Below are 57,671 nucleotides of genomic sequence, written 5' to 3'. Positions count from 1 at the left end.
TATTTTTACTAGAATAACTATTTTTTTCAAGCTATATATTAAATAAAAAATTTAGGTTAGAAAAAATTATCAAATTTTTTACTATAAAATCATGATAATTATAGGAAGTGTAATCAAAGAGATTACAGTGTTGATTAATATGCAATCCGATGTCAGTTCATAATCCAAATTGTATGTAATTGAAAGCAATAAAGACAACATTCCAGAAGGCATTGCCGCCTCAACGATTGCAACATTATACTGCAGGCCGGATAAACCTAAAAATGACACTACAACAAATGCAATTAACGGAAAGAACAATAATTTCATTATTGAAGTGAAGGTTACCATAGATTTGCTTCTAGACAACCCTGCAAGGTTAATTGACAATCCTAAAGAGATCATTATCAAAGGAATAGCACCATCGCCCAAATAATTTATAGTATTATTTAGAACAGGACCGATTGGAATGTTTAAAATATTAAGGCCTAGTCCTAATAATATGGCCCATAGCGGAGGAAACAATGCAATTTTGCGGGTGGCTTTTTTAACAGTGCCGCCAAATTTTAAAACCAAAACAAAAGACAATATCAAGAAGATGCACATTGTTGCAATATCACAAAAAATAGCCCTTAAAAATCCTTCATGACCATAAATGCCCAAGTTAACAGGATACCCCATGAATGCAGTATTAGCAATCATTACCGTTACAAGTACACTCCATAGTTTCTTATCATTATATCCCAATCTTTTCAATATGAAAAATGAAACAATACCTGTAACAAATGAAGATGCTAAAATCACAAAAGGCAAAATTCCCAATTTTGAGATTAATGATAAATCTGACGAATAAAGAGCAGAAAAAATCATGCATGGCAATAAAATATTCATTACTATCTTGTTTAAAGGATTGATGTCTTTTTCAGATAAAAAATCGATGCGCTTTAAAACATATCCCACACCAATCATTAAAATTATAGATAAAATAGTAACTTCAATTTCATTCATAAATAATAATTAAATAGTATAATATAAAAAATTAATTGAGATTTAAAAAAAAGAAAAAATAAAATTAGCTAACGATACCTTCGCTAGTAATTTTAAATACACATTCACCTTCAGGCAAATGAGGACTGTCAACTAAACGAGCAATTCTTTTACCTGCCAATCCTTTTTTAAGCCAAATCCTGTAAGTGGAAGCGTGTCCTAATACGTGTCCACCGATAGCTTTAGTAGGACTTCCGAAGAATGAATCAGGTTTAGCTTGTACTTGGTTAGTTAAGAAAACAGCTACATTGTAAGTGTTTGCGATTTGTTGAAGGGAATGTAAATGTTGATTTAATTTTTGTTGCCTTACAGCTAAAGATTCTCTTCCCACATACTCTGCCCTAAAGTGAGCCATTAATGAATCGACAATAACTAATCTAACATTGTTTCCACTTTGGATAAGTTCGTTGATTTTATCGACCATTAAAATTTGGTGAGCGGAATTGAATGCACGAGCAACATGAATTCTTCCCAAAACTTCCTCAGTATCCAATTCGAAACCTTCAGCGATTTGTCTAATCCTTTCAGGACGGAAAGTGTTTTCAGTATCAACAAATACGCATTCACCATCAAGGCCTCCAAGCTCTTCTGGCAATTGGACAGTTACCGCCAATTCATGAGAAATTTGACTTTTACCAGATCCGAATTCACCAAACACTTCAGTGATTGATTGGGTTTCAATTCCACCGCCAATCAAGTCATTAAATTCTTGGCTACCTACAGTAATATGACCAACATCTTTTCTTCTTTCATCAACTTCTAAAGCTGTTTCAAAAGTAATGTTTTCAGCTCTACGAGCAGCTTCAATAACTTTTTCTGCAACACCTTCTCCAATTTCTGCTTTTACAGATAATTCTTTTGGAGTAGCTGTAGCTAATCTCATCATATCAGCAAAACCTGCATCTCTTAATTTTTCTGCTGTTTTTTCACCAACACCTGGTAAATCTGCTAATTCTACCATAATAATCATTCCTTTTCATTTAATAATATTTTGATATAATCTTTTTAGGGTTTAATCTGCTTTCTTCATTGTACAAATCAAAGCTCACATTTGCAATGATTTCTACTGTCATACCATTTAAATCTTGAAGTTTATCTTCTATTCCTAATCCATCCTCAACATAATTGATAACATCTTCCTTTTTCATTTGAATTAGCTCTTCTGCCAATTTATCGAAAAATGTAGCTTGAATCTCACCAGTTTCATCTTCGATTCTGGTTGGTACCATTAATGTATAATCCGGTTCATCAAATGCATGTCCACAATTATCACAAACATTTTCCTCTATTGTAGTTTCAACATTGGATCTGCAATTTGGACATTTTACAAGAATATTCTTATCAGTACCGACTTCTTTTATAACACCAGTGACACAAACATTTGTGTCATCCTCCAATAAGGATTCAATAGGTTTTGGAACATAAATAGCTTCTTTTAACTCTTCATAAGTAGGTAATTTATTTAATTCATTTTCACTAGGTTCTAAAATAGTGGTTCCTCTTCCAATAACTGCTTGAAGACGATTGTCCCTATCTAAGTCAATACGTGGATTCTGCAATTTTATTGGCATTCCAATTTCAAGGTCAATATTTGCATCGTCATTCCATAAAACAACTTTAATGGACCCTGTATCATCAGCAATTTCAATGTTTCTGACACTACCAGTGTCACCATTATCTCTATCAAAGTGAGTTATGTCATTTAATTCAATTACTCTACCAATAATAATTATATCAGTATCGTCTTCATCGACATCGGAAATTTTCTTATAATCATAAAGTGCTTTTTCTAATGTAGACAATTCAGGAATAAACATTGCAGAAGCTTGTTCTTCGGATAATTTTATTAGTCTAGAACCCCCACCAATATTTAAATCAACATCATACATTCCTAGTCTGGTTCTAGCATTTTCAATTTGGTATGCATCCCCTACTTCGAATTCTTCTTCAGCACGTTCATTCCATAAGGATAATTGTACTTTACCTGATTCATCAGCAAAAATTGCTGAACGAACAATACCTACAGAACCATCATCCCTTTGGAATTCATTAATATCATTAATTGATAGGAATCTACCAATGATATCAATTTCAATACCATCTTCATCCATTTCTGCAACTCTTCCAATAGGAGTAGGTCTTAATTGTTCCCTTAATTGTTCAAATTCTTCAAATTCTTCCACAGTTAAGTTTTCAGGATTAATGGTAATTTGAGTATTGAAGTTAGTATTCATTGAATATCCTGTTTGAGTATATTCATCAAATCTAACATTTCCCCCGATAATTTTAAGGATATCTCCTTTATTGATTGGTAATTCTGTATCATCTCCCCAAACAGTTACTCTAATAGATCCAGAAGAGTCACCTACATCAAAGTTTCTAAGTTTACCTTCAGTATTGTCTGATTTTCTGATAAATGTTTTGATGTCTTGAAGCCTTACAACAACACCTTTAATTGATACGTCACTTTCTTCCTTTAAATCACCAATTGGTGTGAATTCCTGTTCGATTTCAGGTACATCAAAGTCTCCTTTGACAATTCTTCCATCCCAATGACTTAAAGATATTTCGGATATTCCATCCATATTTGTTCTTTCACGAGCTTGAGCGGCTAAAATCTTTACAGTATCCCCATCTTCCAGCTTTAAATCTTCAATTAACTCAACATTCTTATTCCATAATGTATAGGTAATTTTACCGGAAGCATCTTGCAAATCAATTGATGCAACTTTTCCTTCTTTTCCATTTTTTTCATAGCTTCTCACTGTTGGAATCCTAACAATTCTTGCTATAATATTAACTTTAGTGTCAGGTTGAATGTCTGCAATGTCTGTGATTTCTTCCTGATAAACAGGGAATTTAGAAGGATTTTCATCTAATTTAACGATAGTTGTTCTTGGCCTTAAATTAGCTTCAAGTCCTGAGTAACCATCCTTAATGTCAACCCCTTTAATCTGAATAATGTCTCCTTCATTAAATTTCTTTAAAAGAGGCATGTTTTGGGTCCAGAAAACCGTTCTCATAGTTCCGGTGTTATCCTGCAGTTCCACATTACAAACTTCACCTTTTCCGCCTTTACGAGTTTTAAAAGATCTTTTATTTGAAATTGAAATTACTCTTCCTTCAATAGTAGTGTCTTTACTGCCTTTTTCAAGTTCACTGATATTCTTTACAGCAAATTCAGGTTTTTCAGAAACAACTTCAACTTCTTCATCGATTAATTCACCGACAACCATGTCGGCAAAACCAGAATCGTTCATGAATGGATTTGAAGATTCCTGTTTTTTGAATTCTGCCATCCTTGCAAGGAATTCTTCCTGAGTAATCTTATCTTTTACCTTATTATATTTCTCTAAAAGATCTTCAGTCATTTCAAAAGGTGCTTCATCTTCAGATGAAACATCGAAAGATACATTATTAACCTCACTTGAATCTGTTTCTGCAGGAATAGTTTCAATGTCATTTATGCCGTGATTTTTTAAAACTTCACGTGCTAAATTAACTTCATCAACAAACGGAACGCCTTTAAAATTAGTTTTACTAATCTGGTCCATTTCTGCTAAAAACTCTTCTTGTGAAAGTTGATCTTGAATTTTTTCGTATAATTTTAAAATTTCTTCTTGCATACCAAACCCCTCATAGAAAAGTTAATTATAATTTTAAATTAGAATGTATATAAAGTATTAGAGACAGAGCATTTGAAAAGTAATCCATATCAATATTACTGAAAAATTTAATATAAATATTATTAATATACACAAAGATGAAAATATGAAAAAAAATTAATATGCATTCGGATTTCTTTTTAATATAGTCTTAATCATGATTCCTAAATCCAAACCCAAGTGCCAATTTTCTACATACTCGATGTCATATTCAATACGCTTTGTAATTGAAGTATCTCCACGACATCCGTGAATTTGAGCCCAACCGGTTAAACCAGGTTTTACCTGATGCTTGACCATATATTTTGGAATTGATTCCTTGAATTGATCTACAAAATATGGTCTTTCAGGTCTTGGACCTACAACACTCATATCTCCTTTCAGGACATTGAAAAATTGAGGCAATTCATCTATACTTGTTCTTCTAATGAAATCTCCCACCAAAGTTTTTCTTGGATCATCCTTAGTTGTCCATTCAGATTTTTCCAAATTAGGGTCCTGAACCTTCATACTACGGAACTTATACATCATGAATGGCTTACTGTTATGACCTATCCTTTCCTGTTTAAATATAATAGGACCGGGAGATGTTAATTTAACCGCTATTGCAGTGACTAACATGATTGGTGATGTAATCACAATAGCTATAATGGCAATAACATAATCAGTTAATGCTTTTAAGAACTTATTGAAATCATCATCCAAAGGAACATAGCGTATATTGATGATAGGAATATCCTCAATCATGTCTACAGACGGTTGTGCCGGGAAATATCTGATATAATCCGGAATGATTTCCGCTTTAATCCCAACCTTTTCACAGCTTTGAACTAATTCGTTTATACGGTAATAATATTTTAAAGGAATTGCCAAAACAACCCTATCAAACCTATGCTTTTCAAGTATAGGATCCAAATCTTTAAAAGTACCAATAAATCTAACACCGTTAACTACCTTGCCCACATGCTCAGGCCTTCCTAAAATTCCTCCTATTGAAAAGCCAAGGTAAGGATTTTCCTTGATTTTTCTGGCAAAAGTAAATGCCAAATCATTATCTCCAACAATTAGAATATGCTTTAAATTCTTATTGTTTATCCTCATGTTGATAAGGAAACTTCTAATTACAAATCTTTCTATAATTCCTAAAAAAGTGGCGATAATTGCCAGCAAGAACAGCATTATTCTTGAAAAGTCAGGTTCATTGATGATAAACAGTATGGACACCAAAGCAAAAAATGCAACAATGTTCACTTTAATTATCTGGGTTGCTTCTGAAAAAATATTTTTGTAGGTTCTGCGAGGCTTATATAATCCAAAAGCAAAATATAAAATCAAATAAATTGGAATTACTGCAACAAACATGAAAATACCGTAGACTTCATAACCCAAATGCCCTCCTATAGGACCAAACAGGGTTGTATGAAATCTTAACCATATTGAAGACCATAATGATACAACGATGACCAGCACATCAATCAGCACCAGCATGATGTTCAATAATCTTTGATTTTCCTTTATCATAATAACTACCAAAAACTGTGTTATTATATTATTAGGTAGCTATAATATTTAATCTTTCTTTTTAAACAAATTTAAAAATAGCTTTAAAACACACAAAACAAAAATTCCAAAATACACTACAATATTTGTAATAAAAAAAGACTCATGAGCATGATGTTTTTTATAATAAATATACATTGCTCTGTAAAATTCATATATCAATTTGGATTTTTGTTTTTTACTGCTGGCTCCTTTAAGATGAGTTATTTTTGATTTTCCATAATAAATTATTTTCCAACCGGCCTTTTTTATTCTGAAACATAAGTCTATATCTTCCCCATACATGAAAAAGGTCTCATCCAAAAGACCCACCTGGTTTAAGGCATCTTTGCGTATGAACATGAATGCTCCGGTCAAACAATCGATTTCATAGATTTCATCATCAGGCAAATCATCCAGGTTGTAGTTGTCGTCCTTGCTTTTTGTTGGAACATGGAATAATCTGAAAAAAGAATTTTTGACATTTGGAAAACTTCTTTTGCAGGCCTTGTCCAACTCACAATTTTCCAAAAGAACTCTGCATCCCGCCGCACCGACATCTCTATGCTTTTCCATATATTCATAGATATCATTTAAAGTATTTTCCCATACTACAGTGTCTGAATTTAAAAGAAGGACATATCTGCCTTTGGCAATAGCTATTGCCTGATTATTTCCAGCAGCAAAACCGTTATTCTCTATGGATGCAATAAATTTAACCTGTTTATCCTTAAAGTAATCCTGTAATCTGGATAAACTGTCGTCGGATGATGCATTATCAACTACGAGAATCTCATAGTTAAACGAATAATCATATTTAAGAATGGAATTTATAGTATCCCTTGTTAATTCAAATGTCTGATAATTTACTATTACAATCGAAAGATCCATAAAATCAACTGTTTATTTTTTTAAGAACTTGAGTGTATTGACTATTAACCTGTACTCGATTTTAAAATAATTTTTTGTATTTTTTGAATTGAATTTTACTTTATTTATTTTATTTCTTGTATTTAAACCCTCTTTTATTCCTTCCAAATAAGTCGGCCCAAAACCTTTCTTTAAAAAGAAAATGTACTTTATTAAAAAGCCGAAGAATAGGAAAATAAAATTAATTATCTTCAAGGGAATTGGAAGATTTTTATACACTACCCACACATTATTACGGGCGGCCAGTTTTACCTTAAATTCATTGTATCTGCTTCCGCTTGTTGCACTTCCGATATGATACACAATTGCATTTGGGCATAACAGATTTTTATAGCCGTGAATCCTTGACCTAATTGCCAAATCAACATCCTCCATGTATGCAAAGAAATTATCATCAAACATTCCTATTTCTTCCATGACGGATTTTCTATACATGGCAGCGCCCGCACAGCTTGAAAAAATATCGCAAATTTCGCCAAATTCGTCTGATTTATGATTTTCACCTGTTTTTTTAGTCCATGCAAGCAGATTATATTCATCCCCAACATCGTCTATTAACTCCTTATTGTTGTATTGGAGCATTTTTGCCTGAACTGAAAAAATATCTTTCGAAGATGAAATCAAATCAGCCAAATTCCTTATAGAGCATTTTTCAATTTCTGTGTCATTATTAACTGAAAAAATATATTCATACTTGGCTTTTCTGATACCCTGATTAACTGCCGGTGCAAATCCTAAATTTTCACTGTTTTCAATCAGATGAACCGGAAAATTAAATGAATAATCCTTAATGAAATCCTTGCTTTTATCAGTTGAGCCATTGTCAACCAATATCAATTCCCCAATGCATTCATAGTCATGATTAAGGGAATCAAAGAATGTTTTCAAGAATTTTTCACCATTATAATTTGGAGTAACGACAGAAACTTTCATATTAATCAATTGAATTTTTTAATCTTTTCCACACAATATAATATATTTTAGGATTTAATAAAAATAATCTAATTTTAAGCTTGAATTTGCCATCCCCTTCAAATTTGGACAGTTTTGAAAATAGGTCCAAATCTTTCATCTTACCTATCACTTCATTAAAGTCATATGAATTGTAAAAAAAGTAATTCATATTTCCAAATATTGCTTTAGGAATTCTGGAAGTTATTATTAAATTTGACAAGTCATTTAATCCTTGCTTTTTATAAAAATCAGCGAGTTCTTCAAATACCTTTACAATATCAAAACGTCTGAATTCAGAGGTCCTTATTGCTGATGAGGGATGCTGAATATAATAATATGTAACCTCATTCGAGATTGCAATTTCATCTCCCAAACTCAATGCCATCAATGCAAAATGAGTATCCTCACCGTAAATATAATCTTTAGAAAATTCAAGGGAATTATTTTTGATAATATCTGATTTATACATTAATTGTACAAAATTGAAAGGAATCTGCATTTTGAGTTCCATTTCAATGAATTCCTTAGTAGAAATAGAATTCTGAGAATAGATATGGGGATTGGAAGTAATTTCACCTTCCTTTTTCACCAGCTGAATTAAACTGAAATCGGTTTCACCATTATATAAACTGGACAGGTGATTTGGAGCAATATAATCATCAGCATCAACAAAAACCAAATAATCGCCGCATGAAAGTTCAATTCCTTTATTTCTTGCAGCACTTACACCCTGATTTTCCTGATGAAAGACCTTATTGGGAACAGGTATATCTTTTAACTTATTACTTATAACTTCTAAACTGTTATCATTTGATCCGTCATCGATGACAATAATTTCAAAATCATCAAAATCCTGTGAAATTATTGAATCAAGAGTTGCACCTATATATTCAGAATTGTTAAAGACAGGTACAATAACACTAACTTTAATATTATCCATTTTTGCCACCATATTTTAAAATATAATCAACTACCCTTTTAGATGATTCACCATCGATTGCATCAAATTGTGTCATGACAAAGTTTGACATCCTGTCCCTGTCAAAATCATCATTATCAATTGCATCTATCAATTCATCCGAACTGTAGGTTAGCTTTCCGGGAACTGTCTTTTCAAAATCGTAATAAAATCCTCTTTCATTACTCAAGTAATAGTCCAAATCATAAACAAAGAACAGAATAGGCTTATCCAAAATAGCAAATTCAATCATTATGGAAGAATAATCAGTAACCAATATATCGCTTATCATCATCAGTTCCTGCTCTGAAGGATAATCACTGCAGTCAATATACTTCTCGCCGGATGCAATATCATCCTCATAAAAATTTTTAATTTTAGGGTGAAGTCTCAATGCAAGTATATATTCCTCTCCCAAAACCTCATTGAATCTTTTCAAGTCCAAGAAGTCAAAGACATTATTATACTTTGCCTCATCCCTGAAGGTTGGAGCATAAAGTATTATTTTTTTATTGTCATCTGCACCATATTTTTTGCAGAAATCCTTCTTTATTTTATCCAAATCATGATTTTCAAAATAGTAATCGAGTCTTGGAAGACCTAAAGGTTTAATTTTTCTTTTATCAATTTGAAAAGCCTCAGCATAATAATCTTCTATGTTTTTTGAGGAGGTAATCAGAAAATCTGTATTTTCACTGATTTTTGAAAGCATTTCAATTTCCTCGGCATTTGCAACAGACCCCCCAAATTTTTTTGAAGCTCCGGGAGCATGCCATAGCTGAGTAACTGCAGTTTCATTTTTAAAGTTCATGAAGGCAAGCGGGAAAAAGTTATCGTTTAAAAAAACATATTTTGATGTTGCCAATTTTTTAAAACCAGAAAAGGAAATCGTGTCCTTATAAAAATAGTTAAATTCAAAATTTCCCCTTTTTTCAAATTCCTTTTTAATATAATCCAAATTACCTTTAAAAGACTCTTTGGAGTCTATAATAAACGATATTCTATCTTTCTTAACAGCAAAAATCTTAAATAGACTGAATAGATATCCATAAACTTTATGTTTAAAAAATTTCATAAAAATCAAAAAAAATTAATTTAATGGAAAAATTCCATAATTCCCGGAATGGACTGCATCATCGCCTGAATACCTAAAATGAATATAGCAAGACCCCCAACGAAATTAATATACCTTGCATATTTAATTGCAACTTTAGTACCAAATGTTCCAATTAATAACCAACAAGAAGCTGCAATTAAACTTAAAATAGCCAAACCCAATGGATTAACACAAGCCGCAACACCTTGAGCCGCTAAAATTAAGTTTTCAATGTTTCCAAAAACAAGCAATATAAAAAATGGTTTTAAATCATCCAACATCTAATCATCCCTAATTGTGAAATACTGATTCATACATTGCCTGGAGACCTAAAACAAATATTGCAAATCCTCCAATAAAATCAATAAAATCAACATAATAAATCAAAAGCTGAGTTCCAAAAGTACCAATTATTAGCCATAGACTAACACATATAATACTTGCAATAGCCAATTTTAATGGATTTACACCTGCAACGACCCCTTGAGAAGATAAAACTAAATTTTCAATATTCCCAAATATGATAAGACCTACAAAGGGCAAATATTGTTCCAACATCAAATCACCATTTCTCCCTAATTTTGGAAAAAATTTTCCCAAAATTCCATTCTAATTAAAGTTATCAAATTATTATATATAAAAGTATCATTTTTTATCCTATAAATTGATTAAATCAAATATTATTAGATAAAATCAATAATAGTTAATTGAAATTATTATAAAAAATGTATAAGAATTATTATAGTGATTTTAAAATACTCTAAATTGATTTTGTCAAATTGAATATAAAACAATGTTTTAAAAACTAATAATTAAATCGTACAAAAAAATAAATGAAAAAAGTAGAGGTTAATTTCAAGTGTAAAATTACCTGTTTGCATACATTTTTTCATAGTATTCTTGGTATTGTCCGCTTTTAACCTGGTTTATCCATTCCTGATTGTCAAGATACCATCGTATGGTTTCCTTGATTCCGGTTTCGAATGTGTATGATGGACACCATCCAAGTTCTTTCTGTATTTTTGAAGAATCTATTGCATAGCGCCTGTCATGACCTAATCTATCTGTTACAAACTTGATTAATGATTCATCTTTGCCCAGTTCTTCAAGCAAAAGTTTGACAATGTATATGTTTTCTTTTTCATTGTTTCCACCGATGTTGTAAACTTCTCCGAGTTTTCCATCATGCATAACCAAATCTATTGCACTGCAGTGGTCATGTACATGAAGCCAGTCACGTATGTTCTTGCCGTCACCGTAAACAGGCAACTTCTTGTCTTCAAGGATATTGGAGATCATCAATGGTATCAATTTTTCCGGAAATTGATAAGGTCCATAATTGTTGGAACATCTAGTAATATTAATTGGCAAATCAAATGTTTCAAAATAAGCCCTTGTAATCAAGTCACCACCGGCTTTGGAAGCTGAATATGGACTGTTAGGCTGCAAAGGTGTTGTTTCAGTAAAGTATCCTGTTTTTCCAAGAGTACCATATACCTCATCTGTAGATATTTGTATATATTTTTCAACACCATATTCCTTGGCAGCATTCAATAATACCTGTGTGCCCAATACATTGGATTTGATGAAAATTTCAGGGTCTGTAATGCTTCGGTCAACATGGCTTTCCGCTGCAAAGTTGATTACATAATCACATTTTTTAACCAAGTCATCAACGACTTGTTTGTCTCTGATGTCTCCTTTTACAAATGAATAATTGTCTTTGTCTTCAATATCTTTTAAGTTTTCAAGATTTCCGCAATAGGTTAAGGCATCCAAATTGATTATGTGGTATTCTGAATACTTGTTTACCATATACCTTACAAAATTGCTTCCGATGAAACCTGCTCCACCGGTAACTAAAATGTTTGTCATAATATAATCACCTAGTATTTGATTTGGGATTCCTTAAATGATTTCCATTTTTTATCTTTTTCAGACAATATGATTTCATCTATTCCATCTAATGGCCAGTCAATTGCGATGTCTTCATCATCCCATTTAATTCCACTTTCATCCTCACCATGATAGAATTCTGTACATTTGTACAGGAATTCCGCCTCATCGGACAGTACAACAAATCCATGAGCGAATTTCGGAGGAATATATAATTGCTTTTTGTTATCTTCAGATAAGATTTCCCCATACCATTTGCCGTAGGTTGGTGAATCCCCTCGCAAATCCACACCGACATCAAAAACTTCACCTTTAATAACACGAACCAACTTGCCCTGAGGATACTTCAACTGCAAATGAAGGCCTCTAAGCACACCTTTAGATGATTTGGACTGATTATCCTGAACAAATTTCAGGTCATAGCCAGCCTCCCTGAAATCATTTTCCTGAAAAGTTTCCATAAAATATCCGCGATTATCTTCAAAAACGGTAGGTTCAACTACAAACATACCATCAATGCCAGTTTCTGTAAATTTAAATTTTCCCATTATTATTTTCCCCTTTTGACTAAATTAAATAAGTATTGTCCATAATCAGTTTTTTTAAGTTCTTCAGCAGTTGTCAATAATTTTTCCTCTGAAATATAACCTTTAAGAAAAGCAATCTCTTCAAGACAGGCGATGTATAAACTTTGTCTTTTTTGAACTGTTTCGATAAAGTTAGATGCTTCAAGCAACCCTTCATGTGTTCCTGTATCTAACCATGCCATACCTCTACCAAGAAGCTCCACCTTAAGCTTGCCACGCTTAAGATACTCTTCATTAACTGAAGTAATTTCAACTTCCCCTCTTTCGGATGGCTTTACATTTTTAGCTATTTCAATCACATCATTATCATAGAAATAAAGACCCGGAACGATATAATTAGATTTAGGATTTTCCGGTTTTTCTTCGATTGACAGTACATTCCAGTCTTCATCGAATTCGACAACACCAAAAGCTTCGGGATTGTTAGTGTAATAACCGAATATGACTGCACCTTCTTTCAATGTGGTTGCCCTTTCCAAAATTTCAGTGAATCTGTGTCCGTGGAATATGTTATCCCCTAAAATCAATGCCACATTATCATCCCCAATGAAGTCTTCGCCTATTATAAATGCTTCTGCAAGACCATTAGGATTTTCCTGGACAGCATATTCAAAATTAATTCCCAAACTACTTCCGTCACCCAACAGGTCTTCAAACATCGGCAAATCTCTTGGAGTGGAAATGATTAAAATTTCTTTAATTCCTGCAAGCATCAATACCGAAATCGGATAATAAATCATCGGTTTATCATATAATGGCAGCAATTGTTTTGAAACAGCTTTTGTAATCGGATAAAGACGAGTTCCAGAACCTCCTGCAAGTATTATACCCTTCATAATTATCTCCTTCTTTTATATAATTCTGACAGTTATACAATTTAAAAATTTCTTAATCGCATCTGAAATCTAAAAGCTCGTTTTCAAAGGAAGCATCAACAAATGTATCAATCAGATCTTTTGAAACGCATTCACTATTTACCAAAACGATTTCAGTTTCAACACCAATTTCACACAGGCAGTCATATAAAGCATCCAGATTTTTCCCGTAATAATCAGGAAAATCAAACACTTCCATCAAATAGTCATGCCCGTCCTTTTTAATTAAATTGCCATCAATTTCCATAATATCATATTTCTTTAAATGTTTTGTAATGGTCATCAGTGTAATAAACTTTATAGTTGCCTGTGTTGTAAACTATCCTTTCAGCACCACGACTGGTTCCATTCGCATCAATGTCACATTCAATATATTTATAATCACTATCCGGCAGGATATGCTGTCTGTTTGTAAAGGTATCTCCACCAATACTTTTTCCCGGAGCATATTTTTTAAGTGGTCCTCCCTGCCATCCCAGGTCCCGTGCCTGGCTTTTGGTAATGTAATTGCTTGGAAGCTTATGGAATTCCTTAATGTAAGCCGCCACTTCATCGACAGTGCAGTATTGACCGTCTTCGACAACTTTTACACTGGATCCTGAATCTCCTCCGAAATTTAAAAAATCAAAAAATCCGGCACTAACAGAACCCATTAAAAACAAGGTAATGACCAGTGCTAAAATTAATGTTATCTTTTTATTCATTTAATCAACTCAATATATTCTTTAGCAGCATCCTTATAATCACGAAGCGGTTTAAAACCACTGTCAACCCAGTTTTTGTTTTCCAGAACAGAATAATGAGGTCTTGGAGCGGGCCTTGCAAATTCTGAAGCGGTAACAGGAATGACCTTTACATCCTTTTCAGCCACTTCAAAGATATATCTTGCAAACTCACACCAGGAACAGTATCCGGAGTTTGTAATATGATATATGCCATAATAATCTGTTTCAATTAACTGTGAAATTGCTTCTGCAAGATCTGGAGTATATGTAGGTGTTCCCACTTCATCATAAACAACTGTGATTTCGGAATGATTTTTTGCAAGTTCCAGCATTGTCTTAGGGAAATTTCCTCCGTTAATTCCATATAACCATGCGGTCCTGACAATGAAAAACTTATCAAGAATCTCCAAAATAGCCTCTTCGCCTTTTAGTTTGCTTTTTCCGTAAACACTTATCGGACCTATTTCATCATCTTCAATCCATGGACGTGTATTATCGCCCTTGAACACATAATCTGTACTTATATGAACTAAAGGACAATCAACTTCACTGCATGCCAATGCAAGGTTTTTAACCCCATCCCCGTTTACAGCATAAGCCAGTTCCTGATTTTCTTCACAACCGTCAACATTAGTATATGCCGCTGAATTGATAACAATGTCCGGGCTGTTTTCAACAATGAATTCTATGACCCTGTCCCTATCAGTGATATCCAATGTTTTTGAGGTTGTAAGAATCAGTTCATGGTCATCTTTTAAAACTTCGATTAAATCATGCCCCAGCATTCCGTTTGAACCTGTAATTAAAATTTTCATAAAACCACTTAAACTTAATATATATTTAAAATATATATTATACATTATATTTAAAGAAAAGGAGTTAGAACCATGAAAGTATGTATAATGGGTCAAGGATATATTGGACTTCCAACAGCCGCACTTTTTACCAGACATCATTGCGAAGTTGTTGGAGTGGACATCAATGAGGAAATTGTGAATAATTTAAATAAAGGAATAGTGCACATAGAAGAACCAGGAATATCTGATATTATCAAAAATGCAGTGAAAAACAAAGTATATACTGCTTCCCTAACTCCGCAAAAAGCTGATGCTTTCATTATTACCGTGCCAACTCCATATATTGCAGAAAATTACAGCTGTGATTTAAGCTATGTGGTTGCCGCATGCCAATCAATACTTCCTTTCTTGGAAAAAGGAAACACAGTAATCATTGAATCAACAATTGCTCCAATGTCAACTGATGAAACAATCAAACCAATTTTTGAAAATGCAGGTTTTACAATTGGTGAAGACCTGTTCCTTGCACATTGTCCTGAAAGGGTTCTTCCCGGAAGAATTTTAGAAGAGTTAGTCCATAATGACAGAATCATAGGGGGCGTTACACCGGAATGTGCTAAAAAAGCTCGAGAAGTATACGGCCAATTCGTTGAAGGATATCTGATGTTGACTGAAGCAAAAACTGCAGAATTGTCAAAATGTATGGAAAATACTTTTAGAGACGTTAACATTGCACTTGCCAATGAACTTGCAAAAATTTGTGCTGAAATTGGAGTTAATGCTCTGGATGTTATAAAAATGGCAAACAAACACCCAAGAGTAAACCTGCACTCACCGGGTCCGGGTGTTGGAGGCCACTGCCTTGCAATCGACCCCTACTTCATTTATGCAAAAGCTCCGGAAACCGCAAAAATCATCAAACTGGCACGTGATACAAACAAGTCCATGCCGGAATTTGTTTGTGAAAATGCTAAAAAAATGATTTCTGAAGGTAAAATCGCTATCTTCGGAGTGTCTTATAAGGGAAATACCGGAGATGACAGGGAAAGTCCTGCATATGAAATTATTGAAAGACTAAAACAGTTCGGTTTTGAAATAGCAATACATGACCCACATATAAAAAATGAGGATTTTGTAAGCTTTGATGAAGCTACTAAAGATGCAGACCTTCTTTTAATATTATGTGACCACAACGAGTTCAAAAATCCTAACTATAATCTTATTTCAAAAAATATGAGGACACCAATAATATTTGATACAAAAAATATAATAAGTAAAGTTCCAGACGGAATTAAATTATTTAATTACGGGAACTTATATGAATTAAATTAAAAATCGATAGGTTGATCTTTTGATGTGTTTTGACCATTCCATGCTTTAAGGCTGGTCCAATCAGAGGCAGGTTGTGTCCAAAACGCATCTTCCAATTCCAAACCTAAAGCTAAAAATACAGAACAGCATAAATAAAGGCTGCCAGTATTTATATCTTTTTCTGATAAATCAGCCTGAAATCCATTCAATCCCATAATAAGCCATCCATCAGAGGAAAAGTTTTGAGTGCCTGCGAACTGTCTTTTCAATACTTTTGTTAAAGCTGCCCTTACCTGAGTAGGATTTATATTTCTTGGCAAAATCTTAAGTAAAGCGGCCTGAGATAATAAATGGAAAACACCACAACGATATGTTAAGGAACTTCCAAGCAAAGGATAAGTACCTTCAGGTGAAATTAATCTTTCAAGTTGAGAAGCTAATCTTGATGACCTCATCAGTTGAACATCTAAAAATTCCCCATCTGAAATGCCGTATTTTCTTAATACTTTTAGAATATCATTGAGCATAGGATGGATAACAATACTATTATAATAGTTTAAGTCAAATGATTCGCCATCTGAATAAATTGCATCGCCGATGTAGAACTCATCCCTGAACTTATGAATCCCATATGATAAACGTTCTTTATCACATTCTCCTGTGAATTCCAAAAGAGTAGCTTCAATCATTGCAGTATACAACAACCAATGATTTTCATATGGAGCAATTTCTCTTGTATTTTTAAGTTCATGAATAATCTTAGCTTGAACATCCATCGGCAGATTAAGCCAAACCTGATTTTTAGATCTGAGCAATCCTTGAGCAAATAATGCAACATCAACTAAAGACTGTTTAGGTTGTACAAAGAAAATATAATCATTATTATTTGGGTTAACAGCGTTCATAATAGCTTTTAAAGTTAAACGTAAGTATTTTTCCCTAATCTGTCCTTCTTCTGAACTGTCAGGACCTAATTCTAACCATGGGGCAATACCATTAAATACACGTGCAAAAGCCTCCAGATATGCAAATTTTTTAGTGTCAGCACTTACGGACTCGACAGGCATTTTTTTGCGAAGAGAACTTTTTGCAAGATTACCTAAAACTGGAAGAGCTATTTTTTGTAATGTAGTTACCCAAAAAATCCTATCTTCCCAAATTGAAGGTTCTTCTTCAATAGGCTGTTCATCTTTTTTGTGTCTGTTAAATAATCTACCCATGAAAATAATTTTGTTGAACATTATATATAAATTATACAAAAACTCCAAGAATTGAACCACCACTTGTATAAGACATGGCAATCCTGCACACATTAGATAAAAAAAAGGCTTACCCAATAAAATTGAATTTGAATCAAATACAACAGTGAAAAATATATACCATAATATAGAAACCATAATTTATGTCTAAATCCAAACTGTTCAAGCTATTGGTTCCTTTGGATGTTAAGAGTTTATCAATGAAAGACAGAATTCTCTCAATATCTATTTACACACTGCCTTTTACATTATTTAGTGTGATAGAATATTTTTTTATTGGTTTATTCACTTTAGAACTACTGCTAATATTTTATATATTATTTTTTCCAATTGCATACTATTTGCTAGCGTATGAAAAGTTAGAGAAAAAATATAAGATTTATTCAGATATAAGATTTGGAAACACATTTGAATTCTTCTCCAAAATGATGGCTTCATTTGCTCCGGGAATTATACTATTAATATTGGCATTCAGCAGCATAATAGATAAGTTAAATTTGGGAATTCTAATTTCATTTTCCTTTGTGGTTCCTGCACTGGCACTCTTTTTGAGAACAGATGTTTTCAATGATAAAAGCTGCTTAAAAGACGATGAAAAAATATTTGGATATAATCCCATAAGATACGGACCATTAAGCTTAATTATAGGTCTTTATGGATATATTAACGTTTTGCAATTGCCGGATATGCGCATGAAGGCATTACTGTTTACAGTCACATTAATTTTTCAGATATTATTTATTGTTCCAGACCAGTTCAACAAGATTTTACCTTTCGAAGTGAGGGAAATCAAGGGATTTTTAAAACTGACAGTTATCCTGATAGCATTTTATGCAGTATCATGCTTTTTAATCCAGGGAAATACTGCAATTAACTTCAGCAGGACATTATCTCTTGAATATATTTTAAGACATATAATCACATGGAGTACTGCAATTATTATAACAGTTCTTTTGCTTAGACAAATAAAAAAGATGAATAGTTCCTAAGGCAAATAAATTTGCGTATTTTCAGAAATTTTTATATTTTAAGTAACCATCACAACAAGGTCAATAAAAATAAAAAAAGAGTTTATATATTTTGAATACAAAAATATTTATCATTATTGAGAGGTTGAAAATATGCCAACAATGTCTGAAAAAATATTAGCTAAAGCATCTGGTAAAGATAAAGTAGAAGCTGGAGATATTGTTATTGCAAATATTGATGTCGCAATGGCTCATGATTTGACCGGACCTCTTTCAGTAGAATCTTTTGAAAAGATTGGAGCTGGAAAAGTATGGGACCCTTCAAAGATTGTAATTCCATTTGATCATCAAGTTCCAGCAGACTCAATTGACTCAGCAAACAACCACATTATAATGAGAGAATTTGTTGAAAAGCAAGGAATCGAACATTTTTATGATGTTAACGCCGGAGTATGTCACCAAATTCTTCCAGAATTGGGCCATATTGTTCCAGGAGAAGTTGTTGTTGGTGCAGATTCACATACATGTACCCATGGAGCTTTAGGAGCATTTTCAACCGGTATTGGTTCTACAGATATGGCTATGGTATTTGCGGAAGGTAATTTATGGTTTAAAGTGCCTGAAACAAATAGATTTAACATTACCGGTGAATTGAAAGAAAACGTGTATGCAAAAGATGTGATTCTAAATATCATTGGGCAAGTCAGTGTAGATGGCTCAACATACAAGGCATGCGAGTTTGCAGGCGAAACTGTTTCAAATATGAGCGTTTCAGACAGAATGGTTTTATGTAATATGGCTATTGAAATGGGTGGAAAAACCGGTTTGGTTGAACCTGATCAAAAGACAATAGATTACGTGGAAAGTCGTTCAAACAAACCATACGAAATATTTAAGACTGATTTGGATTCCTCCTCTCTTAATATAATTGATATTGATGTAAGCAATCTGGAGCCTCAAGTTGCATGTCCTCATCATGTTGACAATGTAAAGCCGGTAAGTGAAGTGGATCAAGAGCTTGACCAAGTATTTTTAGGTTCATGTACAAACGGCAGACTTAGCGATTTGAGAGATGCTGCAAAAATCCTAAAAGGAAATAAAATAGCTAAAGGATTGAGAATGTTGGTAATACCAGCATCCAAAGAAGTATATTCAAAAGCACTTGAGGAAGGATTGCTAAAAATATTTGTTGATGCAGGAGCACTTGTATCTGCCCCATGTTGCGGCCCTTGTCTTGGAGGACATACAGGAATTATCGGACCTGGAGAAGTAAGTCTTTCCACTTCAAACAGGAACTTTAAAGGCAGACAAGGTTCACCTGATGGAAAAGTTTACCTGTCTTCTGCTGCTGTTGCTGCAGCTTCAGCAATTGAAGGCAAAATTGTAGCGCCAGAGTGATACTATGAAAGGAACTGCATGGAAATTCGGAAATGACATTGACACTGACATCATCCTTCCAGGAAGATATCTGATTTACACCGATGAAGAAAGGTTATCCGAGCATTGCATGGAAGGTCTAGATGCAGACTTTAATGAAAAATGTAAAAAAGGAGATTTTATCGTAGCCGGAACAAATTTCGGTTGTGGATCTTCAAGAGAGCATGCTCCTATTGCACTTAAAGGTGTAGGAGTGGCTGCAGTAATTGCTGAATCTTTTGCAAGAATATTTTACAGAAATGCTACTAATGTAGGTGTTCCTCTTCTTGAAGCACCTGGAATTACAAAACTTGTGGAAGACGGAGATGAAATAGAAGTTGATATGGAAAAAGGATGCATAACCTCCTCAAATGGAGAGTCAGTAACCTTTAAAAAATTACCTCCATTCATGTTAGAAATACTAGAGCAAGGTGGATTAATTGAGTACCTCAAAAACAAAAGATAAATATCAGATTGCCGTGGTTCCGGGAGATGGAATAGGCAAGGAAGTAATGGAAGCAACAATATCCGTGTTGGATGAATTGGATATTGAATTTGATTATATTTACGGTGAAGCCGGAGATGAATGCGGTGAAAAAACTGGAAATCCGCTTCCTCAAGAGACCTTAGACATTATCAGAAATACCGATGCGTGCCTATTTGGTGCTGCAGGAGAAACCGCTGCAGATGTTATTGTTAAAATACGCCAAGAGATGAAAATGTTCGCAAATCTAAGGCCTGTTAAAACTTATCCCAATACTAACGCATTGTTCGAAGATGTTGATTTCATGATTGTTCGCGAAAATACTGAAGGAATGTATATCGCAGATCAGGAAGAACTGACTGAAGATGGTGCGATTGCTAAAAGAATTATTACAAAAAAAGCTGAAGAGCGCATTATTGACTATGCTTTTAAATATGCTAAGCAAAACAACAGAAGCAAAGTCACAGCAGTTCACAAGGCAAATGTACTTAAAAAAACGGATGGACTGTTTAAAGATGTGTTTTATGAAGTTGCTGAAAGATACCCTGAGATTGAAACCGAAGATTTCTATGTGGATGCTACTGCTATGTATCTCATAACTCAACCTCAAAGCTTTGAGGTAATAGTAACTACAAATTTATTCGGAGATATCTTATCCGATGAAGGCGCAGGGCTCGTTGGAGGACTAGGTGTAATACCATCAGCTAATATTGGTGAAGATGGAGCTTTATTCGAACCGGTTCATGGTTCAGCACCAGACATTGCAGGTGAAGGTAAGGCAAATCCAATAGCAATGATGCTTTCAGCAATTATGATGCTTAGATATATCGGTGAACATGAAGAGGCAGACAGATTTGATTCTGCAATTTTAAAAGTGCTTAATGAAGGAAAAATCCTAACAAGAGATTTGGGCGGTTCCTCAAGCACTATGGAAGTAACCGAAGCTATTATAAATAATTTATAAAAAAATGGAGAATAAAAATATGAATTTCAAAAAATTAAGTAAAATACAATTTGCCGCACTATTTATTATATTCATTATGGTATTAAGTGGGGTAGCAGGATTTATGCTTTTCTTATTCCAAGGATCTTAAAAAGGAGTTGATAAAATATGGCAAAATATGAAATTGCTGCAGTAGTGGCAGAATTTAATTATGATATAACACAAATGATGTTAGAATTGGCAAAAGCAGAAGCAAAAAACAGAGGCTGTGAAATCACAAAAGTGGTAGCTGTACCTGGCGTATTTGATATGCCGCTCGTAATTAAAAAATTATTGCAAAAAGACGAATATGATGCAATTATTACATTAGGAGCAGTTATAGAAGGTGCAACAGACCACGATCAAATTGTAGCACAACATGCTTCCCGTAAAATTGCAGATTTAGCATTGGAATATGACACTCCAGTTGCTTTAGGAATTACTGGTCCTGGAATGACTAGAATGGATGCACACAGACGTGTTAAAAATGCAAAAAGTGCAGTTGAAGCAGCTATTAAAATGTGTGATAGATTAAAAGAAATTTAGTGATTGGATGGAAATTCTCAAACCAAACGAATTAAAAGAAAAATTCACAGACCCTTGGATTGCACCATATGAAAAGGTCTTGACTATGGTCGATGGCGACAAAGTCGAAATTGTTGAATATCATCCATGCATTTCCGGATCCCATTGGTTATTAAACCAATACCGCAACAATTCTGAGTTGATTGATTCAGCACATCGTGACGGAAACAGACATTTCTATTTATGTCATGTAGGATCCAGTCCTATTGATTTGAAAGCCAGTTTCAATGCTGCCGGAATAGATGAGATTGTTGTAGACGGAGATGAAGTCAAAGTAACTCATGCAGGCCTTGCAGGCGCCGGTGTAGGTGCCGGAATGTGCAGAGGAATGGGTGAAGGCGTCAAATATATTGAACTTCTCGACATTGGAGGAGGCTCAAAAGTAGGAAGAGCTACTGTAGTTACTCCAAAACTCCAAAAAGTAGTCATTGGTGTGGATGACACTGACGTAAAGGATGCCGGAGCTACTTGGACAATGGCACATAATTTGGGTGTTGAACTTGCCAGTGAAGGTTATGAATACTTGGACCACATTATTGTTCAATTATACCCACATAACCCTCACAAAACCCAAAACTGTGTATCAATTGCTCTTACATTTGCTGTAGAAGAATCCAAAAGAGATGAATTGATTAATAGAGTTATTGAAATTCTTAAAAGGGATACCCTGTCTGATAAAACAGCAATAGCTATTTTGGAAGGCCTTGAAATACCTGAAAAACTAAGAGAATACTCAATAGCTACCAAATCCGGAATGATGGATGTTGAAACAGCTGAAAAAGTTGCTGAAGAATTAGATATTCCACTGATTGCAGTGACAGGCGAACAAGGAAAAGTCGGTGCGCTTGCAGCGCTTGGACTCTACAACGACGTGGAAGAAGCTGTAAAAGCTTATGATAAAAAATAATCTAAGAATATTTCTTAGATTTTTTACTATTTTTTTAAATATACAAATCAAGGAAATTGCCCTGATTTGACCTTACAAATTGTTTTGTTGAAGTGTATTGAGATGGTTTGAATATAATTTTAATCTCAGAATTACCATGATTGACAGTCATATTTTCCAGATTATCAAATGAAGCGATAACTTCACCGTTTGCAGCAAATGAATAAGAGGAATTTGCTCTAAATACGCCGGATGAATTGCATATTGATACATTATCAACGAGTACTTCAAAGTTTGAGGATTTATAATCCCTTGAAGAAATAATGTGCTTTTCAACAAATGTAATATTCTGATTTTCATTGCTTTGTGTAACAATTGCCTGATTGAAAATCTCTTTTAGGCGACTATTTTGTATTACATAACCTGTTTCAAGGCTTAAAACTTTTCTTGCTTGAAGAGGAAGCCTTATAATATCACTATCGCCACTTCTGGATTCATTGATAATATAGATATCATCCCCAACTTGAATTGTATCATTTACCTTAACGCCAAGCGTCATCATTGCTTCTGAAGGCATTCGAATTTGATCCGATTCATTTTCAATTGCAACATCAACAGTGAATGGTCCCCTAACAGAAATAGAATTGTCAGAAGCGGAATTATCCGCATATATGATTAAGTTTCTGGAATTAGGTTCTATTGAAAGCACCCCATTTTCAAAGTGAGCTGCACCTATGAATGTTGAAATCATCAAAAGCAGTACAATAATGGAAATGATAAGCGGGAAATGGATTTTTATAAAAGACCTTAATATGCTAGTTCCTGGAGTCTTTCTAAACATCACAATGGATTTTACGATGACAAGGACAATATAATAAATAGAAATTATTATTCCAGCAATGGATATTAAAACACCAACTGCAAGAGGAACCATTTTTACGAAAAATACTGTGAATAATCCGAGAATTATCAAAGACAAACCAACGACAGACATACGAATGAAATAACCAATTTCATCAATCATTAAAACTCTACCATATTTATTTGCACGACTTATAATGGTTCTAACAACTTCATTAGCCATCAAATTTAAATCGGAAAGCGGAGACATGTCATGCTCAATTGCACCAATGTCAACTTCCATAATTGAAATACCGAGTACATCAGCATCAATAACAATACCTACATCAACACCATAATCCTTTTCAAAATTAATCTTTTTTAAAATCTCTTTACGTGCCGCAAACTGACCGCTTAAAGGTTGTTCAAATGAAATTTCCGGGAAGAAAAAGTTTAAAAGAGGCTTTGCAGTAAGCTCTGTTACACGTCCACTGGCACGGGAAAATTTAGTTTTAGTAATTTCAGCTTCTCCAAGCAAAATTGGTTTAATCATTGATTCGACTTTTTTAGAAGTTAAATTGTAAATATCGGCATCAATAAATGCTATAATATCACATTCTGCCTCTTTATAACCGGTGTATAAAGCTTCACCCTTACCCTTATTAGTTTCATGATTAATGACAATAGCTCCGGCATTGATAGCTTCATTTTCAGTATTGTCTGTGGATCCATCATTAACGACTATGATTTCATCTACAAACGATACCTTTTTAACTACTTCAACGACTTTAGCTACAGTATCTTCCTCATTATATGCAGGAATAATAACTGAAACCTTTTGGTATTTTTTAGGATTTTCAGTTTTTATACTAGCAAGCAAAAATGCAATAATTACAAAAAACCAATACAAAAAAATTCACCTGAAAATTTAATTATTTATAAATATGTTTTTAAGTACTATAAATATTACTTAAAATACATGCAAATAAAACAATAAGTTAAAATAATACAAAAATAAAAATTAATCTATAAAATTATTTGTTAATAAATTAAAGCATTTAAAAATCTTTAAATATGATTTTAATAATTAACTTTTAATTATATTTAGTTTAAAGGTAGTAATTTGATGATAACTCAGACACTTCAAAAGGAATTGAATTTAGACAACTGGCAAGTTGAAAAAGTAATAAAATTAATTGATGACGGCAATACCATACCGTTCATTGCAAGATACAGAAAAGATGTTACCGGTTCACTCAATGACGAAACTTTAAGAAAATTTGATGAAAGACTAAAATACCTCAGAAACCTTGAAGACAAAAAAGAAAAAATTGTTAAAAGAATTTCAGAACTGGGAAAACTCACAGATAATCTAAATAATAAAATCCTAAATGCCACAACATTAGTTGAACTTGAAGATTTATACAGACCATATAAAAGCAAAAAAAGAACAAGAGCAACAATAGCACGAGAAAAAGGTCTGGAACCATTGGCCCAAATAATTTTAGCCCAGGAAGCAAAAGAAAGCATTAAAAAAATTGCAAAAAAATATATTGACCCCAAAAAAGAGATTAACACAGAAGAAGATGCAATAAATGGAGCTCAAGACATTATTGCAGAAATAATATCTGATAACTCCGAATTTAGAAAGAAAATCAGACAGAACACATTTTATACAGGGCAGATTGAAACAAAAGCTAAAGATAAAGATTCAAGTTCCGAATATGAAATTTACTACAATTACAGCGAAGATTTAAGAAAAATCCCTCCTCACAGGATTTTGGCAATAAATAGGGCTGAAAATGAAGGAATCATTAAAGGAAAGATAGTCTGTGAAACGGATGAAATCATCAAGTATCTAAACCGACATATACTAAAAAACATGTCTGAAATTCCGGAAAAGATAGAATACAACCAGTACACCACTCCAATAATAAAAAAATCCGTTGAAGACTCATATAAACGATTGATATCTCCTGCAATTGAGCGGGAAATTAGAAACTTTTTAACTGAAAAGGCAGAGAAAAAGTCAATTGAAGTGTTTGCAAAAAATCTTAATCAGCTGCTGATGGAAAGCCCCCTTGTGGGAAAAACCATTCTTGGCTGGGACCCTGCTTTTAGAACTGGTTGCAAACTTGCAATCATTGATGAAACAGGAAAGGTTCTGGACACCGCATTAATCTATCCTACAGAACCGCAAAACCAAGTAACTGAATCCATCAGAACTGTTCGTGAACTAATTAAAAAATACAACATCAATGTAATAGCCATAGGAAATGGTACAGCTTCAAGAGAATCCGAACAGATTGTTGCAGAAATTATTAAAGGAACCGACGTTGAATACATTATTGTAAATGAGGCTGGAGCGTCTGTTTATTCCGCTTCAAAATTGGCGGATGAGGAATTTCCTGATTTTTCAGAAGGAGAAAGAAGTGCCGTTTCTATTGCAAGAAGACTTCAGGATCCTTTGGCGGAACTTGTAAAAATAGACCCGAAATCAATTGGCGTGGGACAATACCAGCATGACATGAACCAAAAGCAGTTATCAGAGTCATTGACCGGTGTTGTTGAAAAAGTGGTGAATGAAGTTGGAGTTGACCTGAACACCGCTTCGGTAAGTCTGCTTAATTATGTATCAGGGATTGGAAATGCAACTGCGAAAAATATCATAAGCTACAGGGAAGAAAATGGAAGCTTTGAAAACAGAAAAGAACTGTTGAAAGTCAAAAAATTAGGTAAAAAAACCTTTGAGCAATGTGCAGGATTTGTAAAAATTGACAATCCTCAATATCCTCTTGACAATACCACAATTCATCCGGAGTCATACGATGCTACTTTCAAATTACTAAAAAAATTAAACTATTCTGCTGAAGATATCGGTTCAAAGTCATTGAAACTGGATAATGTCAATCTGGAAGAGATTTCACAGGAGCTTGACATCGGTGTCGAAACATTGAAAGACATTATTAAGGAACTAAAAAAGCCCGGCCGTGACCCCCGTGAAGATATGCCCAAACCAATTTTAAGAAAAAACGTGCTGACATTGGAAGATTTAGAAATTGGAATGATAATGCAGGGAACAGTTAGAAATATAGTTGATTTTGGTGCTTTTGTTGATATTGGAGTTCATCAGGACGGATTAGTTCATATATCCCAGTTAGTTGCGGACAGATATGTTAAGCACCCTTTAGACATCGTCAGTGTCGGAGATATTGTTGACGTTAAGGTTTTAGATGTAGACACCAAAAGAAAAAGAATTAATTTATCTATGATAATTTAAATATTTAAAAGTCAATATTATATAAATGATATAAATTTATTTTAGAAGGGATTTTTGAATGACACCAAAAATAATGATTATTCTTGGAAGTGGTTCTGATATTGCTATTGCGGAAAAAAGTATGGACATTTTAGACAAACTGGAAATACCATACAGTTTAAAAATCGCATCAGCACACAGAACACCAAATTTAGTTCGTGAAATTGTTCAGCAAGGTACTGATGCTGGAATTGAAGTATTTATAGGAATTGCCGGTTTGGCAGCGCACCTTCCAGGTTCAATAGCCGCATATACTCCAAGACCTGTCATTGGAGTTCCGGTAGAAGTTAAAACTGGAGGTATCGATGCGCTTGAATCTATTGTTCAAATGCCTTATCCATCTCCTATTGCAACCGTTGGAATTGACAGAGGAGACAATGCTGCAATATTAGCTGCACAGTTTATAGGACTTCATGATGAAAAAGTACATAAAAAAGTCGTTGCTTTAAGAAAAGAGTATGCTCAAAAGGTTTATTCAAGTAATGAGGAAATTGTCCAAAAAATTGACAGACCATTCATTCAAAACGATTATTTAAGAATTAAAAATCTCGAAATAAATAAATATGATGTTGGCGAAGAGGATATCAACTGTAAAAATAGTGATGCTGAAGTTGCCATAATTGTTGGAAGGCAAACTGACATGGCAACAGCTAAAAAAATAACTGCCATCCTTGACAGGCTCAAGATTTCACACGACCTCAAAGTTGTCTGTCCAATCAGATCCACAAAAAAATTCACAAGCTACATCAAATGCATGAAGAATGCAAAAATTTTCATAGGAGTCAGCTCCAACACATCACAGGTGACCGGAGGAATCGTAGGACTTACCGCAAGACCTGTTATCGGTGTTCCATGTACCAATGAAAACGGTGACGATTATATGCTCACAACTGTTAGCATGCCACCAGGAGTGCCTGTTGCAACCGTTGGGATAAACAACGGTAAAAATGCTGCAGTTCTCGCAGGTGAAATCCTTTCTATCGATAATCCGGAAATCGTTCAGCTTCTAGACAAATTAAAAGACAAAAAAATTAACTTATAGTGATAATATGAAACTTGAAGATAACAACATTATTGAAATTGCAGATGAACTTTCATGCGAATTTGAAATTTCAAAGGTTTTGAGAGAATATCCTAAAGATACAGTGATTGTTAAAAACGTTAAAGGATATGATATGCCAGTCATTACTGGAATCTGCAATACACGTGAGAAAATAGCTAAATCAATCAATTGTGAAGTATCTGAAATTACCGAAAAGATTATTGAAGCTATGGAAAAACCAATTAAAGTGGAAAATTTTACAGACTTCTCCGAATACGATAATCTGGAAGTTGATTTGGATAAAATTCCTATTTTAACTCATTATAAACGTGACGGTGGTGCATACATTACCGCTGGCGTTGTTTTTGCACGTGACCCGGTTACCGGAATTCAAAATGCATCAATCCACAGGATGATGGTATTGGACAGTAAAAGGTTAGTAATTAGAATTGTTCCAAGAAACCTTTACACTTACTTCCAGAATGCTCAAAAGGCAGGTAAAGACCTGGACATTGCAATAGCAATAGGAATGGATCCTGCAATTTTGCTTGCAAGCACTACTTCAATACCTATTGACTACAATGAAATGGAAGTTGCCAATGCATTCAAAAACGGAGAGTTGGAATTGATTAAATGCGGTGATTTGGAAGTACCTCAGGCGGACATTATTTTAGAAGGTAAAATATCCGTAACTGAAACTGTTGCAGAAGGTCCATTTGTAGATTTAACCGACACTTACGACATTATTCGTGACCAGCCAATAATTAATCTGGAAAAAATGCACATCAAAAAAGATAATCCTTGCTATCATGCAATCGTTCCTGCCGGATTTGAACATAAGTTACTGCAGGGTCTTCCTCAAGAGCCAAGAATATACAAGGCTGTTAAAAATGCAGTTCCTACTGTGGAAAATGTTGTCTTGACTGAAGGAGGATGTTGCTGGCTGCATGCTGTAATTTCCATCAATAAGCAAACTGAAGGAGACGGAAAAAACGCCATCATGGCCGCATTATCTGCACACCCTTCACTTAAACATTGTACTGTTGTAGATACTGATGTTAACGTATTTGACGCAGAGGACGTCGAATATGCAATAGCTACACGTGTAAAAGGTGACAGAGACATAATGATTGTTCCTAATGTGCGCGGTTCATCATTGGATCCTGTAGCTGAAAGTGATGGTACAACCACTAAAATTGGTGTGGATGCAACCAAATCCCTTAAAGCACTTGAAAAATTCGAAAGAGTTAGTTTTGGAGAATAAAAACTAACTTAAAACTTCTTTTTTTATAAAATCGCTGGTAACAGCTGAGTTTTCAAAAACAAGAAAGCGAAGTGAAATTGATTTGATACTGTGTGGATTCACCATTTAAATATTTCCCAAATACACATTTTCAATTCCTTTTTCAGCAGCAATATCCCTCGCTTTAAATAGAATTTCAGGATTTGTCGGTGAAATATCGTTCATTTTATAGTATGGAAAGGCCCTTGAGAAATGCAAAGGAACTTCCGGACCCAGTTTATCTGCTACAAAGTCACACAATTCTGAAATCTCATCAGTTGAATCGTTATAATCATTTATAATCAGGTTAGTGATTTCCAAGTGTTTGCCCTCCTGATATATCCTTTGAATATTATCCAAAACAATGTCCAAATCCGCACCGCAGACTTTCCTATAAAAATCCTGAGACATGCTTTTCAAGTCTATGTTGAATGCATCGACAAATGTCAAAACCTCTTCAAGTGATTTTCCCGAATAATATCCGTTGCTTACATAGATTACCTTCAGGTTTTTTTGGCGGGCAAGCAGTGAAGTTTTCTTGGAGAATGGTAAGTGTATCGTAGGTTCATTATAGGTCCAAGCGATTGATGCACAATTATAATTAATTGCATTTTCCACAATTGCTTCTGGCGTTATTTTAACTCCTTGTGAATTTTTATCATATTCCTGTGATATCATATAGTTCTGGCAATGCAAACATGTCATGTTGCACCCAAAACCTCCTATTGAGTATGTCAATGTGCCGGGTAAAAAATGATTTAAAGGCTTTTTTTCAATAGGATCAGGTGAAAGTGATGATACGATACCATATGACTCGTCAAAAAGCTCTCCATTAACGTTTTTATGCTGTCTGCATAGTCCGACATTACCATCAGCTATTTTACAGTAGTTGGCACAAATCTCACAACGGATTTTCTGTGTCTTGGAACTTTTTTTGTATAACTCATTACTCACTAACATAGTGTTCATAACCTTTATTCTTTACCCTTTCAACAAATCCATTTTCCAAAGTTAGCTCTACAACATCAGAATCCGTTACCTCACCAATTACTTTAAAGTCAATAGGCAATTTCTCAATGTTGTCTTTAGAAATAGTGAACAACAGCTCAAAATCTTCTCCGACATGTAAAATCAAGTCCAGATAATCCAAATTCTGTTTTTCAGCCAGTGCCTTATACTCTTCGGAAATATTTAGCATCTCTTCATAAATCATGAAACCGAAATTATCCTTTTTAATCTCGTATAACTCGCTTGCAAGTCCATCGGTAATATCCGTGGCTGATGTTGCAAAATCCCTTAAAATCAAACCTTCTTCAATTCTTGCCTTTGGCTTTAAGGCACTTTTAACATAGACATTGTCAAAAGATTTCAATTCAAAGCCTAAAGCTGCCAATCCTATATCGCCCGTAACGGCTATCAAGTCTCCCATATTGTAGGTGTCCTTTCTTATTGGCTTGTCGCAAAATCCCAAAGCAGTGCCAGACATTATGATTTCAGACGCTTCATTGGTATCACCGCCTATCAATGGAATTGAATAATATTCGCATGCCTTTAAAACGCCGTCGATTATCTCTTTAAATGAATCCAGATTAAAATCCTTCGGAATTGCAATTGACAGTAAGAATCCCAGAGGTTGAGCCCCCATTGCGGCAAGGTCACTTACATTGACAGTAACAGCCTTAAAACCCATGTCAAAATACGTCATGTTTTCCGGAAAATGCCTTGATTGAATCAGCATGTCACAGGTGGAAATAAGATTAGTGTCTTTAAAAGATGTAATGGCCGTGTCATCCGGAGTAATATCACTAGAATGAGAAATAATGTATCTTACCAATTCCTTTTCACCAATATCAGAGACTTTAAGGGTCATGAATATTAGTATAAATTTCAAAATAAATAAATTTTAAGAAAAAAAGTTAAAAAGTGTTTCAGAATTTATAAACTGTCTGAAACTCTGTCTTTTATAATTTCGTATAGGCGTGTATCAATGCCTAACGGATCTGTCAATACGATTTCACCATCAAATTCGAATGTTTCATCATCATGGTCATGATGGTGGTGATGATGATGTCCGTGACCGTGACCATGGTCGTGACCGTGGTCATGATGGTGGTGATGATGATCGGATACCGCTTCTTCATCAAAATCGCTTTCAATACCTAACAATTCAGGTATATCCCTTTTAGTGTGCAATCCATGAGCTACAAACACAGGCACTACAACGATTTTATCCAAATCGTTTTCACTGGTTAATTTATTTATAGTTTCAGGAATGCCTGGTTTTCTGATTTCCATAAATCCATATTCAACAGGCATGTCTGGAAATTCTTCAGCATACATTTCTTTATAAGCTTTAATTACTTCTTCACCGTCGTCCAATCTGGAACCGTGGCTTAAAAGCAAAATTCCTGTTTTTTTATCAGACATATTTTATCATCCGTTAATTAAGTTATAATTAAGATTAAAGTTAAATTCAGTTAAGTTATCTTGATTGAAAAATTTATCAAAAAAATATAACGAAACTAGCAAGCTTCGTTAATCATGGCAATTAGAATATCTATTAAAATGTCATCCGCCTTAATAGGTTCCGGATACAATATTTCCCCGTCAAACTCAACAGGAGTCAAATCATGACTGTGGTCATGCCCATGAGAATGAGAATGGGGGTGTTCATGCTCTTCTAAAAATCCTAAAATATGCGGAATGTCATGGGTTGTGTGCATTCCCGGAGCAATAAAGACCGGTACAACAACAATCCTTTCCAAATCATTTTCCTCAACAAGTTTGTTAATAGATTCCGGAATGCTTGGACCGCACAATTCCATAAATCCAAAACTTGAAGGCAAATCGCATCTTTTTTCAAATTTATTATACAATGCAGTTGCGAATTCCTTGTTGTAATTGAGTCTGGACCCGTGAGTTACAAGTAAAATTCCTGTTTTTGCACTGTCATCAAGTTTGGATTCCGCTAAAGCTTCATTTATTCTTTTGTCAATAATATCTAAGAGTTCATCTCTTGGACCAATCGGACCCAACAGCTGAATTTCGCCGTCGAAATCAACATCATCAGCGATTGAAAGGTAATGTTCAGCAGGATAATTTCCGTCTGGACATCTTGGATCAACTTCCAAAGCCTTTAATCCCAAAAGTTGTGGAATGTCAATGTTGGTGTGAATGCCCGGAGCCAGGAATACAGGAAGCGCAATTATCCTGTTCAAATCATCGACTTGACCTTTTAATATTTCAACTGCGCCTGCAATGGTAGGCTCTGATACCTTCATGTATCCGATTTCTGTTGCCAGATTTGTTTTTTTAATGAATTTTTCTTTAATTTGTGTGAAAGTTTCCTCACCATATGGCAGGGTACTTCCATGACTGACTAAAATAATAGCCGTATTATTTGATAACTTTGAATTTATATCCATAGGAGATTACTCCATCCTCTCCATCTTCTCTAATTTTTCTAAATACCATTTCTACATCGTCACCGATTTCAATATCATCAACATCACAGTCTACAAGTTGTGAAGTTAATTTAGCACCTTCTTCAAGTTCAATTACAGCTACAGCATAAGGAGCTGATTTTTTAAAGTTATCCGGTGCAGATCTGATAACTGAATAGGTGTATATTTTACCTTTTCCTGAAAATTGGAAAGGTTCAAGATTTCCTTTTCTTCTACAATTAGGACAAACTACACGAGATGGGAAGAATAATTCTCCACATGTGGTACATTTAGAACCTATAAGATTGTATCTTTGTTGTATATGACGCCATGTTCTTACAGTATCTGACATGTAAATCCTCCATATATTTTCTAATAAGTATAGTATCTATTCAATAATATAAATAACTATTTTTTTTATTACTATTTTCGCCTATTTGTTAAGAAAGTAATACATAATTATGCAAAATCATAAAATCACACTTGCAAAATAAATTTAAATTTTTATGCTAAATTTCAATATTATGAAAATCGACTCCAAAGGAAATATAATAGTAGGCAGCGTGGCCGTTCTAATAGTATCATTGTTACTGATAGCCATTTTTATAATTACAAGTATAAACTACATTGAAAGCGAAAATATCGAGCTGAAATCAAATAATAATTTCAGGTATATTGTTGATGACTACTCAGGCAGCCTGGAAAACATCGGCCGTGAATCAATCAACGATGCAACTCAGAAGGTATATAACGGATTGCCTGTTTTAAACAGTGAAAATCAAATTAAAAAGAATCTGAACAAACATTTGAAAACATCGAACAAAGATTTTGAAAAGAGATACGGAGTAAAGATTTCATCAGAGGCAATATCTGTGGAAAACACAGCAAGCCCATGGAAAATACTGTTGAAAGTGAAATTGAACATTGAAAAGGACAATATAAAATACTCCGATATCATCGAAAGGAATGCATCGGTTGAAGGTTTAAGAGACCCGCTGCCCCTGGCCAAGCTAACAATAGCTTCAGGAATTTTGACCTATGACGAAAAAATCCATTATAAAAATGCGATAGCCGGATATATGATCTTGCACAATCTCAAATCACCCCAGTCATACATTGAAGCCACAGCGCCATTATACATCAAGAAATGTCCCTATGATCCTTACACCCATCATGGCGATCCGGGAGTGCTTAAGGACTGTCTTGATAAGGGATATTTCCATGAAAGCGCTGACGGAAGCTGTTATCTCTGCAGACTTGAAGGAAAGGGCAAATGTCCACACTACGGATTTGAAGTATTTATTCAGACACATACTCCACTCAATAACGAATCATTGTCCTGCAGTGACCATGTAGTGTTTTCAGACCATTATAACGGAGAAAAGATTGATCCGACCGATTGGGACAGCCTGATTCTAGACAGCTCTCACAGAAAAAAATACGGACTGGTGGGTGAAGATGGACAGTAAGGGAAACATCTCCATAGAAATTGGAATAATTCTAATCATTATAGTGCTGATAGCTGGAACTGTACTTTCATTAAGTGAAATAAGCACTCAAAAAATTGTCAGGCAAACTGAAAACGAACATATACAGACTTTTATTGAAGAAGCTGTCGTCAATCTGATAAACAATCCCGGAACCCCTGAAAACTGGGAAGTCAAGAAAAAAGGAACCCCCGGTCTTGCAATCGTTAATGAAGAGGGGAAAGTTATTCCAAACAGTATATCCTATACGAAATTTTTAGCCCTTAAAGGCAACTACAAAAAACTGGTAACAAGAACTCTGTTTGATTCAAAAATCAAAACATCCATGGAACTGATACCACATGAGAGTAGTGTTTCAAGTGTAAAAATAGGAAACAGTGAAAAATCGAATGTCATACATTCCGTCAACAGACTTGTGAAATGCGACTTTTACAAGAAATATGTCATCAAAGATTTTCAAAATGAGGGAAAATGCAACCACAATCACGACCAGACATCCCATAGCTGCAACTATTTTAAGGTCTTTAAAGGAAACCTGCGAGCTTCTGATTACTATCTGCTAATAGACGATAAGGAAAAATACGATTTGAAATACTATATCGGCACAACAAGACTCGCCAAGGACAAATCCTGGGAAAACGTAGTCAGTGATGAAATCTATCTAAACGATGAAATCAACTTCTATGACGACAAAAATGCTGTTGTGTTTATTCATTTCAACCATCAAAAAGCCAAGGCGCTGCTTGTAAGTGTTCCAAAGACCTTTGACAAAAACAAGCTGGAATACGACTATTTCCGAACAAACGATTGCGAATTTATTTTAAGGGCGTGGTATTAGATTAAAAAAAATAGAATAGAGATTTTAAAAATCTCTATCTTACAACATTTATTCTTACAAATTTACCTAATAACCTGAAGTTTTTATTACCTGCAAATTTAACTAAAGCATTAAACCTTCCAACCTTATTCAAGTTGGTTATTTTAAATATAGCTTTACCTTTAGCATTGGTATATGCTTTGTAGAGTTTACCGTTCACTTTTAAGGTAACTAAAGACTTTTTCATATACTGGTTTTTGTTTGTTTTCAAAATAACAATCAATATAAGAATTATTAAAAATTAACATCTCACAATCATTTAAAGTCAACATGTCAATTTTAGAATTGTTGAAATATGCATAAGAAGTTTGATTTGAATAATCTTTATTTGATACAAATCTTTCAATATAAGTATTTGTTAGAGTCATATTCTTATTGTTGTATGATGACCAACATAAGAATTGTAGATATCACAGCATCCAATATTATAAATAAATTGTATAGGTATATCAAATTTAAATGGAGCTGAAAATAATTCGGAATTAGATAATCTTGAGGTTTTAACATTATCTATAAAAGTATAACTTTCATTTTCAATTATCCCAATACTTGTTTTAAAATTATCAAAAGTAGAATTAGAAATATACAATTGTCCTTGATTTATAATAGAAGAAGGAGTTTCACCATTTAAATCACAATATCCATTAATAAATTTAATATTATTTAAAAATAAAGATGCATTTGGGCTAATTTTAAAAAATCCTTGTGAAATTTTACCATTAAGTCCATCAATTGTAACATCACCAATACCAGTAATAGAAATAGCCTTATTGACAATTTCATAACCTGTGGAGTTATAAGTACCGCTTTTCAGGTAAATGTTTGAATTAGTTGGAGCTTTTTCAATTGAATAGTTAAGTGTTTGATAGGGATTGTCAACAGATCCATCACCAACGCTATCGCTACCATCAACACTTACATAAACATCATTTTCATTTAAAATAACAGTTTCATTATCAGCAAAAGCCACATTAACTGTTAAAAATAATGATAAAATAATAAAAAATATCATTAACTTTTTCAAACATGATCCTCCACCATTTTAACTGATATATATTATAGTTAAAATATATATAAATTTTAAATTAAATTGATAAAAAATAAATAATTATTAACTTAAAAGAAATGATAAATAAAAAAAATGTAAAATCAGTCGATATCTAAATTAAAATAAAGCCATTATCACCTAAATTAAAATCCCCAATAAAAGCAAGGATACAGAAATCAGAATCAGACTTGAAATTGAATCTGTAACACTGGTTGAAATCGGAATTACAATATTATCCGGATCCAGATTATGATTATAGGAAATAGTTGAGATGTAATAAACTAAAAATACCATTATTGTAACCAAAATAAGGCCTGATAATGTGGAAATTGGAATTATCTTATCGAATCCGACACCTGCAACGCCAAATATTATGGATGATGTCTCAGCAAGTATTGCGATAAAAGGGAATATTACAATAGCTAAAATAAAGCAGATTCCGAAATTGTGCAGAGCTTCTCCTTCCGGTCTGGACAAGGGTTCTACAAGACCTGAGTGAAGACCGGATGAGAGTCTTGCTCCTAAAATACTAATTAAACTACCACATTCACCTGAAAATAGCGGTATTAATGTGAGCAGACTTGGATTTGTAAGCAATGTTTCAACAGCACCATTCAATATTCCTCCGGCTGAACATCCCAAAAATGAGCATAAAAGCAGTACCGGAGAGGACTGTGATAATATTGTTTTGGTTTCATCAGACAGTCTGTAACAGTAAACGAATGATACTGCAACAACTATGAAAATAACTGCAAGAACGGCATCTTTCAAAATCCAGCTAATGCCTAAAAACTGCAATATAAATAAGGATAAAATAATTGCCGGCAAAGTAAACAAATCACCGAAAGCTGCAATAATCGGACTTGTGATATTGTCCGGATCCCAACCATGCTCAAAGCTTTTGAATGATATGAACATGGTTATCGGAAGCATTATGATATTTGAAATGATGCCTGCAATTACGGAAATTAAAATGAAATCTATCAGTGACATTGCAGGATAATGCAGTAGCAAACACATCAGATTAGCTACAATGCCTAAAAATATAGATAAAACCAATGTCAAAACAAATGAGGCAAATATATTATGATTTAATTGCTCTGACATTTCAAATTTGGGAGATATTATACCAATGTGCAGGTTGGTAGACAGTCTGGATGCAAATGATCCGAAAATATTTCCCCTCATTCCAATAGCGCCGGGAATCATTACAAGTAATCCCGGAAATGTTTCGAGGAAAAATGTCATCTTACCCAGTATGACACCAGCCACCAAATCCCCAATGGCACAAATCAAAAGAGCTATTAAACCTTCTTTTATGATATAGTCGTGTTCAGCGTAAAAATCAGATAACGCCTGAGCAGATAGTGAACTGCGAATCTTCTTCTGTCTGTCTTTCACATGTATCACTACCCTTAATCATATTTCACACAACCTAGTCTTCGTCTTCTAATTCTTCTGGAATATCATCTAAAGAACAGCTTCCCGCTGCAAGTTTTTCAAGCAAATCTGCACCTTCATCTGTTCCTTTTAAAATTAATGTATCGTCCGGTAAAAGCATGGTATGCTTATCAGGTCCATAAATCCATGATGAACCTCTTCTGATTGCAATTACTCTCATTCCAGTACGATTAACTAATAATAAATCTCCTAAAGTATTGTTAGCAAGTTCTGATGAATTATCAATTGTAACTCTCACAATACTTTTGTCTGATTCTTCCATTACCATTTTAAATACTGGATGAGGTTTAAAACCAGTTATTACCAAATCAGCTAAATCTTTTGCAGCGTTTGCCATACTTTCTGTAGCTTCGGCAATTTCAAGCAATGCTGTTAATTTCTCAGCATCCTCATATGAACGTGCTGCAACTAATGATTCCTTTTTGATTTCATAATTCATTGCATTAACTTCATTTTCTAATGTAAGCACTTCTTCAGCAGCTGTCTTGCTGTTGAACAGTACTGCGGAATATGCCAAATCAACCATCAGTTCCGACATATTCTTCATTTCTATTAAAAGATTTTTGATTGACAATTAAATTACCTCATAAGTCATTTGGATTGACATGCAATAGGCATGCCTTTCTAAGTTTCAATAATGTTTTCTTTTTGGATTTCAAATCTTCAACATCTTCAATGATATTTTCTAAAGGTTCTCTTAAACATTCAACGGCTTCCTTTTTATGGAGCCAGTGGCAGTTTGTACAGTTCCAAACCCCTTTACCTTTAATCCATTCTCCACCAGTTGCGGAATCTCCACATGGATAAAACGGACAGTAGCAGAAATCACAGTACTGGCCGTCATAGTGGCACGGATAATACTCACATTCCCTATTGGGACCGTGTGGGATTTCGCCTTTGATAAATTTTTCATAATGATTCTGTGATAGCGGATGAATCTTAGACCTTATAACATAACCTCTTGGTGTTATAAGCTTTCCATCCTGCTCATAAGTAATATCGTTTCCGACAATTAAAGTACATGACATATTGACAATGTCTTCAGTTAAATCTTTGATTTTAACGATTGTAGCTTTTGGAGGCTCATAGGTACTGTCCACAATACCGACTAAAGCATCTTCTCCTTTAATATCTAAAACACTTTGTTTAAATCTTCTAAATGGTTCCTTTCGTGTTTTGCTTATGGGATTGTATATTGCAACTATCATATTGGCTTCAAGCGCATATCTTAACTTCTTTTCAATTTCAGACATGGGTGTTAAAATATTGCTTAAGCTGATTGCTGCAAAATCATGCAAGGGAGCACCTAAATGACTGGACGCGTAATTAAGTGCGGACACGCCGGGATAAACCTTGATTTCAACATTTTCATATTTGCTTACAATTTGATACAATACATTAGCCATTCCAAAAACACCAGGATCTCCGGAACTAATCAATGAAACTGTCTGGCCCTCTAAACTTCTTTGTATGGCAAATTCAGCTCTGGCTATCTCATCACCCATTCCTTTTTTGATAACCTCCTTTTCGGATATCAAATCTTCAATCTGGTTGATGTATTTTTTATAGCCAATTATTACATCAGACTCTTCAATAGCTTTAATAGCTCCTAAAGTCATGTTATCTCTATTTTGACCAATTCCAATTACATTAATCATAGTATCAGTTAATTATAGCTTGTATAACTTGTATTAAAATTTCCATTATTGCTGCTGTAATTTGTGTAAGCAGTGTTTTCAGTGTTAACATTATGCAGTTTTAAAACTGAATTTATAACAAGGGACTTTTCATTAACTACAAGTCCTGTGTCCTTATATGTAGCATTTCCTTTTGCTATAATCTTATAGGACGGAACCTTACTGATAACAATCTGTCCGGAAGTTGAGTTAGGAGATGCATATCCTAATGCCTCAATAGTAACTGTGAAATTATTCTTATCCGGATTATCATAGGTTGAAACATTCATAGAATCAACGTTTACACCATCAACCTGCGATAGGGATTCCATTTTTAGGGCAACATCCTTTTTATTTGTAATGTTAACAGGAGTCGGATCTTTAATCAACATGTCGTTTACTTTTTGCGGATTGAAAATTCCGGTAATTTTTGAAATCTGCATATCTATCAGTCCCTGAACGTTTGGAGCTTCAGAAGTAACGATTGTATATGAACTGACCAGCCCAATTTCAAAGAATATGATAAATATTACAATAATTAAAATTATTCTAAGTACCTTATTTGCCATTTTATCACAATCATTAAAAACTTATTGAATAACAAGTATATTATAATAATGTAAAATCTATTTTTAATATATAATAAATATAACGAAAAAATGTAAAGTTTTCCATCTGAAATTCTCAAAGTTTATTAATATAGAAAATAAAAATTTTAATTAATATGTCAACTAATAAAATTCTATTAAAATTTGCAAAAAAAGGAATCAACCTATCACCTGAAGCTTATGATAAAGTTATCAATGCAGAAAATCCTACTGATTTTGCATCTTCACTGATAGTTAAATTAAAAAGCGATAAATTTACATCCAAAGATTTAGTATCAGTGAGCGGTGAAATAGTTGATGAAATAACAGGGAACAAATCAATAGATGAACATGACACTCAAAAAACATTGACTGGCGAAGTTAAAGAAACATCACATGAAAGCCAGCCGGTCAAAGAAAAAACAAATCAAAAACCAAAAACACAAACAATACCAAAACCAAATCCTGAACCAAAACAGGAAGAAAAAAATATTTCAATAGACAATATGAAAAAAGACAGTGACGTCAAGGAAAAGCATGTGAATGAAATTATTTTAGAAGCTTCCGAAACTGTAAAGGATGAAAAAATACAGTTCAAGAGGAATCTTGAAAAGACCAATGTTGAATATGATTTTAAAATTATACAGGACACAAGTAAAAAATCATACACAAGCGGAGAAATTGAAAACCTCATTTCATACTTCCAAAGCAGATATGAAAAGTTATACAACATTCTATCCAAAAGGCCTGAACTAAGAAATCCAATTAAAGTGGCCGACATTGACGATTCCCAGGATAGCCTGAGCATGATTTTAATGGTCAAGGAAATCAGATCAAGTAAAAACGGCCATAAAATTGTTGAATTTGAAGATGACACAGGAAACATTTCCGTTTTATTCTCAAATAACAATGAAGAACTCTTTGCAGAAGCTGAAAAACTTGTAAGAGACGAAGTAATAGGCGTCATTGCAAATAAGAGTGATGACAATTCCTTTGCTTTTGGTCAGCAAATTATCAATCCTGGAATTTTAAGAGTGCCCGATAAGGAAATGGATTTTGGAATTGTATTCCTGTCTGACGTTCACATTGGAAGTCTTACTTTCCTTGAAGATGCATTTTCAAGATTTATTGATTGGATAAACTGTGATTTCGGTACAGAAGAACAAAGAAGAGTTGCTGAAGATGTCAAGTATCTTATTATCGGTGGGGATATTGTAGACGGAATTGGTGTATATCCAAACCAGGAAAAAGAGCTTGCAATCAAGGATATTACCGAACAATATAACGAAGCGGCAAGATTTTTAGGAAATATCAGAAGCGATATCAAAATTATCATTGCACCTGGAAACCACGATGCATCAAGAGTTGCTGAACCTCAGCCTGCTGTGCCTGAAGAATATGCAAAGGCATTATATGAACTGGACAATGTTGAATTTATCTCAAATCCGGGTGTAGTTTCCCTGGATGGAATTAATGTACTTATTTATCACGGACGTAGTTTTGACGACCTGGTAATGGCTGTCAAGGACTTTGAATATGAAAAAAGTGATAATATAATGGAAGAATTATTGCAGAAAAGACATTTAGCACCAATTTATGGTGAAAGAACACCTCTTGCTTCAGAACTTGAGGATTATTTGGTTATTGATGAAGTTCCTGATGTTTTCCATACAGGACACATTCACATTAACAGTTACAGAAGATATAAAGGAGTACATTTAATAAATTCAGGTACTTTTCAGACTCAGACTGAGTTCCAGAAAATTTATAACATTAATCCAACCCCTGCTGAAGTTCCTGTACTTCATAAGGGAAAATATAAACATTTCAAATTTTTATAAGAGGTTATTTGATGAAAAAAAATATTGGAGAAATAATTGATATTTCAAATGAGATTTATGACAAAGGCTTAGTATCAGGAAAAGCCGGAAATATAAGCGCAAGATTTAAAGGAGAAAACGGTGATATGATAGCCATCACACCTACATTAAAGTCATTGTCAAATCTAAATGAGGAGGACATTGTCCTTGTCGATTTGAATGGAAACGTGCTGACTAAAGGCAAACCTTCCTCTGAAGTGAATATGCACCTAGAAATATATAAAAAAAGACCAGACATCAACGGTATTGTTCATACCCATTCACCATATGCCACAGGATTTGCCCATTCATCTAAAAAAATCAAAAGATATGAAGGATTTGGAGAAATCAAGACCCAATTTTTAGCTGAAATAGAATATGAAAAACCGGGAAGTGATGAATTAGCTAAGAATGCAAGTGAAGGTATTGGTAATGAGGATGTTTTAATCCTTAAAAAACATGGTGTGATTTGCGTTGGTGAAAACTTAAAAGAAGCTGAATTACTTGCAGTTTTTGTTGAAGAAACTGCTAAAACTCAGTTTGTAACTTATATATTGAATTCAGTTGAAGATAAAATTTAATCTTCATCTGAAAAAGCATTTGATTTATTTCTACTGTTCATACCTTCTTCAATCATTTTAAGGATTAAACCGGATAATGAAGTATCTTCATCAATTGCAATTTTTTTCAATTCTTTTTTTAAATCAACGGGTAGATTTATAGTTGTTTTGCTTATATCTGACATGTATAATAATTCATTTTAATTTAATATAAAGTTTACTATCAAATCAAATATTTAATAATTACCAAAAACTATTTAAAGGCATGATAAAATATATAATATTTAATACATATTTTACTTATTTTTAATAATATTTTTGGAGGAGTAATTATGAGCAATCAAACTATTGATGAGGTATCAGAGATTTTGGAGTATATCACTGAAAATAACACTGTGCCACGTAACATTAGAGAGGCAGCAAGTGAATCTAATACACTTTTAAAAGATGAAGAACAGGACCAATCTGTAAGGATTAGTACTGTTTTAGGAAAATTGGATGAAATTAGTAATGATCCTAATATCCCTGTTCATGCTAGAACTTTAATTTGGGAAGTTTTATCTAAATTAGAATCAATCTAATTTACCTTTCTTTATTTATTAAACTTTTGATATGGCAATAGATATAGTAACACCATCATAAGATGTTTTTTTATACACTAATTTTGAATCATAACCTGCTGTTATCAGTGCTGATGGTTCACAAACGCCATAAATTCCGAATTTTGACCTGACAAATTCTGATTTTTGTATATCATTAGACTCAAATAATTTCAATTTTTCCAATTCAACAAAATTAATGGGGATATTTAAATTTTCAGATAATTTCAACATTCCCAGTTCATCTTTTTTAATTTCAGCAGAAGATAAGCAGTTAATTCTTGAAATATGGATATTTAAATCATCTATAGATTTTTTTAATCCATTATAAAGGTCATTACATGACTTTCCACGTTTACAGCCCAATCCTATAACAATCTTGCGTTCCTTTAAAATTAACTTATGATTTTCCAACAAGACATGTATTTCATCTGTATTGATTTTTTTAGAATGACTAATGCAAACATCAATTTCAAAGGGATTTTTATTCAAATAATCATATAAATAATCAAAATTTTTATTTGGATTCAATAAAAATGTAATCTGTTTTCCTTCCAGAATGGATTTGTTGAAAAACAGGATTTCTTTAGTATCATCTATGCCCAGGTAAAGATCACGTGCAATCACATCAATGCCCAGTTTTTTGTTGACATCAGTTGATGTTGTGATTACAGGTGTTGCATCTATTAATTCAGCAATTTTTTTTGTCAAATCATTTGCTCCACCCAAATGTCCTGATAATGTTGAAATTACAAAGTTTCCATTATCATCAATATTTAAAACAGCAGGATCAGATATTTTTGATTCAATAAGAGGAGCAATTGATCTTATCAGTATTCCTGATGCCATGACTGCAATTATAGCATCATATTCATAAAACAATACTGGAAAATGATTTTTGACATTTTTATGATATAAATCTGTTTTTATTATTGTGGAATCCGCATCCAACTTATCTTTTAAGACAGATGATAATTCATAACCTTTATCCGAAACTGAAATAATTGCAATTTTCATAATATCACTTTAAATATTATTAATAATACTAAAACTGTTAACGTAAATAATGAAATTGATAATTTAGACAATTTTACTGCCTTTTCAATGTCATCAATTTCAATTTCTTTGTTTTCATCACCTAAGATGTATGTTTCCTTTTTGACTAGTTTAATGTTTAAAGCTCCAGCTGTTGAAGCCATAGTGTAACCTGAATTAGGACTAGGACAATTTCTGGCATCTCTCATCATTATTTTAAAACTGTTTTTTCCATCTAATTTTAATATATACGATGAAATAACAACATACAGACCTGCAATTCTTGAAGGAATATAATTCAGAATGTCATCAACCTTTGCGGGGAAAAAACCAATGTCTTTTAACTCATCGGTTTTATAACCAACCATTGCATCAAGAGTGTTGCAGGCTCTATATAAAACAGGTATTAACAAAAGCCAATATAATGACTCATGTACTGGATTGAACATTATTACTAATACAAATATGAAATAGTAAAAAATTGGTGCAACATATGAATCAGTGATGTTTTCAGTCAGACTTTCAATGGTTGCTGAAACAATGAATCCTTCTGTCAGTTCATCAGTGTTTCTGCTGACAAGATATGATACAGACTCTCTTGCCTTTTCTAAGCTTTCATTTAAATCATTTTTTACATCAATTGCTGTTTGAAGAAGCATATTGATTGAAAATGAAGAGGACAGCAGTATTGAAAATACAATAAATAATAATATTGAATTGATTTTACTAATAAAATAAATAAAATATAATATTACACTTGAAACAATACATGTGCTCAAAAGCAGCATAAGACCTGACAATTTGTTTTTTATTTTTATAAAAATATTTTTAAAAAAATTTATTATTGATCCAATAATTACAACAGGATGAATCCTTCCTGGAAGTTCACCAAATATAACATCAATTGCAAGTGAAAATACAAAAGTGAATATAATAAATAAAAATAGGTTTAATGAATTGAAACTTCCTATTTTAGCAAAAATAATATCATAAATAAATTTATTATATTCAATCATACTTTATATTATATATAATAAAAAAATATATAATTTATTATTAAATTTAAGATGATAATATGACTTTTGAAGATGACATTAGAAACTGGTTAATGGACGAAGAATGTTTGCTTGAAAAAAAATTTGATGAAAATGCCGATTTTCACTACATTATTGAATTTCCAAAGGAAAACATAATGGATGTTGTAAAACCTGTTGGAAAGGACTGTATTATAATTGCCTGCGCTACACAAGTTGCACAGGAACATGCTAATTTGATGGTTGCATCAAATCCTGAAACAAGAAGAAATTTCATATTGGATTTGCAGTTTGGTCTTAACAGTTATCTTGTTGATTTTGAATTGAGCATCAATCAGGATATTTTACAGCAATTTGTTGTAACTGATACTGTTTATGAAGATGGATTAACTAAAAATGAGCTTATGAAAACAATTAAACGTGTTTTTAAAGCTAAATTACATTGTATTTTCCTAATTGATAAAACTTTTGGCTCTTTAATGCCAAATGTCCAACCTTCTAATCAGAATGATATGTTTGTTTAGTGAGGGAGAGGTGCATTTCAAGTATAAACTTTTCGAAGGTATTTTAGAACTGAAGAGGTATATTTCAACTGTAAACACTTGAAATTTATCTTTTCATTTTGCTCTTTATTTCTAATTTTAATCTTATTTAATGATTTTTTTTGAATTTTGCAAAATATTATCAAATTTTCATTTTCTTTACACTTGAAACACATGTCTCGAAAATTGATTTTTGGATGAAATATCTTTCACTTGAAATACACCTCTCTCACTCTCTATCCTTCGAAATATTTTTTTTTCAAAATTTTCCTTTATATCGTCATATCCAATTTGAAATCTTTTGTTTTCATGAGATTTTTACACTTGAAATCATTATATTATATTTGAAATTGTACTATTTCATGTTTTATTTTTAAATAGATTTAAATTGATTTTTTGATATATTAACTATTTTAAAGCTTTATTTTGTTAAAATAATTATTCATATTTATCCATATAATTTTTAGCCAATTTATTTTTCAGTTTATTATGACAATTGTGATAACAAACTTTATTTATGATACTTTTTATAAATTAACACTGGAAATACTACTTTCAGTTTTTTTCTAATTTTTACTTAAATTCATAATATTAATTAATACTGGTGTAAATATGTCAAATATTTTTGATGAAATAGAAAGGGATGATACTAAGGGTGTTGTTATTTTTAAAGACAAAAAACCTTTAGATCACAGATTTTTACCTGAAAAGCTTGTTCACAGAGAAGAACAGATAAGGCAAATAGCTAAGTATTGGGTTGATGCCTTAAATGAAGTAACACCCTCTAATGTGACTCTTTATGGTAAAACAGGGACAGGTAAAACTGCAGCTTCCAAATTCGCTCGTGAACAATTGATTGATGCTGCATCAAACAAAAATGTATTTGTTAAAGTTGAATATATCAGATGTACTGATTATACTACAGAGTACCAAGTTATTGCTCAGTTATGTCAAAAACTTGGAAGGGATGTTCCTAATAGAGGATGGACAAAAGGAGAAATTGTCAATACATTCAGGGATATCTTCAGAACCAATGCATTTGGAAAAAAGTTAATTTTAATTGTTATTTTAGATGAAATCGATATATTGCTTGATAAAGACGGTGACGGAATATTATATACCTTAACAAGAACTGATAATGTTTCAGTTTTATCAATCAGTAACTATCTAGACTTTAAAAATTTAATCAAGTCAAGGGTTACAAGCAGTTTAAATGACAAAGAAATTGTATTCCCACCTTATGGTGCAGACCAGTTAAGTGATATTCTAACTGAAAGGGCAGAATTGGCTTTTAATGAAAACGTTTTAGAAAATGATGTTATTCCATTGTGTTCTGCTATGGCAGCTAAGGAGGAAGGTGACGCAAGATATGCTCTTGACCTTCTTAAAAATGCTGGTGAATTGGCTGTTTATGATGATTCACAAAAAGTTACCAGCGAACATGTCAGAATAGCTAAAGACAGAATAGAACACAATAAAGTCACTGATATTATTCAAACATTGCCTTTACAACAGCAAAGGGTTTTAGAAGCAATTTTAAATTTAACAAAACAAGATGAAGAGATAAGCTCTGGAAAATTATATGATGAATATAAGGAGATATCCAAAAAAGATGCTGTTACCTACAGAAGAATTTTTGATTTCATTAATGAACTTGAATTATTGGGAATTATTTCCACAAACACTGTTTCACGTGGTCGTGGAAAAGGAAGAACCAATATCATCAAGTTGCAGTGTAATGTAAATTTACTTGAAGATACCCTATTCTCTATTTAGGGTTATTTTTTATTAATGTCTTCAAGATTGCCATTCTTACAGGCACTGCATTAAATGCTTGAATGAAATATTTGTTGTATTCAGTGTCGTCAACATCAGTATCTATTTCATCAATTCTTGGTAATGGATGCATTACAATGACATCCTTGCCTTCAAGCATTTTTTTATTTATTATATATGCTCCTTTTATTTTTAGATAATCATTAATATCCCCAAAACGCTCTTTTTGAATTCTGGTTACATATAAAACATCAACATCATCAATTATGCTTTCAATATTTTCGACTTCTTCATAATCGATATTGGTTTTATCCAGATCATGAAGAACTTCCTGAGGCATTTTAAGTTTTTGGGGTGATACCATGTATATTTTGACATTATCGTACAAACATAAAGCATTTGAAAGTGAATGTACTGTACGTCCGAACTTCAAATCACCAATTAAAGCAATTTTTAAATTGTCTATTTCTCCTATTTCTTTTTTTATTGTATATAAGTCAAGCAATGTTTGTGTAGGGTGTTGGCCGGCACCATCTCCTGCGTTTATCACAGGAACATCAACAATATCAGATATGAATTTGGATACTCCCTCAAGTTCATGTCTGATTACCAGTGCATCGCTGTAACCTTCAAACATTTTTGCTGTATCTGCTATGCTTTCCCCTTTGGACACTGAACTGGATCCACTATTTTCAAATCCAATACATTCTCCATTTAAACGTTTCATGGATGTTTCAAATGACATTCTTGTTCTTGTTGAAGGTTCAAAGAACATTAAACCTAAGATTTTACCTTTTAGTTCTTCTGAAATTTTCCTTGACCTGGCAATATCTTCCATTTTAGTGGCTTCATCAAGAATGTAGTCAATGTCTTGCCTATCAAAATCTTTTATGGAAATTATATTTTTCAATTTAAAAATTCTAATCACCTTGTCTAATCATATTATTCTTTCAATAGGTACAACTAGAATATCTTTTGCACCTGCATTCCTTAATTTATTTACTAAATCAAAAACCTCATCTTCGTCGATAACAGCTTGAGCTGCAACAGTTTCCTCATCTGATAATACGTCTGATATTGTTAAACCACCCATGGACGGCATGACGTCTTTGACACCATCCAAGTCTTTTGTTTTAACATTCATCATCAGTAATTTTTTTCTTGCAGCTTCAAGAACACCTTTAATACTGGTGCTTACAGAATCAATTAGTTCATTTTTTGATTCCATGCTTTGCCTATTGGCAATGAGAACTATTGAACTGCTGAGTAATGTGTCAACAATTTCCAGATGGTTCATTTTTAATGTTGTACCTGTACTTGTCAAATCGGTTATTAAATCAGCAACACCTATAAATGGAGCAGCTTCGGTAGATCCACTTAATTTAACAATTTTCAAATCCAAATCATTTTTTTCTAAATACTTCTTTGTTAATGTTGGAAATTCTGTAGCTAATGTCATTTCAGGTGTAATGTCCTTGATTGATTTTATATTTGAATCTTCAGGAGCCGCCAAGACAAGTCTTGTTTTTCCAAATTTCAAATCGAGCAACTCAATAACGTCAGCTTCACTTTCTTTGATTAAGTCAATACCGGTAATTCCTATATCTGCTATTCCATCTTGCACAAATTCTGGAATATCGGATGCTCTTGCAAATAAAACATCAATATCCTTGTTAAAAGTTTTAGAGATTAATTTTCTACTTTCTCTATCTTTCAATCCTAATCCTGCTTTTTCTAAGATATCAATTGAAGGTTCACTTATTCTTCCTTTGGAAGGAACAGCAATTTTTATTTTCATCATAATCTTTCCAATTTTTTATATGATTATATTTTATAAATCTTTTTATTTAATACTTTTTTTAAGATTATAAATTATTAATCATTATTAATTCTATTTATTTTAATTATTTATTCTTATTTTATTAATTAATTATAATTTAAGCAAAATATTTAAATATTAAGTCATATTATAATGTATATTTAACTTACGATTAATTGATTAATCTTAAGTTTTTAATAAATTTTACGAGGTGAAAAATATGTCTGAAATACCAAAAGCTCCTATAGCTAGAATCATCAAAGAAGCTGGCGCAGAAAGAGTAAGTGAAGATGCAAAAGCTGAATTAGCTGCATACGTAGAAGAAGTTGCTCGTGAAGTTGCTAAAGAAGCTACTCAAGTTGCTAAAATCGCAAAACGTAAAACTATTAAAGCTGATGATATTAAATTAGCTATTAAAAACTTATAAATAAGTTTTTAACTACTTTTTTTATTTTTTTAGGTGTTATTATGATGGATAATACTATATTGATTAAAAATGCATTAATTTTAAATCCTAATAATTTTGTAAATAAAAAACAATCTCTTTTGATAAAAAATGATATTATTTCTGAAATTTCCGATGAAATCGATGAGGATAATGTAGATAAAATAATAGATGCAAACGGAAAAATTTTACTTCCGGGATTTGTAAATACTCATACTCATTTATCCATGGCATTATTTAGAGGTTTAGCCGATGATTTGAGTTTGGACAGTTGGTTGAATGATCATATATGGCCTATGGAAGCAAATCTTAATGGAGACTATTGTTATATCGGAGCATTATTAGGTGCTGTTGAACTAATAAAATCAGGAACAACTACCTTCAGCGACATGTATTTTTATATGGAGGATGTCGCCCGTGCAGTGGATGAAGCGGGAATCAGAGCAGTTTTATCATATGGGATGATTGATTTTGGAGATGCTGAAAGAAGAGAAAATGAAATAAAAGAAAATATTTCATTATACGAGAATTGCAATGGAATGGCAAATGGAAGAATTAAAGTATTTTTCGGACCTCATTCACCATATACTGCATCAGAAGAATTGCTTATTAAGGTTCGTCAGTTAGCAGACGAATATAATATGGGCATACATATTCATGTTTCTGAAACTGAAAAGGAAATTAATGATATATTGGATGAAAAAGGCCTTAGACCTTTTGAATATTTGGATAAAATTGGATTTTTAGGTCCTGATGTTGTTGCTGCTCATTGTGTATGGTTAAGTGATAATGAAATTGAAATTATCAAGAAAAATAATGTTAAGGTTTCACACAATCCGTGCAGTAATATGAAATTGGCTTCAGGTATTTCTCCTATCTCTAAATTGATTGAAAATGATATTTGTGTAGGCATAGGTACTGATGGTGCCTCTTCAAACAATAATTTGGATTTAATTGAAGAGCTCAAAACCGCAAGTTTGCTTCAAAAGGTTTCTACACTCGATCCTAAAGTTTTATCTTCCGATGAAGCATTGGCTATGGGTACAATCAAAGGTGCTGAAGCTTTAGATCTTCAAGATCAAATAGGTACTATTGAAGTAGGTAAAAAAGCTGATATTATTTTAATAGACACTAATTCGGCTAATATGGTTCCTAACAGCTCAAATTTAAGTTCCAACATCATTTACTCCGCAAACGGTTCCAATGTGGATACTACAATTTGTGACGGTAAAATATTAATGGAAAATAAAAAATTAGTTGTTTTGGATGAACAGGAAATTTATGAAAAAGCCAGAAAAGCAATTGAAGAATTGAAAGAATTAAAAGAAGTTACTATCTAGCTTCAAATTCTATTTTATTTTTATTTATGATAATACTCTTTTTCCATTCATCTGAACTTTCAGGATAATCAGACCTGAAGTGAGCACCTCTGCTTTCTCTACGCAATATTGCTGATTTTACAGTTAAAATACAAATTTCAACCATATTTATTACTTCAAGAGCTGTTACCAATTCTGTATTATACTGATTTTTCTCGCCGACATCCAGATTTTTCAATTCCTTTTGCATTTTTAGAAGTTCTTTTAAGGCTTCATTCAAGGTTTTTTCCTCTCTGACAATAGCTACTTTTTCCCACATCAGATTTTTAATTCTATTTTTAAATTCTTGAGGTTTTATTGTACCTTTTTTAATCAGGTTTTCGATTCTTGACGCTTCTTCTTTGACCATTTCATCATTTGTTTTAAAGTCGCTTTCTTTAGCTACTTTTGATGCACTTTCACCGGCAATTTTTCCAAATACCTGCGTATCAGCAAGAGCATTACCTCCTAAACGGTTAGCTCCATGAACTCCTCCACAAACTTCACCTGCTCCAAATAAATTGTCAAGAGATGTTGATGCATCTGTATTGATTTTCAATCCTCCCATGAAGTGGTGTGCTGTTGGAGCGACTTCTATAGGTTCGTGTTTGATGTCAACTCCTACATTTTCAAACTGCAGTACCATTGTCTCCAGTTTTTCTTCAATGTAGTCATCATCAAGGTGTGAAATGTCCAGATAAACTCCGCCGTTTTCGGTTCCTCTTCCTTCAATAATTTCCTGATATATTGAACGGGCAACCACATCACGTGTAGCCAATTCCATTTTTTCAGGAGCATATTTGGACATGAATCTTTCCCCATCTTTGTTTATGAGTTTTCCTCCTTCAGCTCTTACAGCTTCAGTTACAAGAACTCCCTTTTTTGATTCCGGTGTTACCATACCTGTAGGATGGAATTGAATTTGTTCCATATCAACCAGATTCGCTCCGGCTCTGTAAGCTATAGCATATCCATCTCCATTTTTTTGGAATGTGTTTGAAGTTACAGGGTATAATTGACCAGCTCCTCCGCTGGCCAATATTGTAGCTTTTGCCTGGAAGAAAATCAAACTGGAATCTTTTAAATTGAATCCGCATGCACCTATTACTTGTGTGCCTTCGCATACAAGAGATGTTATCATTACTTCTTCAATACATTCTATATCTCTTTTAATGATTTCTTCTTTAAGTGCATTTAATAATTCTGCTCCTGTTCTGTCTCCTTGATAACATGTTCTTCTGAAAGATTGCCCACCAAACGGTCTTTGGTCAATTTCACCAGATTCCTGACGGTCAAATAAAGCTCCATAATTTTCTAAATCTATCAATCTTTTTGGGGATTCTTTTACTAATATATTAACGAGTTTTTCATCGTTTAAATAACTTCCACCTTTTAAAGTGTCATGTATATGTGCTTCTATTGAATCGTCTTTGTCCACGGCTTTAAATACAGCATTATATCCGCCTTCAGCCATTCCAGTACATCCTGATCTAAATGAAAGACCTTTTGAAACTATGAGAGGCTTTAGACCAGCTTCATCAACTTCTATAGCTGCTCTTGAACCTGCCCCTCCAGATCCAATTATTAATACATCTGATGAGATAGTTTGTATTTTCATTTCCATTACCCTGTAAAAAAATTTGTAATACTATTTATATTTTTGATACTTAAAATAAATTTCTTAAATCTTGTTTACTTTAACTTTATTAACATGAAAATAAATTAAATATGTATTATACAATGGATATCATATCAGTCAATAATTTTATTATTAATCGAAAGTATTGTTATTTTAACTTTATGTTTGATAATATTGAATGAATTTTTATTGTATCTACTTTAATTAGAGGTTATTTCATGAAAATTGATGGTGAAGTTACAACAGGTTTGGGAAAGGCGGCATATTTTTTATCACAGGAATTCTATACTAGGGAGTTTAAGAAGAATTGCGGTTTTATTCCATTTCCGGGAACATTGAACATTGTTGTTCCGGAAAAATATCTTGATGAAATTAATAAAATCAAGGACGATTGTGAAGACATTATTAAACCTGATGAAGGTTTTGGAGCTGTAAAATATATTGATGCTATTTTGGAAGATAAGATAAAAGGAGCAATTGTTTTTCCTGCAAAAACCACTCATGAGGAAAACTATCTGGAATTTATCTCAGAAAATAAGTTAAGGGATGAATTAAATTTGAAAGATGGGGATATCGTTTCTCTGGAATTTTGATTTTTACCACAAAGTATTTTATACATGATTTATATATTTGATAATACGTTCTCAGGGCGGAGTGAAATTCTCCACCGGTGGTGATTTTTATATAAGTCCACGAGCACAAAAACATGTGTTGATTTGGTGAGATTCCAAAACCGACGGTGACAGTCCGGATGGAAGAGAAGATAATAGTTATTTTTAGCCCTGGTTCTAGTACTAAAGGAGTGTTACTATGAATCAAGAAACAAACTTAGATGAAGCTTTAGAAGCTATAAGAAATGGTGAATTTGTATTAGTTTTTGATGATGATGATAGGGAAGGAGAAGTTGATATGATTATCGCTTCTGAATTTGTAACCCCTAAATCCATTGCAACCATGAGGAATGATGCCGGCGGTCTGATTTGTAACTGTCTACATGCTGACTATTGTGATGCTATAAAATTGCCTTTCATGGTTGATATTATGAAAGCAGCTACTGAAAAATATCCAGAGCTTGCTGAACTCGCTCCAAATGATATTCCTTATGATGAAAGGTCTTCATTTTCAATATGGACTAACCACAGAAAATCTTTTACCGGTGTTACAGACCATGACAGAGCTATGACCATCAGTGAAATGGCTTTAATGATGAAAGAAGAAAGATACGATGAATTTGGAGCTACATTCAGATCTCCTGGTCATGTATGTCTTTTAAGAGGGGCTGATGGGTTAGTTAAAAATAGAAGAGGACACACAGAAATCGGGCTTGCTTTATGTGAACTTGCCGGTGTTACTCCTGTTTGTGTAGTTTGTGAAATGATGGACGGTGAAACCGGACAGGCTACTTCAATTGCCGATGCTCGCAAATATGCTGAAGAAAACGGATTGGTCTTACTTAGGGGCGAAGACGTTATCAATAAATATTTGGAAGAATAGCTATTTATTTAGCATATTCTTTTTTTTATCTGCAATATAATTTGCAATGAATTCAGTAATCTGTTTTACTTTGTATGAATTGTAGATGCTGAATGCAACATACCTACCATCATTCATTTTAATTTCCAAACCATCCCTTATTTCTTTTGACATGTTTATTTCAGTCACTTTCAGCCAGGGAATTCTTAAGGTTTTACTTTTAAGAGCTTTTTCAAAGTGAATTCCATCATCTTTGAATTTCACGATTTTAACAACACGTCTGTTCATGTCTGAAGCTATCTGAATATCTCCATTTTCATCAAATATGTAATCGGGAATCATGCAATTGGCTTTCCAGCCCTGTTTCATCTTTTTTAAAACGTGTGCTCTGTCTTTTTTTGTAAGTTTAACGCCTGTTTCTGGACTTAAATTAAGAGCCATTATATCACTTTATTTTTAATTTCATCAAATGAGTATATTTTTTCAAATTCAACTTCACATGCCATATTGATTATTTCATCAATGTTTAAGTTCTCTTCAATCAAGTCAAGGGCATGTTTTGTAAATAATTCATATCTGATTTCAACTTCCGGAATAAATCCTCTCATATCTGCTGATTTTAGTTTTGGCAGTTTCAAAACATTTTTGACTTTTGTATTTTCTCTAATATATGGTACCACGGTGTCAAATATATTATCATTGTATACCTTGTTGAGGAGTACCGCTTCAACTGTAACTCCAAGTTTGTCCAACATGTTTGCATGAGCTACTATGTCAACTGCTGCGGATTCTATTCCTCCCTTATTGACTCCAGTTGCTAATATCATAGGAATTTTTGATGACATTGCAATTTCGGCTGCGGAAAATGGAACTTTTTCATTTAAAAGTCCTGTAAACACGCTCATAACACCTTCAATCAACACGATATCATAATCTGATTTATTCAATTGTTTTATTGTAGATTCTATGTCTTTCCAACCCAAGTGTCCAATTTTTATTGATGCGAAATCTTCCATTTTTCCTTTTGTTAAATATAGTCCAGGTATAATATCTCGAACATCAGGACCTACTTTCAGAAGTGCAACCTTATATCCTCTTTTTCTGATGGCTCCTGCAAGTCCGGTTAGTATGAAAGTCTTGCCGGAATCGGATCCATTACTTCCAATCATCAGGTATTTTGGTTTTGTGCTTGATTTTATTTCAGGTACTTTGATGTCAGTGTGAATTCCCACTTCGCTTAGTAGATATTTTTTCACTTCTTTGTTTCTATTGTAAATTTTATCGAGGTTTTGTATATCTATTTGTTCTTTTAGATTTTCTACAAGAATCGGATTTTCATCTAATATTCCATGAATCATTGTTCCGATAACGTTCCCGTCATCGTTGCATGCTCCTGAAAATATGTTGTACTCACCTTTTTTGTTTGTATCTCCATAATTCATTCTTTGAACTTGTGAATAGAATAATGGCTTTGCATTACCTTCAATCTTACCGTAAGTATGAGTGTGAAATCCGTTAACATCTTCAGTCTGGTTTTTAACTAGAAAAGAGTTATCATACACTTTGGCCTTTACCCTGTCACTGGTAATCAACGGTGAAAAATCAACGTCTATCAGTCCCAGGCCTTCTTTAATTATTGGCACAGGTGATTTCCTGCCGATGTCTATCTGATTTGACAGCAATTGAAAACCGGCGCATATTCCAATAACAGGTTTTCCGTCACGAGCCATTTTCTTTATTTCAGTGTTTAAATCCATGTTTATATCGTTAGACTCAATTAATGTTCCACCAGGAATTATTAATGCATCCAATTCTTTTGAAGCTTTATTTCCATTAACAAGTCCATTTTCTTTAACAATATCTGTTGGTAGATTTCCAAAATCTTCAAATCCTGGAACTGCTCCACTAACATAAGCAAGTCCGATTTTTGTCATAAGAATAACCTCTTATTTATTAGTTATATCTGATAAGTTATAAAATTTTAGAGGTCTATTTCAAGTGAAAAAAATTTATGAGGATGTTGCATGAAATTATAATTTTTTAATTTTATAAATCCATTTCTGCAATTTTCGAGAGATTTTATATAGAAAAAACAGTGATAAAATTAGTAAATTTTCATAGAACATAAAAAAGAAAAAAATATAAAAAATTAAAATCAATTAAAAATTTTGTGTAACATTCCATTAATAAAAAAAAGAAATTATTGAGTGTTTTCGAATACACTCATTGCTTTAATAATTTTCAGGTCATCCAATGGTTTGGCCTGGATTTGTAATCCTACTGGAATGCTGTCCACTTCACCAGCTTTTATGCTTCCTGCCGGAATACCTGCAAGGTTTGCAATCACTGTTAAAATATCGTAGGCATACATCTCCATAGGTTCTAATTCAGTGCCTATTTCGTGAGGAAGTTTAGGCACGGTCGGACCGACAATCAAATCAACATTTTCAAGCATTGAAGTAATTTCTCCCCTAATCACTGATCTTGCTTTCAATGCTTGTTTGTAGTATTTACCACTGAATTCTGCTTCTGCAATATGTGAACCTATTTTGATTCTTCTTAAAACTTCTTCTCCACATACTTCTTCTATTCTGGATCCGTAGTCTCTTCCGTCATATTTTCTTGTAGCTGAGAAGAATTCTACATAGTTAATTAAGTAATATGTTGGTAAACATAAGTCAATGTAATCGAAACTTACTTCAACAAGTTCTGCTCCTGCATCAACTAGTTTGTCAATAGCCTTATTGACTGTTTTGTTAATTTCATCATCTGTAATGTCAATAAATTCTTTACATACAGCTATTTTCATGCCTTCAAGGGATGTATCTTCCAATACTTCAGTAAAGTCAGGTTTATCCCAGTCTAATGTAGTGCATTCAGTTTCGTCATATTTTGCAATAGTATTCAATGCTAAAGCTATTCCACTTACATCATTAGCTAATGGGCCGATTTGGTCTAAACTCATGGATAAATCAAGCAATCCTTGTCTTGAAACAGCACCGTAAGTAGGTTTGAATCCGACAACACCACAATGGGATGCAGGGTTTCTGATAGATCCGCCAGTATCTGAACCGATTGAAATATCACACATTTCTGCTGCAACAGCCGCTGCACATCCTCCACTGGAACCTCCCGGAATTCTTCCCATAGCCGCAGGGTTTTGGGTAGGTCCGTAGTATGAAGTTTCAGTTGAACTTCCTGCTGCAAATTCATCCATATTTAAAATACCGATGATTATTCCGTCTTCTGCAAGTATTTCATCTACAACGGTTGCATTGTAACTTCCAATATAGTCTTCCAGGGTTTTGGAAGCCGCTGAAATAATCATGTCTTCAACATTAATGTTTGCTTTAATACCAAATACTAAACCAGCTAAAGCGCCAACTTCTTCACCGTTAGCAATTTTTTCATCAATAGCTTCTGCTTGTTTTAATGCATTTTCTTTGTTCAATTCAATAAAAGCATTAATTTCTTCATTATTTTCATCGATAACTTTAATGAAGCCTTCAACATTTTCTTTAGCTGTCATTT

59 protein-coding genes and 1 riboswitch are annotated in these 57,671 nt (G+C 33.2%); of the genes, 21 read left to right on the top strand and 38 right to left on the bottom strand.

Going from position 1 to position 57,671, the window contains the following annotated elements; genetic code table 11:
- Positions 1-81: 81 nt before the first annotated feature.
- The 16 genes from Q0P94_RS03530 to rfbD form a co-directional block, all read right to left on the bottom strand.
- Positions 82-987, bottom strand: a complete 906-nt coding sequence (locus tag Q0P94_RS03530) for an AEC family transporter (protein ID WP_295113860.1) — start codon at positions 985-987, stop codon at positions 82-84.
- A gap of 64 nt (positions 988-1,051) precedes the next feature.
- Complete coding sequence (radA, locus tag Q0P94_RS03525; RefSeq protein WP_295113858.1) at positions 1,052-1,987, bottom strand: DNA repair and recombination protein RadA; 936 nt, start codon at positions 1,985-1,987, stop codon at positions 1,052-1,054.
- Between the two features lie 19 nt (positions 1,988-2,006).
- Positions 2,007-4,652, bottom strand: a complete 2,646-nt coding sequence (locus tag Q0P94_RS03520) for an OB-fold nucleic acid binding domain-containing protein (protein ID WP_295113856.1) — start codon at positions 4,650-4,652, stop codon at positions 2,007-2,009.
- 156 nt (positions 4,653-4,808) lie between these two features.
- Positions 4,809-6,212, bottom strand: coding sequence for an undecaprenyl-phosphate glucose phosphotransferase (locus tag Q0P94_RS03515; protein ID WP_295113854.1), 1,404 nt, complete (start codon positions 6,210-6,212; stop codon positions 4,809-4,811).
- A gap of 48 nt (positions 6,213-6,260) precedes the next feature.
- Positions 6,261-7,121 carry a glycosyltransferase family 2 protein gene (locus tag Q0P94_RS03510; RefSeq protein WP_295113852.1) on the bottom strand — a complete coding sequence of 287 codons (861 nt, stop codon included), beginning with the start codon at positions 7,119-7,121 and terminating at the stop codon, positions 6,261-6,263.
- A gap of 12 nt (positions 7,122-7,133) precedes the next feature.
- A complete protein-coding gene (locus tag Q0P94_RS03505) occupies positions 7,134-8,093 on the bottom strand; it encodes a glycosyltransferase family 2 protein (RefSeq protein WP_295113850.1) in 960 nt (319 codons plus the stop codon).
- A 1-nt stretch (position 8,094) separates the two neighbouring features.
- Complete coding sequence (locus Q0P94_RS03500; RefSeq protein WP_295113848.1) at positions 8,095-9,054, bottom strand: glycosyltransferase family 2 protein; 960 nt, start codon at positions 9,052-9,054, stop codon at positions 8,095-8,097.
- Positions 9,047-10,147, bottom strand: coding sequence for a CDP-glycerol glycerophosphotransferase family protein (locus Q0P94_RS03495; RefSeq protein WP_295113846.1), 1,101 nt, complete (start codon positions 10,145-10,147; stop codon positions 9,047-9,049). The genes Q0P94_RS03500 and Q0P94_RS03495 overlap by 8 nt, the downstream gene beginning before the upstream one ends.
- Before the next feature lie 20 nt (positions 10,148-10,167).
- Entirely contained in the window at positions 10,168-10,449 is a 282-nt protein-coding gene (locus Q0P94_RS03490) for a hypothetical protein (RefSeq protein WP_295113844.1), read from the bottom strand.
- 10 nt (positions 10,450-10,459) lie between these two features.
- Positions 10,460-10,726 carry a hypothetical protein gene (locus Q0P94_RS03485; protein WP_295113842.1) on the bottom strand — a complete coding sequence of 89 codons (267 nt, stop codon included), beginning with the start codon at positions 10,724-10,726 and terminating at the stop codon, positions 10,460-10,462.
- Positions 10,727-11,035: 309 nt separating this feature from the next.
- The gene (gene rfbB / locus Q0P94_RS03480) at positions 11,036-12,043 is read right to left on the bottom strand and encodes a dTDP-glucose 4,6-dehydratase (protein WP_295113840.1); all 1,008 of its coding nucleotides are present in this window, start codon (positions 12,041-12,043) and stop codon (positions 11,036-11,038) included.
- Positions 12,044-12,054: 11 nt separating this feature from the next.
- Positions 12,055-12,612: a dTDP-4-dehydrorhamnose 3,5-epimerase gene (rfbC, locus tag Q0P94_RS03475; RefSeq protein ID WP_295113838.1), complete on the bottom strand. Its 558-nt coding sequence runs from the start codon at positions 12,610-12,612 to the stop codon at positions 12,055-12,057.
- Between the two features lie 2 nt (positions 12,613-12,614).
- Positions 12,615-13,487 (bottom strand): glucose-1-phosphate thymidylyltransferase RfbA, encoded by an 873-nt coding sequence (gene rfbA, locus Q0P94_RS03470; RefSeq protein WP_295113836.1) that lies wholly within the window; start codon positions 13,485-13,487, stop codon positions 12,615-12,617.
- 52 nt (positions 13,488-13,539) lie between these two features.
- Positions 13,540-13,773: a barstar family protein gene (locus Q0P94_RS03465; protein ID WP_295113834.1), complete on the bottom strand. Its 234-nt coding sequence runs from the start codon at positions 13,771-13,773 to the stop codon at positions 13,540-13,542.
- A gap of 4 nt (positions 13,774-13,777) precedes the next feature.
- A complete protein-coding gene (locus Q0P94_RS03460; RefSeq protein WP_295113832.1) occupies positions 13,778-14,230 on the bottom strand; it encodes a ribonuclease domain-containing protein in 453 nt (150 codons plus the stop codon).
- Complete coding sequence (gene rfbD, locus Q0P94_RS03455; protein WP_295113830.1) at positions 14,227-15,066, bottom strand: dTDP-4-dehydrorhamnose reductase; 840 nt, start codon at positions 15,064-15,066, stop codon at positions 14,227-14,229. Before rfbD ends, Q0P94_RS03460 begins: the two co-directional genes overlap by 4 nt.
- 72 nt (positions 15,067-15,138) lie before the next feature.
- Here rfbD and Q0P94_RS03450 point away from each other — a divergent pair, with 72 nt between their 5' ends.
- Positions 15,139-16,380: a nucleotide sugar dehydrogenase gene (locus Q0P94_RS03450; RefSeq protein ID WP_295113828.1), complete on the top strand. Its 1,242-nt coding sequence runs from the start codon at positions 15,139-15,141 to the stop codon at positions 16,378-16,380.
- On the opposite strand, the gene Q0P94_RS03445 is transcribed toward Q0P94_RS03450, so the two are convergent.
- Positions 16,377-17,600 (bottom strand): DUF2264 domain-containing protein, encoded by a 1,224-nt coding sequence (locus Q0P94_RS03445; protein WP_295113866.1) that lies wholly within the window; start codon positions 17,598-17,600, stop codon positions 16,377-16,379. The genes Q0P94_RS03450 and Q0P94_RS03445 overlap by 4 nt on opposite strands.
- Before the next feature lie 359 nt (positions 17,601-17,959).
- On the opposite strand from Q0P94_RS03445, the gene Q0P94_RS03440 reads away from it, so the two are divergent.
- The 6 genes from Q0P94_RS03440 (at position 17,960) to mmp11 (ending at position 22,960) form a co-directional block, all read left to right on the top strand.
- Positions 17,960-18,607 (top strand): hypothetical protein, encoded by a 648-nt coding sequence (locus Q0P94_RS03440; RefSeq protein ID WP_295113826.1) that lies wholly within the window; start codon positions 17,960-17,962, stop codon positions 18,605-18,607.
- 132 nt (positions 18,608-18,739) lie between these two features.
- Positions 18,740-19,984 carry a homoaconitase large subunit gene (gene hacA / locus Q0P94_RS03435; RefSeq protein WP_295113824.1) on the top strand — a complete coding sequence of 415 codons (1,245 nt, stop codon included), beginning with the start codon at positions 18,740-18,742 and terminating at the stop codon, positions 19,982-19,984.
- Between the two features lie 4 nt (positions 19,985-19,988).
- Positions 19,989-20,468 (top strand): 3-isopropylmalate dehydratase small subunit, encoded by a 480-nt coding sequence (locus Q0P94_RS03430; protein WP_295113822.1) that lies wholly within the window; start codon positions 19,989-19,991, stop codon positions 20,466-20,468.
- Positions 20,443-21,450: an isocitrate/isopropylmalate family dehydrogenase gene (locus tag Q0P94_RS03425; RefSeq protein WP_295113821.1), complete on the top strand. Its 1,008-nt coding sequence runs from the start codon at positions 20,443-20,445 to the stop codon at positions 21,448-21,450. Before Q0P94_RS03430 ends, Q0P94_RS03425 begins: the two co-directional genes overlap by 26 nt.
- Positions 21,451-21,597: 147 nt before the next feature.
- Positions 21,598-22,014: a 6,7-dimethyl-8-ribityllumazine synthase gene (gene ribH, locus Q0P94_RS03420; RefSeq protein WP_292802051.1), complete on the top strand. Its 417-nt coding sequence runs from the start codon at positions 21,598-21,600 to the stop codon at positions 22,012-22,014.
- A gap of 7 nt (positions 22,015-22,021) precedes the next feature.
- Entirely contained in the window at positions 22,022-22,960 is a 939-nt protein-coding gene (mmp11, locus tag Q0P94_RS03415) for a methanogenesis marker protein 11 (RefSeq protein ID WP_295113819.1), read from the top strand.
- Positions 22,961-22,994: 34 nt separating this feature from the next.
- Here the strand turns inward: mmp11 and Q0P94_RS03410 are convergent, their stop codons facing one another.
- Positions 22,995-24,689, bottom strand: a complete 1,695-nt coding sequence (locus Q0P94_RS03410; protein ID WP_295113817.1) for a glycosyltransferase — start codon at positions 24,687-24,689, stop codon at positions 22,995-22,997.
- A gap of 216 nt (positions 24,690-24,905) precedes the next feature.
- Between Q0P94_RS03410 and Q0P94_RS03405 the strand changes: the two genes are divergently transcribed.
- Genes Q0P94_RS03405 through Q0P94_RS03395 form a run of 3 tightly spaced genes read left to right on the top strand, consistent with a single transcriptional unit; the run spans position 24,906 to position 29,404 of the window.
- Positions 24,906-27,059 carry a Tex family protein gene (locus Q0P94_RS03405; protein ID WP_295113815.1) on the top strand — a complete coding sequence of 718 codons (2,154 nt, stop codon included), beginning with the start codon at positions 24,906-24,908 and terminating at the stop codon, positions 27,057-27,059.
- A gap of 58 nt (positions 27,060-27,117) precedes the next feature.
- Positions 27,118-28,140, top strand: coding sequence for a 5-(carboxyamino)imidazole ribonucleotide mutase (purE, locus tag Q0P94_RS03400; RefSeq protein WP_295113813.1), 1,023 nt, complete (start codon positions 27,118-27,120; stop codon positions 28,138-28,140).
- A gap of 7 nt (positions 28,141-28,147) precedes the next feature.
- Positions 28,148-29,404 (top strand): UbiD family decarboxylase, encoded by a 1,257-nt coding sequence (locus Q0P94_RS03395; protein ID WP_295113811.1) that lies wholly within the window; start codon positions 28,148-28,150, stop codon positions 29,402-29,404.
- Between the two features lie 105 nt (positions 29,405-29,509).
- Here Q0P94_RS03395 and amrS read toward each other — a convergent pair whose 3' ends face one another.
- The 5 genes from amrS to Q0P94_RS03370 form a co-directional block, all read right to left on the bottom strand.
- On the bottom strand, positions 29,510-30,382 hold the full coding sequence (gene amrS, locus Q0P94_RS03390; protein WP_295113809.1) for an AmmeMemoRadiSam system radical SAM enzyme: 873 nt from the start codon (positions 30,380-30,382) through the stop codon (positions 29,510-29,512).
- On the bottom strand, positions 30,369-31,292 hold the full coding sequence (thiL, locus tag Q0P94_RS03385; protein ID WP_295113807.1) for a thiamine-phosphate kinase: 924 nt from the start codon (positions 31,290-31,292) through the stop codon (positions 30,369-30,371). Before thiL ends, amrS begins: the two co-directional genes overlap by 14 nt.
- 65 nt (positions 31,293-31,357) lie before the next feature.
- A complete protein-coding gene (gene cfbA, locus Q0P94_RS03380) occupies positions 31,358-31,849 on the bottom strand; it encodes a sirohydrochlorin nickelochelatase (protein ID WP_295113805.1) in 492 nt (163 codons plus the stop codon).
- Between the two features lie 95 nt (positions 31,850-31,944).
- A complete protein-coding gene (cfbA, locus tag Q0P94_RS03375; protein WP_295113804.1) occupies positions 31,945-32,847 on the bottom strand; it encodes a sirohydrochlorin nickelochelatase in 903 nt (300 codons plus the stop codon).
- Positions 32,819-33,217: a Zn-ribbon domain-containing OB-fold protein gene (locus Q0P94_RS03370; protein ID WP_295113802.1), complete on the bottom strand. Its 399-nt coding sequence runs from the start codon at positions 33,215-33,217 to the stop codon at positions 32,819-32,821. Before Q0P94_RS03370 ends, cfbA (Q0P94_RS03375) begins: the two co-directional genes overlap by 29 nt.
- A 172-nt stretch (positions 33,218-33,389) precedes the next feature.
- Here Q0P94_RS03370 and Q0P94_RS03365 point away from each other — a divergent pair, with 172 nt between their 5' ends.
- Positions 33,390-34,334, top strand: coding sequence for a hypothetical protein (locus Q0P94_RS03365; protein ID WP_295113800.1), 945 nt, complete (start codon positions 33,390-33,392; stop codon positions 34,332-34,334).
- Complete coding sequence (locus Q0P94_RS03360) at positions 34,324-35,190, top strand: hypothetical protein (RefSeq protein ID WP_295113798.1); 867 nt, start codon at positions 34,324-34,326, stop codon at positions 35,188-35,190. The genes Q0P94_RS03365 and Q0P94_RS03360 overlap by 11 nt, the downstream gene beginning before the upstream one ends.
- Before the next feature lie 34 nt (positions 35,191-35,224).
- Here Q0P94_RS03360 and Q0P94_RS03355 read toward each other — a convergent pair whose 3' ends face one another.
- The 6 genes from Q0P94_RS03355 to Q0P94_RS03330 all read right to left on the bottom strand — a co-directional run bounded on the left by Q0P94_RS03355 (position 35,225) and on the right by Q0P94_RS03330 (position 39,983).
- Positions 35,225-35,416, bottom strand: coding sequence for a hypothetical protein (locus tag Q0P94_RS03355; RefSeq protein ID WP_295113796.1), 192 nt, complete (start codon positions 35,414-35,416; stop codon positions 35,225-35,227).
- Positions 35,417-35,593: 177 nt separating this feature from the next.
- A complete protein-coding gene (locus tag Q0P94_RS03350) occupies positions 35,594-36,253 on the bottom strand; it encodes a hypothetical protein (protein ID WP_295113795.1) in 660 nt (219 codons plus the stop codon).
- A gap of 162 nt (positions 36,254-36,415) precedes the next feature.
- Positions 36,416-37,657, bottom strand: a complete 1,242-nt coding sequence (locus tag Q0P94_RS03345) for a magnesium transporter (RefSeq protein WP_367270197.1) — start codon at positions 37,655-37,657, stop codon at positions 36,416-36,418.
- Between the two features lie 55 nt (positions 37,658-37,712).
- Positions 37,713-38,312: a potassium channel family protein gene (locus tag Q0P94_RS03340; RefSeq protein ID WP_295113791.1), complete on the bottom strand. Its 600-nt coding sequence runs from the start codon at positions 38,310-38,312 to the stop codon at positions 37,713-37,715.
- Positions 38,313-38,322: 10 nt separating this feature from the next.
- The gene (gene cobJ, locus Q0P94_RS03335; RefSeq protein ID WP_295113790.1) at positions 38,323-39,396 is read right to left on the bottom strand and encodes a precorrin-3B C(17)-methyltransferase; all 1,074 of its coding nucleotides are present in this window, start codon (positions 39,394-39,396) and stop codon (positions 38,323-38,325) included.
- A gap of 8 nt (positions 39,397-39,404) precedes the next feature.
- Entirely contained in the window at positions 39,405-39,983 is a 579-nt protein-coding gene (locus Q0P94_RS03330; RefSeq protein WP_295113788.1) for a hypothetical protein, read from the bottom strand.
- Positions 39,984-40,138: 155 nt separating this feature from the next.
- Here Q0P94_RS03330 and Q0P94_RS03325 point away from each other — a divergent pair, with 155 nt between their 5' ends.
- Positions 40,139-41,842, top strand: a complete 1,704-nt coding sequence (locus Q0P94_RS03325; protein WP_295113786.1) for a DNA-directed DNA polymerase II small subunit — start codon at positions 40,139-40,141, stop codon at positions 41,840-41,842.
- 11 nt (positions 41,843-41,853) lie between these two features.
- Positions 41,854-42,441: a class II aldolase/adducin family protein gene (locus Q0P94_RS03320; RefSeq protein ID WP_295113784.1), complete on the top strand. Its 588-nt coding sequence runs from the start codon at positions 41,854-41,856 to the stop codon at positions 42,439-42,441.
- Here the strand turns inward: Q0P94_RS03320 and Q0P94_RS03315 are convergent.
- On the bottom strand, positions 42,438-42,605 hold the full coding sequence (locus tag Q0P94_RS03315; RefSeq protein WP_295113782.1) for a Met repressor: 168 nt from the start codon (positions 42,603-42,605) through the stop codon (positions 42,438-42,440). The two genes, Q0P94_RS03320 and Q0P94_RS03315, sit on opposite strands and share 4 nt — an antisense overlap.
- A 147-nt stretch (positions 42,606-42,752) precedes the next feature.
- Between Q0P94_RS03315 and Q0P94_RS03310 the strand changes: the two genes are divergently transcribed.
- Entirely contained in the window at positions 42,753-43,001 is a 249-nt protein-coding gene (locus tag Q0P94_RS03310) for a UPF0147 family protein (RefSeq protein ID WP_295113780.1), read from the top strand.
- 18 nt (positions 43,002-43,019) lie between these two features.
- On the opposite strand, the gene Q0P94_RS03305 is transcribed toward Q0P94_RS03310, so the two are convergent.
- Complete coding sequence (locus Q0P94_RS03305) at positions 43,020-44,036, bottom strand: cobalt-precorrin 5A hydrolase (protein ID WP_295113778.1); 1,017 nt, start codon at positions 44,034-44,036, stop codon at positions 43,020-43,022.
- Complete coding sequence (locus Q0P94_RS03300) at positions 44,033-44,986, bottom strand: cobalamin biosynthesis protein (RefSeq protein ID WP_295113864.1); 954 nt, start codon at positions 44,984-44,986, stop codon at positions 44,033-44,035. The genes Q0P94_RS03305 and Q0P94_RS03300 overlap by 4 nt, the downstream gene beginning before the upstream one ends.
- Positions 44,987-45,129: 143 nt before the next feature.
- Between Q0P94_RS03300 and Q0P94_RS03295 the strand changes: the two genes are divergently transcribed.
- Both Q0P94_RS03295 and Q0P94_RS03290 read left to right on the top strand, forming a co-directional pair.
- Positions 45,130-45,612 (top strand): DUF2299 domain-containing protein, encoded by a 483-nt coding sequence (locus Q0P94_RS03295; RefSeq protein ID WP_295113776.1) that lies wholly within the window; start codon positions 45,130-45,132, stop codon positions 45,610-45,612.
- A gap of 630 nt (positions 45,613-46,242) precedes the next feature.
- Positions 46,243-47,406 (top strand): Cdc6/Cdc18 family protein, encoded by a 1,164-nt coding sequence (locus Q0P94_RS03290; protein WP_295113774.1) that lies wholly within the window; start codon positions 46,243-46,245, stop codon positions 47,404-47,406.
- Here Q0P94_RS03290 and pyrB read toward each other — a convergent pair.
- Both pyrB and hisG read right to left on the bottom strand, forming a co-directional pair.
- Positions 47,399-48,334 carry an aspartate carbamoyltransferase gene (gene pyrB / locus Q0P94_RS03285; protein WP_295113772.1) on the bottom strand — a complete coding sequence of 312 codons (936 nt, stop codon included), beginning with the start codon at positions 48,332-48,334 and terminating at the stop codon, positions 47,399-47,401. The two genes, Q0P94_RS03290 and pyrB, sit on opposite strands and share 8 nt — an antisense overlap.
- Before the next feature lie 9 nt (positions 48,335-48,343).
- Complete coding sequence (gene hisG / locus Q0P94_RS03280) at positions 48,344-49,204, bottom strand: ATP phosphoribosyltransferase (protein ID WP_295113770.1); 861 nt, start codon at positions 49,202-49,204, stop codon at positions 48,344-48,346.
- Positions 49,205-49,445: 241 nt separating this feature from the next.
- Between hisG and Q0P94_RS03275 the strand changes: the two genes are divergently transcribed.
- On the top strand, positions 49,446-49,652 hold the full coding sequence (locus Q0P94_RS03275; RefSeq protein ID WP_295113768.1) for a histone family protein: 207 nt from the start codon (positions 49,446-49,448) through the stop codon (positions 49,650-49,652).
- Between the two features lie 41 nt (positions 49,653-49,693).
- Positions 49,694-51,010 (top strand): amidohydrolase family protein, encoded by a 1,317-nt coding sequence (locus Q0P94_RS03270; protein ID WP_295113766.1) that lies wholly within the window; start codon positions 49,694-49,696, stop codon positions 51,008-51,010.
- Here Q0P94_RS03270 and tfrA read toward each other — a convergent pair.
- On the bottom strand, positions 51,003-52,646 hold the full coding sequence (gene tfrA / locus Q0P94_RS03265; RefSeq protein WP_295113764.1) for a fumarate reductase (CoM/CoB) subunit TfrA: 1,644 nt from the start codon (positions 52,644-52,646) through the stop codon (positions 51,003-51,005). The two genes, Q0P94_RS03270 and tfrA, sit on opposite strands and share 8 nt — an antisense overlap.
- A 239-nt stretch (positions 52,647-52,885) precedes the next feature.
- On the opposite strand from tfrA, the gene Q0P94_RS03260 reads away from it, so the two are divergent.
- Together Q0P94_RS03260 and ribB are read left to right on the top strand one after the other, a co-directional pair.
- The gene (locus tag Q0P94_RS03260; protein WP_295113762.1) at positions 52,886-53,260 is read left to right on the top strand and encodes a DUF120 domain-containing protein; all 375 of its coding nucleotides are present in this window, start codon (positions 52,886-52,888) and stop codon (positions 53,258-53,260) included.
- 43 nt (positions 53,261-53,303) lie between these two features.
- Positions 53,304-53,434: riboswitch (FMN riboswitch) on the top strand.
- A gap of 43 nt (positions 53,435-53,477) precedes the next feature.
- Positions 53,478-54,161 (top strand): 3,4-dihydroxy-2-butanone-4-phosphate synthase, encoded by a 684-nt coding sequence (ribB, locus tag Q0P94_RS03255; RefSeq protein WP_295113760.1) that lies wholly within the window; start codon positions 53,478-53,480, stop codon positions 54,159-54,161.
- Here the strand turns inward: ribB and Q0P94_RS03250 are convergent, their stop codons facing one another.
- The 3 genes from Q0P94_RS03250 to gatA form a co-directional block, all read right to left on the bottom strand.
- The gene (locus Q0P94_RS03250) at positions 54,162-54,581 is read right to left on the bottom strand and encodes a hypothetical protein (protein ID WP_295113758.1); all 420 of its coding nucleotides are present in this window, start codon (positions 54,579-54,581) and stop codon (positions 54,162-54,164) included. It lies immediately after the preceding gene.
- Positions 54,581-56,074, bottom strand: coding sequence for a DJ-1/PfpI family protein (locus Q0P94_RS03245; protein WP_295113756.1), 1,494 nt, complete (start codon positions 56,072-56,074; stop codon positions 54,581-54,583). The genes Q0P94_RS03250 and Q0P94_RS03245 overlap by 1 nt, the downstream gene beginning before the upstream one ends.
- 266 nt (positions 56,075-56,340) lie before the next feature.
- Positions 56,341-57,669 (bottom strand): Asp-tRNA(Asn)/Glu-tRNA(Gln) amidotransferase subunit GatA, encoded by a 1,329-nt coding sequence (gatA, locus tag Q0P94_RS03240; RefSeq protein WP_295113754.1) that lies wholly within the window; start codon positions 57,667-57,669, stop codon positions 56,341-56,343.
- Between the last annotated feature and the right edge of the window lie 2 nt (positions 57,670-57,671).

Origin of the sequence: uncultured Methanobrevibacter sp. (assembly GCF_946184425.1) — an archaeon.
Lineage (GTDB): Archaea > Methanobacteriota > Methanobacteria > Methanobacteriales > Methanobacteriaceae > Methanocatella.
This window is presented reverse-complemented; position numbering and strand designations above follow the sequence as displayed.

What these genes read in the sequence shown, in the direction of transcription:
- Q0P94_RS03530 (WP_295113860.1), bottom strand. Translation starts at nt 987, where the DNA reads ATGAATGAAATTGAAGTTACTATTTTATCTATAATTTTAATGATTGGT.
- radA (WP_295113858.1), bottom strand. Translation starts at nt 1,987, where the DNA reads ATGGTAGAATTAGCAGATTTACCAGGTGTTGGTGAAAAAACAGCAGAA.
- Q0P94_RS03520 (WP_295113856.1), bottom strand. Translation starts at nt 4,652, where the DNA reads ATGCAAGAAGAAATTTTAAAATTATACGAAAAAATTCAAGATCAACTT.
- Q0P94_RS03515 (WP_295113854.1), bottom strand. Translation starts at nt 6,212, where the DNA reads ATGATAAAGGAAAATCAAAGATTATTGAACATCATGCTGGTGCTGATT.
- Q0P94_RS03510 (WP_295113852.1), bottom strand. Translation starts at nt 7,121, where the DNA reads ATGGATCTTTCGATTGTAATAGTAAATTATCAGACATTTGAATTAACA.
- Q0P94_RS03505 (WP_295113850.1), bottom strand. Translation starts at nt 8,093, where the DNA reads ATGAAAGTTTCTGTCGTTACTCCAAATTATAATGGTGAAAAATTCTTG.
- Q0P94_RS03500 (WP_295113848.1), bottom strand. Translation starts at nt 9,054, where the DNA reads ATGGATAATATTAAAGTTAGTGTTATTGTACCTGTCTTTAACAATTCT.
- Q0P94_RS03495 (WP_295113846.1), bottom strand. Translation starts at nt 10,147, where the DNA reads ATGAAATTTTTTAAACATAAAGTTTATGGATATCTATTCAGTCTATTT.
- Q0P94_RS03490 (WP_295113844.1), bottom strand. Translation starts at nt 10,449, where the DNA reads ATGTTGGATGATTTAAAACCATTTTTTATATTGCTTGTTTTTGGAAAC.
- Q0P94_RS03485 (WP_295113842.1), bottom strand. Translation starts at nt 10,726, where the DNA reads ATGTTGGAACAATATTTGCCCTTTGTAGGTCTTATCATATTTGGGAAT.
- rfbB (WP_295113840.1), bottom strand. Translation starts at nt 12,043, where the DNA reads ATGACAAACATTTTAGTTACCGGTGGAGCAGGTTTCATCGGAAGCAAT.
- rfbC (WP_295113838.1), bottom strand. Translation starts at nt 12,612, where the DNA reads ATGGGAAAATTTAAATTTACAGAAACTGGCATTGATGGTATGTTTGTA.
- rfbA (WP_295113836.1), bottom strand. Translation starts at nt 13,487, where the DNA reads ATGAAGGGTATAATACTTGCAGGAGGTTCTGGAACTCGTCTTTATCCG.
- Q0P94_RS03465 (WP_295113834.1), bottom strand. Translation starts at nt 13,773, where the DNA reads ATGGAAATTGATGGCAATTTAATTAAAAAGGACGGGCATGACTATTTG.
- Q0P94_RS03460 (WP_295113832.1), bottom strand. Translation starts at nt 14,230, where the DNA reads ATGAATAAAAAGATAACATTAATTTTAGCACTGGTCATTACCTTGTTT.
- rfbD (WP_295113830.1), bottom strand. Translation starts at nt 15,066, where the DNA reads ATGAAAATTTTAATTACAGGTTCAAACGGAATGCTGGGGCATGATTTA.
- Q0P94_RS03450 (WP_295113828.1), top strand. Translation starts at nt 15,139, where the DNA reads ATGAAAGTATGTATAATGGGTCAAGGATATATTGGACTTCCAACAGCC.
- Q0P94_RS03445 (WP_295113866.1), bottom strand. Translation starts at nt 17,600, where the DNA reads ATGTTCAACAAAATTATTTTCATGGGTAGATTATTTAACAGACACAAA.
- hacA (WP_295113824.1), top strand. Translation starts at nt 18,740, where the DNA reads ATGCCAACAATGTCTGAAAAAATATTAGCTAAAGCATCTGGTAAAGAT.
- Q0P94_RS03430 (WP_295113822.1), top strand. Translation starts at nt 19,989, where the DNA reads ATGAAAGGAACTGCATGGAAATTCGGAAATGACATTGACACTGACATC.
- ribH (WP_292802051.1), top strand. Translation starts at nt 21,598, where the DNA reads ATGGCAAAATATGAAATTGCTGCAGTAGTGGCAGAATTTAATTATGAT.
- mmp11 (WP_295113819.1), top strand. Translation starts at nt 22,022, where the DNA reads ATGGAAATTCTCAAACCAAACGAATTAAAAGAAAAATTCACAGACCCT.
- Q0P94_RS03405 (WP_295113815.1), top strand. Translation starts at nt 24,906, where the DNA reads ATGATAACTCAGACACTTCAAAAGGAATTGAATTTAGACAACTGGCAA.
- purE (WP_295113813.1), top strand. Translation starts at nt 27,118, where the DNA reads ATGACACCAAAAATAATGATTATTCTTGGAAGTGGTTCTGATATTGCT.
- Q0P94_RS03395 (WP_295113811.1), top strand. Translation starts at nt 28,148, where the DNA reads ATGAAACTTGAAGATAACAACATTATTGAAATTGCAGATGAACTTTCA.
- amrS (WP_295113809.1), bottom strand. Translation starts at nt 30,382, where the DNA reads ATGTTAGTGAGTAATGAGTTATACAAAAAAAGTTCCAAGACACAGAAA.
- thiL (WP_295113807.1), bottom strand. Translation starts at nt 31,292, where the DNA reads ATGACCCTTAAAGTCTCTGATATTGGTGAAAAGGAATTGGTAAGATAC.
- cfbA (WP_295113805.1), bottom strand. Translation starts at nt 31,849, where the DNA reads ATGTCTGATAAAAAAACAGGAATTTTGCTTTTAAGCCACGGTTCCAGA.
- cfbA (WP_295113804.1), bottom strand. Translation starts at nt 32,847, where the DNA reads ATGGATATAAATTCAAAGTTATCAAATAATACGGCTATTATTTTAGTC.
- Q0P94_RS03370 (WP_295113802.1), bottom strand. Translation starts at nt 33,217, where the DNA reads ATGTCAGATACTGTAAGAACATGGCGTCATATACAACAAAGATACAAT.
- Q0P94_RS03365 (WP_295113800.1), top strand. Translation starts at nt 33,390, where the DNA reads ATGAAAATCGACTCCAAAGGAAATATAATAGTAGGCAGCGTGGCCGTT.
- Q0P94_RS03360 (WP_295113798.1), top strand. Translation starts at nt 34,324, where the DNA reads ATGGACAGTAAGGGAAACATCTCCATAGAAATTGGAATAATTCTAATC.
- Q0P94_RS03355 (WP_295113796.1), bottom strand. Translation starts at nt 35,416, where the DNA reads ATGAAAAAGTCTTTAGTTACCTTAAAAGTGAACGGTAAACTCTACAAA.
- cobJ (WP_295113790.1), bottom strand. Translation starts at nt 39,396, where the DNA reads ATGATTAATGTAATTGGAATTGGTCAAAATAGAGATAACATGACTTTA.
- Q0P94_RS03330 (WP_295113788.1), bottom strand. Translation starts at nt 39,983, where the DNA reads ATGGCAAATAAGGTACTTAGAATAATTTTAATTATTGTAATATTTATC.
- Q0P94_RS03325 (WP_295113786.1), top strand. Translation starts at nt 40,139, where the DNA reads ATGTCAACTAATAAAATTCTATTAAAATTTGCAAAAAAAGGAATCAAC.
- Q0P94_RS03320 (WP_295113784.1), top strand. Translation starts at nt 41,854, where the DNA reads ATGAAAAAAAATATTGGAGAAATAATTGATATTTCAAATGAGATTTAT.
- Q0P94_RS03315 (WP_295113782.1), bottom strand. Translation starts at nt 42,605, where the DNA reads ATGTCAGATATAAGCAAAACAACTATAAATCTACCCGTTGATTTAAAA.
- Q0P94_RS03310 (WP_295113780.1), top strand. Translation starts at nt 42,753, where the DNA reads ATGAGCAATCAAACTATTGATGAGGTATCAGAGATTTTGGAGTATATC.
- Q0P94_RS03305 (WP_295113778.1), bottom strand. Translation starts at nt 44,036, where the DNA reads ATGAAAATTGCAATTATTTCAGTTTCGGATAAAGGTTATGAATTATCA.
- Q0P94_RS03295 (WP_295113776.1), top strand. Translation starts at nt 45,130, where the DNA reads ATGACTTTTGAAGATGACATTAGAAACTGGTTAATGGACGAAGAATGT.
- Q0P94_RS03290 (WP_295113774.1), top strand. Translation starts at nt 46,243, where the DNA reads ATGTCAAATATTTTTGATGAAATAGAAAGGGATGATACTAAGGGTGTT.
- hisG (WP_295113770.1), bottom strand. Translation starts at nt 49,204, where the DNA reads ATGAAAATAAAAATTGCTGTTCCTTCCAAAGGAAGAATAAGTGAACCT.
- Q0P94_RS03275 (WP_295113768.1), top strand. Translation starts at nt 49,446, where the DNA reads ATGTCTGAAATACCAAAAGCTCCTATAGCTAGAATCATCAAAGAAGCT.
- Q0P94_RS03270 (WP_295113766.1), top strand. Translation starts at nt 49,694, where the DNA reads ATGATGGATAATACTATATTGATTAAAAATGCATTAATTTTAAATCCT.
- tfrA (WP_295113764.1), bottom strand. Translation starts at nt 52,646, where the DNA reads ATGAAAATACAAACTATCTCATCAGATGTATTAATAATTGGATCTGGA.
- Q0P94_RS03260 (WP_295113762.1), top strand. Translation starts at nt 52,886, where the DNA reads ATGAAAATTGATGGTGAAGTTACAACAGGTTTGGGAAAGGCGGCATAT.
- ribB (WP_295113760.1), top strand. Translation starts at nt 53,478, where the DNA reads ATGAATCAAGAAACAAACTTAGATGAAGCTTTAGAAGCTATAAGAAAT.
- Q0P94_RS03250 (WP_295113758.1), bottom strand. Translation starts at nt 54,581, where the DNA reads ATGGCTCTTAATTTAAGTCCAGAAACAGGCGTTAAACTTACAAAAAAA.
- Q0P94_RS03245 (WP_295113756.1), bottom strand. Translation starts at nt 56,074, where the DNA reads ATGACAAAAATCGGACTTGCTTATGTTAGTGGAGCAGTTCCAGGATTT.
- gatA (WP_295113754.1), bottom strand. Translation starts at nt 57,669, where the DNA reads ATGACAGCTAAAGAAAATGTTGAAGGCTTCATTAAAGTTATCGATGAA.